Raw genomic sequence first — 56,764 nt, 5'->3', positions numbered from 1 at the left:
CCAGCACCTCACGCGACGGCCGCGGCCCCCGGGCCTGCTCAAGACGCGTGTAGTACTCCGTCGAGATGAACGCCAGCTGCGCCACCTCCTCACGCCGCAGCCCCGGCGTCCGGCGGCGCGGGCCGCGCGGCAGCCCCACCTCGGCGGGGGAGATCCGCTCACGTCGGCTGCGCAGGAACGCCGCCAGCTCTTGCCTGTCCACGCGTCCAGTGTGCGTCGGCCGCCCGGCCCCATCCAGGTACCGCCGGTGCCTGGATGGGGCCCGCGCCCGCACGCAGGCTCGAAGCCATGGAGAACACAGTGAATCCCGGTCTGCTGACCGGCAAGGTGGCGTTCATCAGCGGAGCCGGGCGCGGTATCGGCGCGGCGGCCGCCCGGCTCTTCGCCCGCGAGGGCGCCCGGGTGCTGCTGGCGGCCCGCACGGAGGACCAGCTCAAGGCGGTGACCGAGGAGATCCGCGCGGCCGGCGGCACCGCCGACTACACGGTGTGCGACCTGGCCGACACGGCGAGTGTCCGCGCCGCCGTCGACCGCACGGTGGAGGTCTACGGCCGCCTGGACCTCGCGTTCAACAACGGCGCCGTCGCCCAGCAACCCGGCCCCCTGGACGAACTCCCCGAGGCCGACTTCGACCACGTCACCAGCGTCAACCTCAAGGGCGTCTGGCTGGCCATGTCCGAGGAGGTCAGGGCCATCCGCGCCACCGCCTCCGGCGGCGCCATCGTCAACAACTCGTCCGTCGGCAGCCTGGGCGCCAACCCCGTCCTGCCGGTCTACGGCGCCCTGAAGCGCGCCGTCAACAGCCTCACCGAGTCGGCCGCGGTCACCTACGGCCCCGAGGGCATCCGCGTCAACGCGGTCGCCCCCGGCGGCACGCTCACCGAGATGGTCCGCGCCTGGGACGAGGCCACTCCCGGCGTCATCGACCGCATGCGGGCCACGACCCCCCTCGGCCGCACCGCCGACCCCACCGAGATCGCCGAGGCCGCCGCCTGGCTGCTCAGCGACCGCGCGTCCTACGTGACGGGCACGGTACTGCGGGTGGACGGCGGGGCGCGGCTCTGAGCGGGAGCGCCCCGTAAGGGGCGCTGGGGGTACCCCCGGCCGAAGGCTGGGGGAGGAACTGCGCGACCGGCCACGACGAAGCCGCAGCCGACAGACGGCCTGCCCAGGCCCCGCCTGCGGAGCACCCGGCTCAGTCGCTGACGTTGATGTGCCTGGCCAGCGCGGTCACCGAGAGGTCCGCGTGGTCGACCCACTGGGGGAACGCCAGCGTCTTGTGCTGGGTGGAGGCCGGCGGCGTGATCTCCAGGTAGGAGGCGTGCACCGCGCCCGAGGTGCCGGTGTTGGCGTGGGTCCAGGCGACGACGGCCTCGGCGCTCTGGCCGTCCTTGAGGACCAGGGTCTTCTTGCCCGGGTCCTTGGCGTACCAGGTGTTGCCCCAGTGCGTGTGGGTCGTGATCGCCTTGTGCCTGGAGTTCTCCAGCCCCAGGCCGGGGTAGCCGCGCAGCGCGCAGGTCTTCCCGCTGAGGTTGCGCAGCGTGATGACGACGCCCTGGTGGTTCATGCCGCCGGCGAGCTGCTTGCCGAAGCCGGCCTTGAGCGCGGCGGCGGAGCAGGTGGGCGTGGCCTTGGCGGCGGCCGGGGTCGCCGCGTTGGCGGTGCCCGCCCACACGAGGCCCAGGCCGGCGAGGGCGGCCGCGCCTCCGGCGAGCTTGGCGCGGCCGATCCCGCGGCGGGCACGGTGCCTGCCCGCGGACCCGGCGATGTCGGTGCTGTGGGTGTTCAGGTCTTCGTTCACGGCGACGACGCTCCACTCGTGTCGTGAGGCACGGGGCGTGGTCTGCGCCCCGTGCCGTCCTCTGGTGCCTTACACGAGGTTCGATGCACGACACCGCGGATTTGTTCGCGCCGTGCCGCCGGAATCTTTCCGGGGCTACTTCCAGGTGTCACTCGTCGTGTAGCCGGCGGAGGTCCCCGTCGTGTACGACCGGTTCGTGCCGGACTCCCACGTCACGTTCCCGGAGCTGTCCTTCTTGATGTACTTGTACGTGAAGGCCGTGCTCTTCGGGACGATCACCAGCCTGCTCCACGTCGGGTACGACGCCGAGGACAGCGGGATCGCGTCGCTCGTGTTCCAGGAGCCGAGGGAGGCGAGGGAGCCGACGACGTAGACGTTGGTGCCCCAGTCGGTCGTGGCGTACTCGTTGAAGGTCACGTCGGTGGCGTCGGCGTTCGCCACGTTCCAGGAGTTGTCGAGGGAGACCGCCGAAGTCGTGGTGGTGGCGGTCCTGTTCGCGTTGGACTCCCAGGTGACGTTCCCGGAGCTGTCCTTCTTTATGTACTTGAACTGGAACGACGTGTTGATCGGCACGTTCACCGCACCCGACCAGATCGGGTACCCGGAGGACGACAGCTGGATCGCCTTCGAGGTGTCCCAGGAGCCCAGGGCGTCGATGGAGCCGACGACGTAGACGTTGGTGCCGGTCGTGGTGGACGCGTACTCGTTGAAGGTCGCGGTCACCGTGGAGGTGGAGCCGCCGCCGCTGCCGCCGTCGTCGCAGCCGACCGTGCAGGTGTAGGAGGAGTTGTAGAAGGCGACGGCGTCCTTCGCGGGGATCGTGATGCTCGCGTTGCCGCCGGAGACGGTGACCGTGGAGGCGCCGCCGTCGATGACGTCGGAGTACGTGCCGTCGGCCATGCCCGTCGCGAAGGTGTAGGTGGCCGACGACGAACCGTTGTTGACGGCGAAGAAGCCGGCGCCGCTGCGGCCGAAGCCGATGACGTTCGACGACATGGTCTGCCAGTTGGAGACGGCCGCGCTGCCGGCCGCGTTGTGCCAGGCCACCATGCCGACGACGGCGGTGTCGCGGTCGAGGCAGTTCCAGCCGCTGGAGCAGTTGGTGTCGGTGACGAAGCCGGCCGAGTTCGGCGGTGCCTGGTCGCTCTGGGTCCACTGCCAGCTGGAGTAGACCGTCGGTGTCGACCACTTGTAGGCGAGCTCGAAGAGGTTGGCGAGCTTGTAGCTGTCGCCGTCCTTGTAGCTCATGTGCAGGCCGTTGCGCTCGGTGTCGTGGTTGGTCACGAAGGACACGGAGTTGGCGGCGGGCAGGATGCCGGACGTGGACAGCGACGCGAGGTCCGAGACGTTGCCCTGGAAGGCCGACTTCATCCTGCTCGCGTAGGTGAAGTCCAGGACGTCACCGGAGCCGTAGTAGTCGCTGGGCTGCGGGGTCGAGCCCGGGTAGACCTCGTCGAAGACGTACGGCGCCGCACCGGACGTCGTGGTGTTCAGCTTGGCGACGATGGCCGCCATGTCGGTGGCCGGGATGTGCTTGGCCGAGTCCACCCGGAAGCCGTCGACGCCCAGGGCGATCTGCTTGTTCAGGAAGGCGGCGAGGCCCGAACGGACGTTGTCCGCACCGGTCTTGAGGTCGGGCAGGCCGAGCAGTTCGCAGTTCTGGACCTGCGTGAGGTTCGAGTAGTCCTGGATGGTCAGGTCGGAGGTGGGGCAGTCGGCGGAGGTGTGGTAGTCGCTCGGGTCCCAGTCCGGGGTGTCGTACTTGCTGGTGAGGGTGGTGCCGTCGTAGCCGGTGCCGGTCTGCGCGGCCGTGTGGTTGATGACCGCGTCCGTGTAGACCTTCACGCCGGCCGTGTGGCAGGCGGAGATCATCGACGCGAACTGCGCCGCCGTACCGAAACGGCTGTTCAGGGTGTACGAGTACGGCTGGTAGACGTCCCACCAGTAGTAGCTGGACTGCTTGAGGGACTCGGAGGGCGGGGCGACCTGCACGGCGCCGTAACCGGCCGGGCCGAGGACGTTCGTGCACTCGGATGCGATCGAGTTCCAGTTCCATTCCCAGAGGTTGGCGATCACGTCGCCCTTGGCGGTGGTGTCCGCCTGTGCGGCGGTGGCCGGCAGGGCGACGACGCCCGCGAGCGCCAGGGCGCCCACGGCGATCGCGACGGCCGTGCGTCTGAAGACACCCGGGGGTCGGTGTCCGGTCATGTGCGGCTCCCAAACAAGAGGGACAGGCTTCAACAACCCTGGAGCGTGGGCCAGTTGAGACAACGCGTCAATACGCCTCGTGAAAGTTCTTGCTGTGAGTTTCAAGCCTCTTGCTGTAAACCTTTCGTTAGCGATACGGTCGCGCCGGGTCGGACCCCAAGAGAGCCGCTATCGCTAGGAGTTCACACCGGTGATACATGTCAGACGGGTCGCGGCCGTCGCCGTCGCCGCCCTCGCCGCCGCGCTCGTGCAGCCCGTCGCCGCACACGCCGCCGCCCCGCCCGCCCCGCCGTCCGACGCGAAGCTCGCCGCCGAGCCCGCCCGGCACGACGACACCCGGGAGCAGTTCTACTTCGTCATGCCGGACCGCTTCGCCAACGGCGACACCGGCAACGACAAGGGCGGCCTCACCGGCTCCCGGCTCTCCACCGGCTACGACCCCACCGACAAGGGCTTCTACCAGGGCGGCGACCTCAAGGGCCTGACCAACCGGCTCGACTACATCAAGGGGCTCGGCACCACCGCCATCTGGATGGCGCCGATCTTCAAGAACAGGCCCGTGCAGGGGACCGGGAGCAACGCCTCGGCCGGCTACCACGGTTACTGGATCACCGACTTCACCCAGGTCGACCCGCACTTCGGGACCAACAAGGACCTCCAGACCCTCATCTCCAAGGCGCACGCCAAGGGCATGAAGGTCTTCTTCGACGTCATCACCAACCACACCGCCGACGTCGTCGACTACGAGGAGAAGTCCTACGACTACCTCTCCAAGGGCGCCTTCCCCTACCTGACCAAGGACGGGCAGCCCTTCGACGACGCCGACTACGCGGACGGGAAGAAGAAGTTCCCGGCCGTCTCCACCGCCTCCTTCCCCCGCACCCCGACCGTCACCAGCCGGTCGAAGGTGCCGTCGTGGCTCAACGACCCGACGATGTACCACAACCGGGGCGACTCGACGTTCGCCGGCGAGTCCGCGACCTACGGCGACTTCTCCGGGCTCGACGACCTGTGGACCGAGCGGCCCGAGGTCGTCAGCGGCATGGAGAAGATCTACGAGCGGTGGGTGAAGGACTTCGCCATCGACGGTTTCCGGATCGACACCGTCAAGAACGTGAACATGGAGTTCTGGACGCAGTGGGCGACCGCGCTGGACAGGTACGCGGCGCGGCACGGCCGTAAGAACTTCTTCATGTTCGGCGAGACCTACTCCGCGGACACGTCCGTCACCTCGCCGTACGTCACCCAGGGCCGCCTCGACGCGACCCTCGACTTCCCCTTCCAGGACGCGGCCCGCTCCTACGCCTCCCAGGGCGGCAGCGCGCAGAAGCTGTCGAGCGTCTTCGGCGACGACTACAAGTACACGACCGACAAGGCGAACGCCTACGAGCAGGTCACCTTTCTCGGCAACCACGACATGGGCCGGATCGGGTACTTCCTGGAGCAGGACAACCCCAAGGCCACGGACGCGGAGTTGCTGGCCAAGGACAGGCTCGCCAACGAGGTGATGTTCCTCAGCCGGGGCAACCCGGTCATCTACTACGGCGACGAGCAGGGCTTCACCGGGTCCGGCGGGGACAAGGACGCCCGGCAGACGATGTTCGCGTCGAAGGTCGCGGACTACCTGGACGACGACGAGATCGGTACGGACCGGACCGCCGCCAGTGACGCGTACGACACGAGTGCGCCGCTCTACAAGCAGATCCGTGCTCTCTCCAAGCTGCGCGCGGCCAACCCGGCCCTCGCCGACGGCGTCCAGACCGAGCGCTACGCGGCCGACGGCGCCGGTGTCTACGCGTTCACCCGGACCGACGCGAGGACCGGCCAGGAGTACGTCGTCGCCTTCAACAACGCCGGCACGGCCAAGCAGGCGACCTTCGCCACCGGCTCCGCCGGCATGCGCTACCGGGCGCTCTACGGCACCGACGGCACCCTCGCCTCCGACGGCTCGGCGAAGCTGACCGTCACCGTCCCCGCCGGGTCCGCCGTCGTCTACAGGGCGACCGGCTCCCTCGCCCAGCCCGCCACCACCCCGACGGTCACCCTCCAGGCCCCGGCCGCCGGCGCCACCGGCACCGTCGACCTCACCGCGGACGTCACCGGCGGGCAGCTGAACCGCGTCGTCTTCGCCGCCCAGGTCGGCAACGGGAAGTGGACCACCCTCGGCTCCGCCGACCACGCCCCCTACAAGGTCACCCAGACCCTCGCCGAGGACGTCCCGGCCGGCACCGCCCTGCGCTACAAGGCGGTCGTCGTCGACTCCGCCGGGCACACCTCCAGCGCGCTCGCCGAGAGCGCCTCCGGCACCCCGCCCGCCGCCGAGACGCCCACCGCCTCCTCCCGGGACTACGCGGTCGTCCACTACAAGCGCACCGACGGCGACTACGACAACTGGGGCCTGTACGCCTGGGGCGACCTCGCCGACGGCGAGGCGACCACCTGGCCCGCCGGCCACCCCTTCACCGGCCGCGACGCGTACGGCGCCTTCGCCTACGTCAAGCTGAAGCCCGGCGCCACGAACGTCGGCTTCCTCGTCGTCGACAAGGACGGCAACAAGGACGTCTCCGCCGACCGCTCCATCGACGTCACCAAGACCGGCGAGGTCTGGATCGAGCAGGGGAAGGCGGACGTAGAGACGACACGGCCCGACTACCCCGCCCAGGACACCGCCAAGGCGGTCATCCACTACCACCGCGCCGACGGCGACTACGCGGGCTGGGGCCTGCACGTCTGGACGGGCGCCGCGAACCCCACCGACTGGTCGAGCCCCCTGCAGCCGGTGCGGACCGATGCCTACGGCGCGGTCTTCGAGGTACCGCTCACCGACGGCGCCACCAGCCTCAGCTACATCATCCACAAGGGCGACGAGAAGGACCTCGCCGCCGACCAGTCGCTCGACCTCAAGTCGAACGGCTACGAGGTGTGGCTCCTGAACGGCCAGGAGAAGTACCTGCTCCCGCAGCCCGCCGGCAGCGCGGCCGCGCTCGACCTGACCACCTCCAAGGCGGTCTGGATCGACCGGGACACGGTCGCCTGGAACGGCGCCGACGGCGCGGTCTCCACCCAGCTGGTCTACTCCCACGACGGTTCGATCGCCGTCAAGGACGGGACGCTGACCAGCGACGACGAGCGGTGGCTGCGGCTGACGAAGACCACCCTCACCGACGCGCAGAAGGCGAAGTTCCCGTACCTGAAGGACTACCCGGCCTGGTCGGTCGACCCGCGCGACCGGGACCGGGTGCGCGACGCGCTCGGCGGACAGCTCGTCGCCTCCCAGCGCGCGGCGAACGGGGCCGTGCTGGCCGCTACCGGTGTCCAGATCGCGGGCGTCCTCGACGACGTGTACGCCAAGGCCACGACCGCTGACCTCGGCCCGGTCTTCCACCACGGAAAGCCGACCCTCTCCGTCTGGGCGCCGACCGCGCAGTCCGTAGCCCTCGAACTCGACGGCGCGGTGAAGACCATGCGCCGCGACCCCGCCACCGGCGTCTGGTCCGTCACCGGCCCCGCGTCCTGGAAGAACAAGCCCTACCGGTACGTCGTCAAGGTCTGGGCGCCCAGCGTCCGGAAGGTCGTCACCAACAAGGTCACCGACCCCTACTCGGTCGCCCTCACCGCGAACTCGGAGCGCAGCCTGGTCGTCGACCTGGACGACAAGTCCCTGGCGCCGGGCGGCTGGTCGACGTACACCAAGCCCAAGGCCGTCCCGATGAAGGACGCCCAGATCCAGGAGCTGCACGTCCGGGACTTCTCGGTGGCCGACGCCACGGTCCCGGCCGCGGACCGGGGCACCTACCTCGCCTTCACCGACAAGGACAGCGACGGCTCCCAGCACCTCAAGGCCCTCGCCAAGGCCGGGACTTCGTACGTCCACCTTCTCCCGGCCTTCGACTTCACCACCGTGCCCGAGAAGAAGGCCGACCAGGCGAGCCCCGACTGCGACCTCGCCTCCTACCCGGCCGACTCGGAGCAGCAGCAGGCCTGCGTCTCCGCGGTCGCCGCGAAGGACGCCTACAACTGGGGCTACGACCCGTACCACTTCACGGTCCCGGAAGGGTCGTACGCCACCGACCCGGACGGCACCGCGCGTACCGTCCAGTTCCGGAAGATGGTCAAGTCGCTCAACGACGACGGGCTGCGGGTCGTCATGGACGTCGTCTACAACCACACGGCGGCCAGCGGCGAGGCGGACACCAGCGTCCTCGACCAGATCGTGCCCGGCTACTACCAGCGGCTGCTCGCCGACGGCAGCGTCGCCAACAGCACCTGCTGCGCCAACACCGCGCCCGAGAACGCCATGATGGGCAAGCTGGTGGTGGACTCGATCGTCACCTGGGCGAAGGAGTACAAGGTCGACGGGTTCCGCTTCGACCTGATGGGCCACCACCCGAAGGCCAACATCCTCGCGGTCCGCAAGGCGCTGGATGCGCTGACCCTGAAGAAGGACGGCGTCGACGGCAAGAAGATCATCCTGTACGGCGAGGGCTGGAACTTCGGGGAGGTCGCCGACGACGCCCGGTTCGTGCAGGCCACGCAGCAGAACATGGCCGGCACCGGCATCGCCACCTTCTCCGACCGGGCCCGGGACGCCGTACGCGGTGGCAGCCCCTTCGACGACGACCCCGGCATCCAGGGCTTCGCCTCCGGCCTGTACACCGACCCCAACTCCTCGACGGCCAACGGCACCACGGCCGAGCAGAAGGCCCGGCTCCTGCACTACCAGGACCTGATCAAGGTGGGGCTGACCGGCAACCTGGCCAAGTACCGGTTCACCGACAGCGACGGCAAGGAGGTCACCGGCGCGGAGATCGACTACAACGGCTCGCCCGCCGGATACGCCGACGCACCCGGCGACGCCCTCGCCTATGTCGACGCCCACGACAACGAGTCGCTGTTCGACGCGCTGACGTACAAGCTGCCGGCCGGCACCTCCGCGTCCGACCGGGCCCGGATGCAGGTCCTGGCGATGGCCACGGCCGCCCTCTCCCAGGGGCCCTCGCTCTCCCAGGCCGGCACCGACCTGCTGCGCTCCAAGTCCCTGGACCGCAACTCCTTCGACAGCGGCGACTGGTTCAACGCCATCCACTGGAACTGCGCCGACGGCAACGGCTTCGGCCGCGGCCTGCCGGCGGCCGCCGACAACCAGTCCAAGTGGTCCTACGCCAAGCCGCTGCTGACCTCGGTGAAGGTCGGCTGCCCGCAGATCGACGGGGCCTCGGCCGCCTACCGGGACCTGCTGAGGATCCGTACGACCGACAAGGCGTTCTCGCTCGGCACGGCCGCGCGGGTGCAGTCGGCGCTCTCCTTCCCGCTCTCCGGCAAGGACGAGACGACCGGGGTGATCACCATGGAGCTGGGGGACCTGGTCGTCGTCTTCAACGCGAGCCCTGAGCGGCAGCAGCAGCGGGTGGGCGCCCTGGCCGGAACCGGCTACCGGCTGCACCCGGTGCAGGCGTCGGGCGCGGACTCCGTCGTCAGGTCGGCATCGTACGAGCGGGAAACGGGTACGTTCGAGGTTCCGGGACGCACGGTGGCCGTGTTCTCCCGGACCACGTGACCGCGGCCTGACTCGGTGGGGCAGGCCCGGCATGCCCCCGGCTGCCGCCGGGGGTGACCCAAGGCACTGCCCCACCGGTGTTGTCCAGGGGCTGGGAGCATGGACGTCGACGGCAAGCTGACAGACACGACCGTGCTGGTCGTGGACGACGAACCCGCGAGCCGGTACGCGATGGGCACCGTGCTGCGCCGGGCCGGCCACCAGGTCGTCGCGGTCGCCGACGGCCGGCAGGCGCTCGCCGAACTCGACGTACGGCTGCGCAAGGGCGCCCTGCCCGACGTGGCCCTCGTCGACGTGAACCTCCCGGACATGAGCGGCTTCGAGCTCTGCCGCCGGCTGAAGGAGCGGCCGCACATGGCCGGCCTGCCCGTCGTGCACTTCTCGGCCCGGCGCACCGCCCCCGCCGACCGCTGCCCGGGCCTCGACACGGGGGCCGAGGCGTATCTGACGGTGCCCGCCGAGCCGGAGGAGATCGAGGCGGCGGTCCGGGCCGCGGTGCGCGCCGCCCGGCTGCGCGCCGACGACCAGGCACTGGTGCGGCGGCTGAAACTGCTGTCGCAGACGATCGTCACCATCCAGGCGGCCCGCTCGCTGCCCGAACTGGCCGACGCCGCCGCGGACGGCGCCGCCCGCCTCCTCGGCTGCCCGGCCGCCGTCTTCGTCCTCGACCAGGACGACCAGCTGTACCGCGGCCTGTACCGGGAGCGGACCTCCCTCGCGCTGCCGGACGAGGGCGCCCACCGGGACGTGGCCGGGCTGCTGCGCCGGCTCACCCGCGGGCAGTCCGGGGTCCGGATCACCACCGTGCCGACGCCGCTGTGGCCCACCGGTTTCTTCCGGCCCGGGGTGCAGCACGACGCCCGGCTGACGCTGGTCCTCACCCAGGACGGCAAGGTGCCGGTGTGCCTGGCCACCCCCACCCGCGGGCAGCGCAGGGTCGACCCCGAGAACGAGGCGCTGCTGGCCCAGCTGGCCCAGGCCACCGCGCTCGCCGCCGAGCCGCTGCTCATGTACCAGGTGGAGCGGCATGTCGCGCTCACCCTCCAGCACAGCTTCCTGCCCCGCCCGCACCAACTGCCCGACCTGCCGGGCGTCGACATAGCGGTGCGCTACGAACCCGCCTCCCAGGAGACCGAGATCGGCGGCGACTTCTACGCCGCGCTGCGGGTCGGCGACGGGGTGCTCACCGCGGTCGGGGACGTCGTGGGGCACTCGCTGGAGGCGGCCACCGTCATGGTGGAACTGCGGCACGCGCTGCGCGCCTACTGCCTCACCGAGAGCGACCCGGCCGCCCTCGCCGACCGCCTCGACCGGCTGCTCCAGCACTACCACGCCGAGGTCACGGCCACCGTCTGCCTGGCCCTGATCGACCCGGCGACCGGGCGCACCCGCGTTGCCAACGCCGGCCACATCCCGCCGCTGATACTCGGGGACGACGGCAGCGCCGAGTACGTCAAGGCGTCCGGTCCGCTGCTCGGGGTGGGCCTGCCGCACCCGCCGCCCACCGAACTGGTCCTCGGCCCCACCGACCGGCTCCTCATGGTCACCGACGGCCTGATCGAGACCCGCGGTACCGACCTCGCGGTCTCGATGGAACACCTCCGGGCCGCGGCCGGCGGCGCCCTGCCCGGCCTGGAGGCCCTGTGCGACACCCTCCTGGCCTGCTTCGGCCGGGACCGCGAGGACGACATCGCACTGCTGGCACTGAGCCTGGCGAACTAGCGGCCGTCCCGCCGTCGCCGTCCGCCGCCGACGGCTCGCCTGCATTCCCCCCGGCATTCGCCGGACGCCCCGATTCGCCTTGCGCACACCGGATCTGACACGGCGGATCACGGCAGGCCGGCGGGCGCCCTGACGGAATCGAGCAGAAGCGGGCGCAAGTGGGCGGATTCGAAAACCGGGAAGGAAACGGCACGGGATATTCCGCGTCGATTGCGTTCGCTATGGCCATGGCTGTCACTAATCGTGCTCGATTCGCCGCTAGATCGAATTCACGGGCCGCTGGATAATGAACGCGGCGGTGGTGTTCCCTGCCGTCAAGTGCCCGGTATCGGCTGAGAGGGCTGAGACCGGCGGGTCGCCGCGGGTCTCCTGAATCTCCCGTCATCACCGCGATTTGATTCAGAGTTAATTGGTGCACGCTGTTTCTTTTCCCCGGATGCGGGATGCGATGCCGTCGAACGCGTGGATTATTTTCCGGAGTGCCGTCACTTATACGCCTCTATTCTGCGCCGGACTGCGCCGTCCATTGCCGGTGCAACACCGTGCGCTCGCCGAATCAAGTGACGGCCGGCAGGCGGCTGTTGTACGTTTTTTCTCGCCGAGGAGATATTCCAACCAGCGGTTCTCGCCGTTGAGAGGGACACGTATGACGAGCCACGCAACCGGAATCGATCTCGAAATTCTGCTCCGCCGGGCGTTACAGACCACGGGTACCGGCGCGCGTTGGACGACCGACGCGGACGAGATGTGGTGCCGCCTCACCCACCAGTCCGGCATGCGACGCCGGCAGGGCTGGAAATTGCACGTTTCCGCGACGGCCGCGTCCGCGCCGGAAGTGCTGGAGAAGGCACTGGACGTGCTGTTGCACGAGGAGTCGGGATTCAAGTTCGTCCGGTCGCTCGAACAGGTGGGTGCACTCAATTCCCGCGCCACGCCACGAGGAAGCTCCGGCAAGTTCATCACCGTATACCCGTCCTCCGACGCCGACGCCGCACGGCTGGCGCTGGCGCTGCACCGGGCCACGGCAGGACTGGCCGGTCCCCGGATCCTGTCCGACCAGCCCTATGCGCCGCAGAGTCTGGTGCACTACCGCTACGGCGCCTTCGTCGGCCGGCGGCGGCTCTCGGACCAGGGGCTGCTGGTGTGGTTCATCGAGGACCCCGACGGCAACCCCGTGGAGGACAAGCGCACCGGGCAGTACTCCCCGCCCTCCTGGGCGGTCAGCCCCTTTCCCGCCTCGGTGCCGCTGCCGCCGCGACCGCAGAAGGCGGCGAGCGGCCCGGTGCTGCTCGGCGGCCGGTTCTCGGTACGGGAGGCGATCCGGCACACCAACAAGGGCGGCGTCTACCGGGGAACCGACGTCACCACGGGCGCACCTGTGGTGATCAAGGAGACCCGGCCGCACGTGGAGGGCGACGCCGCCGGCGGCGACATCCGTGACTGGCTGCGCGCCGAGGCCAGGACGCTGGAGAAGCTCAGGGGCACGGGACTGGCACCGGAGCCGCTCGCGATGTTCGAGACGGGCGGGCACCTGTTCCTGGCCCAGGAGGAAGTGCCGGGCATCCCCCTGCGCAACTGGGTCGCCGAGCGCTTCCGCGACGTCGGGAGCGAACGCTACCGGGCGGACGCGCTCGCCCAGGCCGGCCGCCTGGTGGAGCTCGTCGCGGCCGCCCACGCCCGCGGCTGCGTCCTGCGGGACCTCACACCCGGCAACGTCATGGTCCGCCCCGACGGGGAACTGCGCCTCATCGACCTGGAGCTCGCGGTCCTGACGGACGACGTCCCGCTCCCGACCCGGGTGGGGACCCCGGGCTTCAGCGCCCCCGAGCGCCTGGCGGACGCCCCGGTCTCCCCGACGGCCGACTACTACAGCCTCGGCGCCACCCTGTGCTTCGTGCTCGCCGGGAAGGTACCGAACCTGCTGCCCGAGGAACCGGCCGCCAGGCCCGCGGAAGAGCGGTTGGCCGAGTGGCTGGCCGCCTGCGACGAAACGTTGCCGCTGCCGGACGGTCTGGCCGAGATGCTGCTCGGACTGATGAAGGACGATCCCGGCGGGCGCTGGGACCCGGCCAGGGCGCGGGCGGCTCTGCGCCGCGCGGACCCGGCGCTGCCGAGGCGGACCGCCGCCGGGCCGGCCCGGACGGCCGATCCGGATGATCCCGGTGGTCCGGACCCGGCCACGCAGGCAGCGGTCACCGGGATGGTGGACCACCTCGTCGATGCGATGACCCCGCACGACGACCGGCGGCTGTGGCCCGTCTCCACCCTCGCCGGCGAGACCGATCCGTGCACCGTGCAGCAGGGCGCGGCAGGCGTACTCGCGGTCCTGACCCGGTACTTCGAGCTCACCGGCGACCCCCGCCTGCCGGACCTGATCTCCACCGCGGGCAACTGGATCGCCGCCCGGACCGACACCCGGTCCATCCGTCCGGGCCTGCACTTCGGCGGCCGCGGAATCGCCTGGGCGCTGTACGACGCCGGACGCGCCGTCGGCGACCGCGCGCTCACCGACCACGCCCTGGCCCTCGCGCTGGCTCCGCCGGAGCCGACGCCCAGTCACGACATCACCCACGGCAGCGCGGGCAGCGGACTCGCCGCCGCCGCCCTGTGGCACCGTACCGGCGACCCGCGCCTGGCCGAACTGGTCGCCGACGCGGCCGACCGGCTGGCCGCCGCCGCACAGCCCGAGCCGTCCGGCGTGAGCTGGCCCGTCCCCGCCGAAGCCGTCTCCGAGGAGGCCGGCAAACGCTACCTGGGCTTCGCGCACGGCTCGGCCGGCATCGGCAGCTTCCTGCTCACCGCCGAGGCCGTCTCCGGGCGGCCGGAACACCTGGAACTGGCCCTGGCGGCGGGCGAGCACCTGGTGGCCAACGCCGTGCCGGTCGGCCGGGCCGCCCAGTGGCCGGCCCAGGCCACGGACCCGCCCACGGCCCCGTACTGGTGCCACGGCTCGGCGGGCATCGGCTCCTTCCTGGTCCGGCTCTGGCAGCGGACCGGAGACAGGCGATTCGGCGATCTCGCCCGCGGCGCCGTACACGCCGTCATGGAGCGCGCCTCCCGGGCCGCCCTCACCCAGTGCCACGGGCTGGCGGGCAACGGCGACTTCCTCCTCGACATGGCCGACGCCACCGGGGAGCCCGCCTACCGGGCGATGGCCGAGGACCTGGCCCGCCTCATCGTCTCCGAGCGCGCCCACCGCGCAGCCCACGTCGTCTTCCCCAACGAGTACGGGGAGATCTCGACGAGCTGGAGCGACGGGTCCGCGGGAATCCTGGCGTTCCTCCTGAGGACGCGCCACACCGACTCCCGGCACTGGACTGTCCAGCAGCCGGGCTGAGCGGCAGGAAAACCCCCCTGTCGCTAACCGCTCACAGAAGGAGAATGTCATGGAGAACCAGGCCCTTGAGCTGCTGGCCCAGCTGCACGCCCTTCCGGAGACCGACCCGGTCGACTTCGACGGAGCCTCGTACTCCGGGACGTGTGCGTGCGTCGGCCTGCTGACGCTGCTCAACACGGTCTGCGTGGGCATCAGCTGCGCCTAGCCCAGAACCTCCGGCCGGTGGCCGCCCTCGGGCGGCCACCGGCCGGAGCCGGAGCCGGGGCCGCTGCGGACGGCAGGCCCGCGGAACACGACCCCCGTGGACGAGGACCCGACCATGCAGCCACCCGCCGCTGACGACGCCCGCACCCGGACGACCGTGCCGACCGCCGCCGACCCGAACCAGGACCCGGACCCCGCGCAGTGGGCGGCCCGGCCCGCATGCGCCATCAGCACGCGCGGCCTGGTCAAGAGCTACCCGGGCCCGGACGGGACCACCACCCACGCCGTCCGCGGCCTGGACCTGGACGTGTTCGAAGGCGAGACCTTCGCCTTCCTCGGCCCCAACGGCGCGGGGAAGTCCACCACCCTCGCCCTGCTGTGCGCGCTGGTCCGCCCCACCGCCGGACACGCAGTGGTGGCGGGCGCCGACGTGCTCGGCCGGCCGGACCGGGTACGCGCGGCGGTCGGGATGCTCTTCCAGCACAGCGCCCTGGACCCGGACCTGACGGCCGAACAGAACCTCTACATCCACGCCCGCCTCTACGGACTGCGCCGACGCCACGCCCGCCTGCGCGTCACCGAGATGCTCGACACGGTCGGACTGGCCGACCGGCGGCGTGCCCCGGTACGCACCCTGTCCGGAGGCATGCGCCGTCGTCTGGAACTCGCCCGCGGCCTGCTGCACGCGCCCCGGGTGCTGTTCCTCGACGAGCCGACCACCGGACTCGACCCGCACGCCCGCGCCCAGGTCTGGGGACACCTGCGCCTGCTGCGCGACCGGTACGGCTGCACCGTCTTCGTCACCACCCACTACCTGGAGGAGGCGGAGAACTGCGACCGCCTCGGCATCATCGACCACGGCCGGCTCGTGGCCCGGGGCACGCCCCTCGCGCTCAAGGCCGCGATCGGGGACGACCGGGTGGTGCTGCGCACCGGCGACGACGCGGCGGCACGACGGGTCGTGGGCCGGACCGCACCACCGGGCGTCGCCGTCACCCGGGACGGCGAAGGGGTGTCCCTGCGGGTGCCCGACGGCAGCGCCTGGATTCCCCGGCTGTGCGGGGCGCTGGCAGGCCACGGCATCGCCGTGCACGCCGCGTCCGCGACGCCGCCGACGCTCGACGACGTCTTCTTCCACCACACCGGCCGCAGCATCCACGTCCCCGGCTCCCCCCGGACACCCGCCGTCCCCGCTCCCGGCGGCCCCACCGCAGCGACCGAGGAGGCCCCATGACCGCATCCGCCCTCCCGGCCTCGGACGTCCCCGGCACCCCTGACGACCCCGCCGGCACCGGCGACCCCGGCCGTGAGCCGGGGACCCGTCTGCGCCACGAACTGCGCGCCGTGCACGCGTTGGTCCACCGCGACCTGCTGCGCCTGTCCGCCCAACGGGTCCACACCGCCCTGATGCTGATCCAGCCGGTGCTCTACCTCTTCGTCCTGGGAGGCGGCCTGGCCGCCCTCATCCCCGGCTCCGCGCTGGGCGTCGGCTACCAGGCCTACCTCTTCCCGGGCATGCTGATCATGACGGTGCAGGCGCCGGCCATCGTCGTCGGCATCCGCCTGATCACCGACCGGCAGAGCGGCTACCTGCGCGAACTCCTGATGGCCCCGGTCAGCCGGCCCACCCTCCTCCTGGGCAGCTGCGCCGGCGGCACCCTCGTCTCGACGGTCCAGGGCGCCGTCCTGCTCGGCCTGGCCGGTGCCGTCGGCCTGCCCTACGACCCGCTCCTGCTGGCCCTGCTCCTCGCCGCCCTGGTCCTGGCCTCCTTCACCGTCACGGCCCTGTCCCTGCTGCTCGCCGTGAGCCTGGACCGGCCCGAGATCTTCCAGATGCTGCTCGGCCTGGTGATGATGCCGCTGCTGTTCCTCTCCGGCGGCTTCTTCCCGACGCAGAACCTGCCGGGCTGGGCCCACCTGCTGACCGTCCTCAATCCGCTCGCCTACGGAGTGGACCTGCTCCGCCGCTGCATCGCGCTGCGGGTGCCGGACCAGGCCACCACCGCGGGCATCGAGTGGTTCGGCCGGCAGCCTCCCCTGCTCCTGGAGGGCGGCCTGCTGCTGGCGGGCGGAGTCCTCGCCCTGCTCTGGGCCGCCCGCCGCTTCGGCCGCCCCGCCTGAGACCTAGGCTGGCACCCAGTAGCCGTAGAACAGGAGCGCTGATGCCGCAGATCACCGTCGACTACACCGCCACGGCGGGCCCTGCCTTCGACCGGGAGGGCTTCGCCAAGGCCCTGCACGGCGCCGTCGTCGAGATCGCGGCGGCCAAGCCCGAGGCCTGCAAGACCCTCTTCCGGGCCGCGGACGCGACCGCCTTCGGCTACGACGAGGACGGCTGGCATGTCATCGTCCACGTCACCTTCGGCCTGCTCGCCGGCCGCACCGACGAGACCAAGGCGAAGCTGACCGAGACGACCCTGGAGCTGCTGCGGGAGCACTTGGAGCCGGACGGCTTCGTCCTGCACGCCTCTGCCGAGGTCCGGGACCTGGACCCGTCGTACCGGAAGTACGAGGGCTAGGTCTGCTGCTGCCGGTTGTCCGGCCGCCGCGCCGTCGTGGTTGCTCGCGCAGTGCCCCGCGCCCCTGCTTTCAGGGGCGCGGGGCACTGCGCGACCAGCCCCCACCGGCCCGCAGGCACCCGACGGCCGATGCGCCGGGGCTAGCCCGCCAGGGCGATGAGCCGTGCGGCGAGGTCCGCGAACGGGCCGTCGGTCGGCTCGTCCTGGACCATCCGCTTCACGAGCGCCGTCATCTCCTCGTCGTACGCCGCACTCACGGCGGTCAGCGCAGCGAAATCGTGGACGAGCTGGATCTCCAGCTCGGCGCGCGGGATGCGCCGCCCGTCCAGCCAGATCAGGGCCGTCGACTCGGCGAGCGAGATCCAGGAACGGATGACCAGTTCCAGCCGGGCCGGCGCCTCGGCGACGTCGAGGTGGGAGAGGATCTGCTCGTAGGCGGCCTGCCGTACCGAGTCGATGAGCGCGTTGGTCGCCGAGGAGCCGACCGCCGGGCCGCCGCGCATCAGCGCGGCGAAGCCGGGCCCGTGTTCGTCGACGAAGTCGAAGAAGCGGCGCATCACGCGCAGCAGCCTGGCCCCGAGCGGGCCCTCTTGCGGCTCGATGAAGCGGCCCGCGAGATCCTCCGAGGCTCGCTTCAACGCGGCCTCGTACAGGCTGAGTTTGCCGGGGAAGTAGTGGTAGACCAGCGGCCGCGAGATGCCCGCGGCCGAGGCTATCTCGTCGATGGAGACCTCGTCGGGCGAGCGACGGCTGAACAGTTCGAGGGCGACGCCGATCAACTGCTGCCGCCGTTCCTCGACTCCCATCCTGCGGCGTACCCCGATTGTCATGCGAACACCTTACCGATCGGATCCGGCCTCCCACGGACCCGACCCTTCACAGGTGTTCACAGATCCAGCACAAGTCTCCCACTTCGGGCCCGGGAAACACAGATGAGCATCGAGTCGGCACGCTCCGTGTCCGTGAGGAGCTCGTCCCGGTGCTCCACTTCCCCTTCCAGGACCCGCTGTTGGCAGGTCCCGCAGAATCCCTGCGCGCAGGAGTACGGGGTGTCGGGCAGCTCCGTACGCACCGTGGCCAGCACGGTCGAGTCGGCCGGGACCGTCAACGTCCGTCCGCTGCGCCGCAGTTCGAGTTCGAAGGCGTGGTTGCCGCCGGTGTCGGCGCGCGGCGTGAAACGTTCGAGGCGGACCGTCGGGAACCGCTCCTCCACCGCCGCCATCAGACCCTCCGGACCGCAGCAGTAGACCGCCGCGCCCTCCGGGACGGCCAGCGCGTCCAGGTCCGGGCGCCCGTCCTCGTCCTCCGCGACGACCGTGACCCTGTCGTCCCCGGCCAGCTCCGCCAGGAACGGCATGGACCCGCGCGTCCGCCCGCAGTACAGCAGCCGCCACGGCACCCCGTCCGGCACGGCCCGCACCATGGACAGGATCGGCGTGATCCCGATGCCCCCGGCCACGAACACGTACGAGGCGGCCCCGACGAGCGGGAAACGGTTGCGCGGCCCGCGCACCTCCAGCTCCATGCCCTCCACGACCTGCTCGTGGACCTCCCGCGAACCGCCCCGCCCGTCCGCGACCAGCCGCGCGGCGACCGTGTACGACGAGGTGTCGGCCGGGTCCCCGCAGAGCGAGTACTGCCGGACCAGCCCGGACGGCAGCACGACGTCGAGATGGGCACCGGGCTGCCAGGGCGGCAGCTCCCTTCCCTCCAGACGCAGTTGCACGACACCTTCGGCGACCGTCCGGCGCGAGGCGACCAGCAGCCGCAGCGACCGGGAGCGCGGCTGCCCGGAGGTCGGCGGGTCCAGGGCCGGCATCGGCCACAGCGGGGAGGCCTCGATGCGGCGGCGCAGGGCCCGCCTGGCGAGCAGCGCGGCACCCGCGACGGCGACGACGGTCCGCAGCCTCGGCGTCATCACTTCCCCTCCTGCTCGGCGGCGCGCGCGGCGGGGGAGGAGGCCAGGTAGGCGACGGCCTGTTCGGTGGAGCCCTCCTGGGAGGGGTGGTAGGTGCGGCTGAGGTAGCGCGGGATCGACTTCAGCATGTCCCCGGTGGCGGGCAGCGTGCCGCGCCGGCCGGCGAGGTAGAAGTCCCGGAGCCGGGCCCGGCCCTCGTCGAGCGTCGGGTCGTTCGCCATGAAGAAGCGGGCGCCGCGCTGCCACAGGAACACGATCGCCGTGAACGCCGTCGCCCAGGTCCGCACCCGGCGCCGGTAGCCGCCGTCGAGGTGCAGGAACAGGTCGAAGGCGACCGACCGGTGCTCGACCTCCTCGGCACCGTGCCAGCGCAGCAGGTCCAGCATCATCGGGTCGGCGCCCCGCCGGTCCAGCTCCCCGGCGTTGAGCACCCAGTCGCCGAGGAAGGCGGTGTAGTGCTCGATGGCCGCGATCAGCGCGACCCGTTCCAGCAGCCACCAGCGCCTGGCCCTCCCGGGCGGCAGGGTCCGGTCGCCGAGCAGCTTCTCGAAGAACCAGTCGACCTGGGCGGTGTACGGCGTCGGGTCGAGACCCTGCTCCCGGAGGTGGGGCAGCACCTCGTCATGGGCCTGGGAGTGCATCGCCTCCTGCCCGATGAACCCGACGACGTCCGCGCGCAGCCGCTCGTCGCGGATGAGCGGCAGCACCTGCTTGTAGACGTGCACGAACCACCGCTCGCCGGCGGGCAGCAGCAGGTGCAGCACGTTGATGGTGTGCGTCGCGAAGGGATCGCCGGGCACCCAGTGCAGGGGGGTGTCCTCCCAGGCGAAGGACACGTTGCGGGCCTGGAGCGCGATGTGCTCGGACGGCACCGGCTGCGGCTGCTTGTTGGACATGGCGTCAATGTACTGACGGGTAGGTGGCCTGAGAAGACCTCCGGCACACCTTGTTTACGCGAACGTCAGCAAGGGCCTCCGGCGGTACCGGCTCACCGCAGCCCGCTGATCGCGGTCCCGTCCTCCAGTGTCCCCGCCAGGTCGGCCTGCGCTCCCTGCTTCGCCCTGGCCACCAGCCGGGTACCCTGCGCCGACGCCGTGACCCCGCCGGTCGCCCGGATCGACGCCGTGTCACGGCCGCCCGCCGCCAGCAGGTACCACTGGCCGCCCCCCGACTTCCACAGCACCCCGGCCAGCACGTGCGGATCGCGCGGACCGCAGGCCGTCACGTCCGCGCCCTTGGCCGCGACCGCCCCGTACCGGCTGCCGGGCGTCCGGAACTGGGCCAGCGACACCGTCCCGTCGCCCCGCCAGGTCTCGGTGCGCGTGCACACCCACGACCCGGTGCCGCCGGCGTCCGGCAGCTGCTGCTCGGCGAACGCCCACGCGTTGACACTGCGCACCCCGGCCGACCGCTCCGCGGCCAGTGAGCAGGCGAACGGCGCCCAGTCGCGCAGCGCCGCCGCCCCCGAGGCCTCGCCGGTGTCGCCGGGCCGCCCGGCGGTGAGCCGGGCCGGCACCAGTTCGCCCAGGTCGGTCGCGAGGTGCACCCCCCGCGCGTCGGTCAGCTGGAGCACGTTCCAGGACGTGCACGCCCCCTGCTGCACCGCGGGGCTGGCCAGCGGACCGGTCACCCCGTCGGTCAGCCCGAGGTCCAGCGCCCCGGCGTCCGGCTTCATCAGGTCCCGCTCGGCCGCCCCGGTCACCCAGGGGGCGGTCAGATAGCGGACGTTGCCGTCGGCCCGGCCCAGGACCAGGGCGCTCGCCTCCGCGCCGGTCGCGCCGTCGGCACGGGCGAAGTCCAGGGCCGCGCCCTGGGTGCCGTCCTTCGGCTCGGCGTAGCGGGCGATGCGCAGACCGTCGTAGAAGATCACTACCCGGGCGCTGTCGACCACGCCCGCGTACAGCAGCTGGGGCGGCCCCGCCGGGCCGCCGGTCTGGGTGCCGGGGGTCGCCGAGACGCGGACGGTGTCGCCGGGGCGGGCCCAGACGGCGAGGGCGCGGCGCAGCAGCGCGGTGTCGCCGGTGAGGGCGCCGCGGGCCGGCCAGACGGAGAAGTCGGTGCGCGCGGCGGTCTTCCAGACGGCGGCCGGGACCTTCGTCAGCTGGGCCGGGTCCAGGGCGGCCTGGGCGGCCGGGTTCTGCGCGTACACCGGGGCGGCCGCGCCGTCGGCGCCCCAGCCGCCGCCCGGCAGCGCGACCAGTGCCCCGCACACGGCGAGGGCGGCAGCGGCGGCCAGCGCGGCCTTGGTGTGCCGGCGGCGGTGCATCAGATCGGTGGGCCGGGCCTGCAGGGAACACGGGTCGAACTCGGGGGAGTCGAGCAGCGGGTACTCCGCCGGGACGCCGTTCGCCTCGGCGAGCGCGCCCTCGGGGTGCTCGACACCGGCCGCCCGCAGGAGCCCCCGCACGTCCGCGTCGGCAAGCTGTTCGAGGCCGCGCAGCGCGTAGGCGGCACGGGCCGGACCGGAGAGGCCGGCGAGCCGCTGGTCCAGGGCGAGTTCGTCGGCGCCGCCGGAGCGCGGGAAGAGCCTGAGGCCCCACACCTGGGGGAGCAGCGGCGGCAGCTGGGCGCGCCGGGGCCACGCGGAGAGCCGGAGCGGCCGGCCCGCCTCCAGCGCCGTACGCACCACTTCGAGGCGGACCAGCGAGTACCCGGGGTCGGTCTGCCGCCCGTCGGACTGGGCCGGGACCACCGGGACCTGCTTGCGGCCCCGGGGCAGCGCCCGCTGGACCAGGGCGTGCGCGGTCAGGACGCGGCGGCCGCGCGCGAGCCCCGGTGGCAGCACCAGGTAGGCGAGCCGGACCAGCCGGGGGTAGTGCTCGACGAGCGCGGCCTCGGCCTGCTCGACGTCGACGGCCGGATGCGGGGCTCCGGCGGAGGCGGCTGCGTGACGCTGGGCTACATCCTGTGACTGCACGTCCTGGAGAACGAGCGAACCGTTGGTTGGTCACCGCCACTCGGGTGACACTGCGGTGTCCGCACGATGTGAGCCGATGTGAGTGCTTCGCGGCCCGCAGCCGTATCGAAGGGGACGGGCCCCCGAAGGCACCCGGGGCCGGCAACGCGACCGGAGGAACAGATGAGGACGACCCGACCGATGCTCGCCGTGGCCGGCGCCGCGGCCGTACTGGCGCTGGCGGGCTGCGGATCCGGCGACGGCAAGGCGGAGGCCAGGATCCCGGTGACGGCCACCGGCAGCCTGGAGAGCCTGGCCGCCAAGGTGAAGTGCACCCCGGACATGCAGATCGACTCCGACGAGGTCCGCCAGGCGATCTGCAAGGTCCCCGCCGGCAAGTTCGTCTTCGCCACCTTCGCCACCGACCGCGGCCAGCGCGAGTGGATCAACGACGCGAAGGACTACGGCGGTTTCTACCTCGTCGGCCGCAAGTGGGTCGCCGTCGGCACCGACAAGCTGGTCAAGTCGCTGCAGACCACGCTGGGCGGCGAGGAGGAGATCGGCACCGACCACAGCAAGCACACCAGCTGACGCACCGGTCGGGGTCCGCGGCACATACGAAAGCGGGCGGTGGGAGATTCCCACCGCCCGCTTTCGTGTTACCGGGTCACCGCCCGGCTACTGCTACTGGCACTTCTTGCCGGTGTTGATGCAGTTGGCGATCTTCGCCGCCAGGTTGTTCTTGGTGATGCTGATGAAGTCGTCGTGGTCGGTCGCGGCCTTGTGCAGCTGCTCCGGGAAACCGTCCACCGCGTAGGCGTTCTTCACCTGGCCGTTCTGGATGGTCGGCGGGGTGATGTTGTACACCAGGCGCATGGTCAGCTGCGGGATCGCCTTGAAGCCGTTGCCGCAGACACCGCTCGCGGGGTCCGCGAAGGCCACGTGCGTACGGTGGTTGGCGCTGTCGATGTTCGTGCCGTCCCAGCAGCTCTGGAAGGCGAACGTACGCACCACCTGGCTGCCCTGCGGGCAGATCGGGTACTGCTGCGTCAGCTGGACCTTGTTCTCGAAGCCGGTGCAGCTCCAGTGCGCGTTGGCGTTGGCCAGACCGTTGGTCGTGGTCTTGGCGTCACCGGTGATGATGCGCAGGAACTGGGGCATCGCGACGACCTTGCTGGCCGGGCTGCCGACGTACTTGATCTGCGCCTGGACCGGCGTCAGGATCTTGCCGACGTTGCCCTCGGTGCCACCGCCGAGCGCGTTCTGGTCGAAGTCCTGCGTACCGTTCTGGATACGCACGACCGGCCAGTAGTACGACGACAGGTCGCTCTGGTTCTGGCAGGAGCTCGGCGCCGCCAGCATCGAGTCGTTGGTGGAGAAGGCGTTGACCTTCTGGTTGCCGACGTAGTCGTGCAGGTGGTGCGCGCCGTTGTTCACGCCGGGCGCCACGATGACGTTGTCGGTGTTGTGGTTCTTGTTCTGGTTCGTGCCACAACGGGTGGTGAAGGTGCCGGTCGAGGCCTGGCCGGTGTTCTGCGGCTTGGCCAGGACGTTCGGCGCGACCTTGGTGATGTCCACGAAGTCGGCCGCGGTCGGGCCGTTGCCCGCCTGGCCGCCGATGCCGACGTCGACCGGGGTGCTGGCGCTGGCGCTCGGGGCGGCGCTGGCGCTGGCCTGGCCGTTGTTCCCGTTGTTGTTCTGGCCGCCGTTGTTGTTCTGACCACCGTTGTTGTTGCCCTGTCCGGCGGTGGTCTGGTTGGCGGTCTGCGTGGTGCAGGCGGCGAGCTGGGACAGCGCGCTGTTGAACTGGCCGCCGACCCGCGTGATGTCGATACGAATCCGGTCGATCGTGGCCGCCCGCTTCTCCTTCAGGGGGCCGATGATCGCGTTCTGCACGAAGTTGGCGTCGTTCGCCTGTGCCTGGCGCGTGGAGGCGAGCCGGGAGTAGGCCTCGGTGATCTGCTTGTCGAGGTTCGCCAGTTCCGTCGCCACCCCCTGCTTGGCCTTGTCCGGCACGCTCGTCAGCTTCTGGCCGACGTCCGGGCAGGAGATGGTCGCCACCGTCGCGGCGGCGGCCTTCGTGTAGTTCTGCGCCGAGTTGTTCGACTCGTGAGCCGAAGCGTTCATCTGCGCATAGAGCAGCCCGCCCCCGCCGAGTGCGACAGCCGCCGATGCGGCTATGACCTTGACGGTCAGCGGCGAACGGCGTTTGCGTATGTTGCGTCCCATGGAACTCCTCAGACCTTCCTTGCGGGGCGGCATCGAGGCGCCCGACAGGAGTGAAGCGGCGTCCTTTCATACGCAGCACGTCTCAGACGTGTTCAGGCGTCTCACAAATTCATCAGAGATTTGTTACGCACTTGGGGCACAACTGCCGTTTGAGCAGGGCTGTTTCTGGAAAATCAGCGGTCGCGGTCCAGATACGCGAGCACCGCGAGGACGCGCCGATTGTCGTCGTCCGACACCTCAAGTCCCAGTTTGGTGAAGATGTTGGAGGTGTGCTTGGCGATGGCCCGTTCCGTGACGACGAGCTGCCCGGCGATCGCCGCGTTCGACCTGCCCTGCGCCATCAGCTCCAGGACCTCCAGCTCCCGCGGTGTCAAGCCCCCGAGCGGCCGGTCGTCGGCCCGCCGGGACAGCAGCTGCTGGATCACCTGCGGGTCCATGGCCGTACCGCCCGCCGCGACCCGCCGCACGGCGTCCACGAACTGCTCCGCGTCGAACACCCGGTCCTTCAGCAGGTACCCCACCGCGCCGCTGCCGTCGGCCAGCAGCTCGCGCGCGTACAGCTGCTCGACGTGCTGGGAGAGCACCAGCACCGGCAGCCCCGGCCGGTCCCGCCGCGCCCGGAGCGCGCACTGCAGCCCCTCGTCGGTGTGGGTGGGCGGCAGCCGTACGTCGACCACGGCCACGTCCGGCCGCAACTCGGCCAGCGCACGGTCGAGTTCGGGGCCGGACTCGACGGCGGCCGCGATCTCGAAGCCGTAGGCCTCCAGCAGCCGGACCAGTCCGTCGCGGAGCAGGAACAGGTCCTCGGCTAGGACAACACGCACGGGATCTCCATGGTGACCATGGTGGGACCGCCCGCGGGGCTGCTGACGGCCAGGACGCCGTCGAATGTACCCAGCCGCCGCTCCACCCCCGTGAGCCCCGACCCGGCGCCGACCACCGCGCCGCCCCGGCCGTGGTCGGTGACCGAGATCCGCAGCATGCCGCCGCCCTCCGGCACGTGGTGCAGGTCCACCCAGATCCGGTCGGACCCGGAGTGCTTCACCGCGTTGGTCAGCACCTCGCTCACCGCGAAATACGCGGCCGACTCCACCGGCGCGTCCGCCCGCCCCGGCAGCTCCACCGCCACCTCGGTCGGCACCGGCAGCCGCAGCGCCAGCGCCCGTACGGCGTCGCCGAGCCCGCGCTCGGCCAGCACCGGCGGGTGGATGCCCCGGACCAGGTCCCGCAGCTCGCCCAGCGCCTCCACGGACGCCTGCCGCGTCTGCGCGAGCAACTGCCTCGCCTTCTCCGGATCCCTGTCCAGGAGCATCTCGATCGTCCCGAGGTCCATGCCCATGGCGACCAGCCGGGCCTGCGCCCCGTCGTGCAGGTCCCGCTCGATCCGGCGCAGCTCGGCCGCCGAGGCGTCCACCGCGTCCTTCCGGGTCTCGGTCAGCACCCGCACCCGCTCGACGAGTTCGCCCCGGCCGGGGTCGAGGACCGCGCGGGTGAGGCGGAAGTGGGCGGTCAGCAGGGCAGGGGTGTAACGGAAGGCGCCGACGAGGATCACGGCGCCGAGCGCGGCGGCGCCGAACGCGGTGGCCTGGCCGGTGACCGGCACGAAGCCGTACCAGTAGGTCTCACCGTTCGCGAGCACCCGCCACAGCCCGGCGGCCACCGCGAACCCCTCGAACGGGTAGAGCAGCAGCACCGCCGGCAGCAGCGCGGTCACGAACCCGGCCGTCATGTCGACGAACAGCCACAGCACGTCCCGCCCGACCTGCGGGTCGCGCAGCAGCCCGAAGGTCCTGGCCCACGGGTTGGCGTCCGCCGGGAGCGCCCGGTACGCCGACCGGATCCGCACCCCGCACCACTCGTACGCGAGCCGCCGCCGCACGTCCGCCACGTCCCGCACCCCGCCCAGGATCCACGGCGTGGTGACGATCCCGACCCCGATCGGGATCAGCGCCACCGAGACCGCGACCAGCGTGAAGCAGAGCACGGAGACCGGCAGAATCACCAGCGCCAGCACCAGCCCCCGCACGGCGGCGAGCGCGGTCTCCCGCGCCCTGGCCCGGAAGCCCCCGCTGTCAGTGTTCGTCGTCATGCCGTCAGTCTGTCCGACCGGACGAGCGGGGGTCACTGGCCCGAGGCCCCGTGCCAGGGGGTGGTGCTGGATACACCCCGCGCCATCTCGTCTGCCGACTGCGGCGCCGTCGTGGCTGGTCGCGCAGTTCCCCGCGCCCCTTCAGGGCGCTGCCTGAAGCCCCGTAAGGGGCGCTGGGGGTCCCCCCGGCCGAAGGCTGGGGGAGGAACTGCGCGACCAGCCCCCACCGGCCTGCAGACTGATCACGACCTCTGCGACGGGTCTGCAGGGCACCCCACATCGACATCGGGGTCGAGTCGTGCACCGAGCCGCTCGACAGGCACGTATACCGTCAGGTGCGCGCCCGTCAGCGGCCCGTCGGCGGGGTGTACTTGTATCCCACCCGGCGGACCGTCTGGATCGCCCGCCGGTGCTCCGCGCCGAGCTTGCGGCGCAGCCGGGCGACATGGACGTCGACCGTGCGGCCGTCGCCGACGTGGCCGTAGCCCCAGACCGTGGTGACCAGCTGGTCGCGGGTGTGCACCCGGCCCGGATGCGCCACCAGATGGGCGAGCAGCTCGAACTCCAGGTAGGTGAGGTCGAGTTCACGCCCGTCGACCTGGGCGGTGCGCTCCACGGCGTCGACGGTGACGAGCGGCCGGGTGCCGGTTTCGGTCGCGCCCGCTGCGGCGGGTTCCGCGGCCGGCTCCTGCGGGTCCGGCACCGCGACCGGCAGGAAGGGCGGCTGCTGGTCCGCCGGGACCAGCACCAGGTAGCCGATCATCGGCGGCTGGCCCGGCAGGGTCGGCAGGGTGTGCTGCGGGGCGGGCAGCCAGGTGGCGCCCGGCGGCAGCAGGTCCGCCATGTTCACGACCTCGTCCCGGTCGACGGCACGCAGCCGGTGCCGGCCGGGCGAGGAGGCGGAGGAGAGAGAACGAGTGGTCGCCATGAGACGTCAGCTCTTTCGCGCGAGGAGTCAGTCGGTCGAGGGCGACGGCCGCGATTCGTGGTCGGGCGCGCCGCGGGGACGTACTGCGTTCCGCGCTGGCCGAAGGCCGGGGTGTACGGCTTTAGAGGGCCCGCGCGTTCATCGCGCGGCAACACACCCGGTCGAAGTCGTGGTGCTGACGAGAAGGCCAGAACGGCTCAAGGTCCTGGCGACCCGTCGCGCTGCACTTCTGGAAGCTGGCCATGCGCCCATTGAAGCAGACACAGCCGGGAAACAGGACCCTCCTCTCACTGCTTGGACGCTTCTTTGGCATGGCGTCATGCCGAAGGGGCGCCCACCGTCACGGTGGGCGCCCCTTCGGGAGAGTCGGCCGGGGATCAGGCCTGGCCGGCCTTGTCCAGAGCGGTGCAGCAGGTGTCGACGATCAGCCGGGTGACGACGTACGGGTCGACGTTGGCGTTCGGGCGGCGGTCCTCGATGTAGCCCTTGCCGTCCTTCTCGACCTGCCACGGGATACGGACCGAGGCACCGCGGTTGGAGACGCCGTAGGAGTACTCGTTCCACGGGGCGGTCTCGTGCAGACCGGTCAGGCGGTCGTCGATGCCCGCGCCGTAGTTCTTGACGTGGTCGAGCGGCTTGGAGCCCTCACCGAGCGACTCGCAGGCGGTGATGATCGCGTCGTAGCCCTCGCGCATCGCCTTGGTGGAGAAGTTGGTGTGCGCGCCAGCGCCGTTCCAGTCGCCCTTGACCGGCTTCGGGTCGAGGGTCGCGGAGACGCCGAAGTCCTCGGCGGTGCGGTAGAGCAGCCAGCGGGCCACCCACAGGTGGTCGGAGACCTCCAGCGGGGAGACCGGGCCGACCTGGAACTCCCACTGGCCGGGCATGACCTCGGCGTTGATGCCGGAGATCGCGAGACCCGCCTTCAGGCAGTTGTCCAGGTGCGCTTCGACGATCTCGCGGCCGAAGATCTCGTCGGCGCCGACACCGCAGTAGTAGCCGCCCTGGGGGGCCGGGAAGCCGCCCTCGGGGAAGCCCAGCGGGCGGGAGCCGTCGAAGAAGGTGTACTCCTGCTCTATGCCGAAGATCGGCTCCTGGGAGGCGAACTTCTCGGCGACCTCGACCAGCGCGGCACGCGTGTTGGAGGAGTGCGGGGTGAAGTCGATGTCCAGGACCTCGCACAGGACGAGGACGTCGTCGCCGCCGCGGATCGGGTCGGGGCAGGTGAAGACCGGCTTCAGCACACGGTCCGAGGAGTGCCCCTCGGCCTGGTTCGTGGAGGACCCGTCGAAGCCCCAGATCGGCAGCGCGTCGAGACCGGCGGGGGCGCCCGCGATGATCTTCGTCTTCGAACGCAGCTTGGCCGTCGGCTCGGTGCCGTCGATCCAGATGTACTCAGCCTTGAAGGTCACGGGCCACATCCTTCGGGGTGGGTCGGGCGCACTTGCGGGTGCAGTGGCGCTACGGCACTGGGGCGCCTCGGTGTTGCCCGGCAGCCTGTCAACAGGCGATTTCCCGATCATTGCTCGAATGTGAACCCGGTGTTACCTGGTGGTTCTGTGGCGCGGCTCACGTTGTGAGAGCCGCGCGGGCGGGGTACGGAGCCCAATTCGGGCACCGTACCCGCCCTTCGCGGCGGCCGCCGGCCTTCCCTCCGTAAAGGCCGGCGGCCGAGCCGCGAACCGTCGCCGCGACCTGCCGCTTCGACCTGCCGCTTCGACCTGTCGGTCCGGGTCAGCCGACCTTCTCGATCAGCGCGCGGCGGATCAGGAACTTGCCGGGCTCCCGGACCTGTTCGAAGGCCGCGTTGTTGAGCAGCACGCAACTGCCCGAGACCGACGTGACCTTCACCGTGGTGGACTTGTTGTTGTCCAGGTTGGTGACCTTCAGCGTGGTCCCCGCCGGGAACTGGTTGCTGGAGGCGGCCGGTGCGCCGGCCTCACCGGACAGCGTGACCGTCGAGCCCTTGCAGACCTGCTGCCCGGAGGCGGCGGTGCCCCCGGTGTTGCCCGTGTTGCCGGTGGCAGCGCTCTTCGAGGGCGCTGCCGTGGCGGTCTGGCCGGCCTGCCCGGTCTGGCCCGTCTGCGTCCCGCTCGCCGCCTGGGAGCCCTGAGCCGACTCCCCAACGACGCAACCGGACGCCTTCTGCTGGACCTTGATCTGTGCGACGACCGCCTCGCGGTTGGCGATCCGGGCCGACGACTGTGCGTCCGGGTTCGCCTTCTGGTCCGCGATGAACTTCTGGTTGTTGCCGAGGGCCGTGGCCAGCCCCGAGCAGACGGTCGAGTCCGCCGCGGACGACAGGGTCTTCGCGCTCTGCGAAGTCTGCGCGGCGTTCGAGGTGGACGCCAGGACGAAGGCCCCGCCGCCGGCCACGGCCGCGGCGCCGACCAGCAGCGCGATCGTCTTCTTGGCGCCGAGAGTTCTCCTACGCGACATGCGCGCCTCCTGAAAGGGGGTGGGGGAACGTACGCCGATAGGTACGAGATACCGAACGTCGTTACTCAGCAGTTACAGGAGTCACTGAAGTAACCTACGTCACATTGGAGTTGAGGGCTGTTCAGCTCTTGCCCCTGGCCAGTGCTTCCTGTACGGCCTCGTCGGTGCGGGCGATCACCGCGGTGCCGTCGTCGGCGGTGATGATCGGCCGCTGGATCAGCCTGGGGTGCTCGGCGAGGGCCGTGATCCACCGCTCGCGCGTGTCCGCGTCCCGCGCCCACGCCTTCAGCCCCAGTTCCTTGGCGACCGCCTCCTGGGTGCGGGTGACGTCCCACGGTTCGAGCCCGAGCCGTTCGAGGACGGCCCTGATCTCGTCCGCGGTCGGCACGTCCTCCAGGTAGCGGCGGACGGTGTAGTCGGCCCCCTCGGCATCGAGCAGGCCGATCGCGCTGCGGCACTTCGAGCAGGCGGGGTTGATCCAGATCTCCATGCGGCGAACGGTACGCGAGCCGCCGCCCGGAGCCGCTCTGTTCGAATTTCAGGGGGTGGCGTGAGAGCCTCTCACGCCCATCGCGCCCCACCCGAAAAACCCTTCTCCACCTGGCTGTTCGGTGCCTCTGCGGGCTGTCTCGTTGTCAGTGCCGGCCGGTACACTGGAGGCAGTGTTCGAGAGGGGCGCCGGGAAGTCCGGAGGCGCTCCGACCGCGACAGGAGGATGCCTGTGCCCGCTGCCGCACTGAAGCCGAAGCCGAAGTCCCTGCCGACCCAGTCCACCGCGAAGCGTGCGGTGCTGCTCGACTCGCCGTACGCGCCGGCGGAGAAGCGTCCGCTGCCGGCCGGGCGGCCACGCGAGTGGTACGTCACCCACAACCGCCGCCTGAAGGCCATGCGCCTCGCCATCGCCCTGCTCGACTCCGGCGTCTACCTGCCCAACCAGGCGCGCAACGAGACGATACGGAGCACGGCGGAGAGCATCGGGATCCACCCGCCGTCGGACACGACGTGCCACATGGTGCGGGCGCTGATGCGATATTCGCGGTGAGCCGATGGTGCCGGGTGCCGTGTGTTGTGCGCGGCGCCCGGCGCTGGCCCGACCGGGGGCTGCCGCCCCCAGGCCCCCGCGTCGGGGGGGCGGCCCCTGTGGTCCGGCTGCGGGCCGGTGGGGGTTGCTCGCGCAGTTCCTCCCCCAGCCTTCGGCCGGGGGGACCCCCAGCGCCCCTTACGGGGCTCCTCAGCCGGCGCCGGTAAGCGTCCCTACCCCCCGGCCCTCACCCGCAGGGATCCGCTCACCCGCTCAGCTCCCGCTCCAGCGGCGTCCGGAACCGCGGTGTCACCGTCGCCGCTCCCGCCCAGCCGCGCAGCCGCTCCGCCTCCGCCGCCACCGCCTGCTCGGCCTCCCTCCGGATGCCCGGGTCGGGGATCCGCCAGACGATCCCGCCGTCCCGGCGCTGCGCCCAGCCGCCCACCACCAGCCCGTTCCACCACACCGTCGGCCCCACGTTGCCGCTTCTGTCGAAGAGCAGCGGCCGCAGTTCGGCGGGCAGGTACCAGTCCCGCCGCTGCCATGCCATGGCCGTCGGGTCGAGGGCGGGGAGGAGGGCCGCCCAGGGGCCGGCCGGCCCGGGGACCGGCGGCAGATCGCCGGCGGTCACGTACCCCGTCTCGTCCTCGTCCAGGGTCACCGGCTCCGCTCCGATCGCGGTCAGCGCCCGGCGGACCTCGGTCACCCGCCACCCCGTCCACCACTTCAGGTCCGCTTCCGTGGCCGGGCCGCAGGCGTGCAGCCAGCGGTTCAGCAGGACCGCCTGGGCCTCGGCCGGGTCCAGCTCCGGATGCTCCGGTGCCGGTGCCCAGCGGAACTGGCTGGACGTCCAGGAGCCCAGCGGGCGGCCCCGCACCACCTTGCCCTCCACGCCCAGGACCCTCAGCAGGCGCGTCGAGACGGTGTGGACGCCCTCGTAGCTCTTGCCCGCGGCGTACGTGAACTGCTCGCGCAGGCGCGGTTCGGCGGCCGCCAGTTCCGCCGCCGTCGCCTGGCCGAGCCGGGCCAGTTCGGCCAGCGCCGAGGACTCGACCTCCGCGAGCCAGGCCGCGTCCGGGGCGCCGGCCCGCGCCATGTCCTTCACCAGCCCGGCACGCTCGCGGGCGGCCACCGTCAGGCCCGTCGAGGCGTGCACGACCGCCGTGAGATCCGCGGGGAAGACGAACACCGTGTGCCGCATGCCGTGCATCCGCACCAGCGTGCGGTCCTCGTACAGGGCCCGCTCCGTCTCCGGCACGGTCTTCGCCGCGTCGGCCAGCCGCCCCCCCACCGCCAGGAACACCGTCGCCGGATCCGAGCCGTGCAGCGCCACCAGCGCCCCGGCGACCTCCTCCGGCGTCGCCGCCCGCGCCGGGCCCGCCAGCCGATGGCGCAACGCCAGCCTGGCCCGCCGCTCCGCCACCCCGATGTGCCGCCGCCCGCCGCTCATCCCGACCTCCCCGTGGACTCCTGACCGCATCCTGCCCGACGCCACTGACAATCACCTGTTCGCCGGGTTCGGCATGCGGGCGCCCCCGCTCCTCCCTTTCACTGCGATCAGCAGGTCAAGGAGGGAGCAGCCGACCGAGGGGAGCGCCGTATGACCACACCCGCCGACCGTGCCGCCCGCGGAAAGGCCGCCCGCAAGCTGGCTCCCCGCTCGGCGCACGCCTGCTGGCTGCCCTCCGTCGACCGCCCCGACCCCGTCGCCGTACTGGAGCGGCAGGGCCGCGACCGGCTGCCCGAGCTGCTGCCGATCCGGTACGGGCGGATGGCCGGCTCGCCCTCCGCCTTCCTGCGCGGCGCGGCCGCCGTGATGGCCGCCGACCTCGCCGCCCGCCCGCACACCGGGCTCACCGTGCAGCTCTGCGGCGACGCGCACCTGCTGAACTTCGGGCTGTACGCCTCCCCGGAGCGGTCCCTGCTCTTCGACCTGAACGACTTCGACGAGACGTTCCCCGGGCCCTTCGAGTGGGACGTCAAACGGCTCGCCGCCTCCGTCGCCGTCGCCGCCCGCGAGAACGGGCACAGCGACCCGGAGGCCCGCGCCTCCGCCAGGGCGGCCGTGGCCGCGTACCGGACCGCCATGCGGCGGCTGGCGGGGCTCGGGGAACTCGCCGTCTGGTACGAGCGGGTCGACGCCGACAGCCTGACGGCCCTGGTCCGCTCCGCGCGCCACCGGCGCCGGATCGAGGACACCCTCACCCGGGCCCGGCGCCGCACCAGCCTGCACGCGCTCGGCCGGCTCACCGAGACGACCGGCGGACAGCGCCGCATCATCAAGGACCCGCCGCTCCTCGAACCGGCCGGCGCCTCCGACATGGCCTCCCTGCGCAAGATCTTCAGCGACTACCGCTCCACCCTCGCCGGGGAGCGCAGGCTCCTCCTCGACCGCTACCGCTTCGTCGACGCGGCCCGCAAGGTCGTCGGCGTCGGCAGCGTCGGCACCCGCTGCTTCCTCGTGCTGCTGGCCGGCCGGGACGCCGACGACGCGCTGTTCCTGCAGATCAAGGAGGCCCGGACGTCCGTACTCGAGCAGTATCTGCCGAGCGGCCCGTACGTCCACCACGGGCACCGGGTGGTCGCCGGGCAGCGGCTGCTCCAGGCCGCGGGGGACATCTTCCTGGGGTGGCTGACCGGGCCGCAGGGGCGAGCCTTCTACTGGCGGCAACTGCGCGACACGAAGGGTTCCGCCGAGGTCGCCGCCATGGACCCGGACGGCCTGCGCGGCTACGCCACCCTGTGCGGTACGGCCCTGGCCCGCGCCCACGCCCGTTCCGGTGACCGCATCGCCGTCGCCGCCTACCTGGGCGGCACCGACACCTTCGACCACGCGGTCACCGACTTCGCCCTCGCCTACGCCGACCAGACCGCCACCGACCACGCCGCCCTCGGCGCCGCCGTCACCGCGGGCGTCCTGACGGCGGCGCCGGGGATCTGAGCCGGCGATGCCGTCTCAGCCGTCGAGCTTCAGCAGCGTGGCGACGAACTCCCGCCAGTCGTCCGGGTGGTCGCGGAACCACAGGCCCAGCCGGTGCTCCGCGTCCGGGAGTTCGAAGCGGGTGTAGCGGGACCGGGCGCGCAGCGCGTCCTGGACGGCCTCCGTCACCTGCGGCGGGATCACCGCGTCCGTGCCCGGCACCGCCAGTACCGCACGGCCCGGATAGGTGCGCAGCGCCTCCAGGGCGGGGGAGGCGCGCCAGGAGTCCGGGGTCCGGATGAGCTCGGTGAAGCGGCCGTTGCCCTCGCCGAAGGGAACGTCCCAGGACTCCGGGGTGTAGACCGCGGGGGAGCAGAGGCCGATCGCCGCGGCCCGGTCGCCGTAGTGCCGTACGAGATCCGCGACCGTCTGGCCGCTCATGCTGAAGCCCACCATGACCAGCGGGCGGTCCGGCCCCGCCTGGGCGTCGATCACCGCCGCTGCCTGCTCGAAACGGCGGCGCAGGCTCAACTCCGCGAGCGCGCCGGAGCTTTCGCCGTGGCCGGAGAAGTCGAAGGCCAGCGCGGCGCAGTCATGGGCGGTGAACTCCGCGAGCAGCGGCCGCAGCCGGCGCTCGTTGCCGGTACCGGCGCCGTGCAGCAGGACGGCGACCGGACTGCCCGTGCCGTCCGTGCCGTCCGTGGTCGGGGTGCGGACCCCGTGCAGCCGTTCGCCGTCGTACTCGTGGGTGAATTCGGTGAGTTGGACCATGCGGCCCATTCACCCACGGCCGCGGCCACGCGTGCACGCACGAAAACGGGATGCACGCCGCGTGACCGGATCCCTACGCTGGAGAGGCGTTGCGGAGTGGTCCACCACCGCTTTCCGAAGGGCGGGCCGCGCCCCCGGGACCCGGGACTACACTGCCGCGCACCGACGGACGGCCGCCCGTCCCCCGCGTGCCGTCGGATCCGTCGACCGCTCACACACCCACGCCACGGAGGCCCGTCATGGGCACCATCGTCCTATCCGGAACCGTCGTCCTGGTCATCCTGGGATTCGGCAACCACAACTGGTGGCTCGCCGCCGTCGCCCTGCTCTTCCTGTACGTGCAGTACGGGCGGGGTTCGTCGTCGGCCTCCTCGTCGGGCGGTTCGTCCGGCGGGGGCGGGGGCATGGCCGGCGACTACAAGACGTACCGCGACCGCCGTGACCAGCAGGCCAAGTGGGAGCGCCGGTACCGCCGCGAGCGCCCCCTGGAGTCCAGGCGCCAGCAGAACGAGAAGGGCAAGTAGCCGGCAGGTGTCCCCGGCCGGTCAGAGGCCGGGGGCACCCCAGACCGGGAACCAGCGGCTGAGGTCCTGCTCGATCCGCAGGTCGGCGGCGAGCGCCGCCTTCACCTGCAACTCCAGCGCGCTGTCCCGCCGCTGACCGGAACTGGGCAGCGGCGCGAAGGGGTAGAAAGTGCCCCGCTTGTAGAGGTAGACGAGCGCGAGCCTGCGCCCGCGCTCGTCCTCGAAGGCGGCCAGGGAACAGAGCAGCTGCGGGCCGAAGCCGTTGACCTCCATCGAGCTGTTCACCGCGTGCAGGTCGTTGACCAGCTGCGGAAGCTGGTCCGGGGAGCGCTGCGAGACCAGCCAGGAGTACCCGTAGTCGTCCTGGTGCAGCTCCACCGGGACCCCGCCGCGGTCCGAGTCCGCGTCGAGGAGTGCCTGGACCTCCCGGTGGGTCTGCTCGAAGGCCGCGCCCTCCACGGTGGCGAAGCACACCGCGCCCCCGCCGGTGGGCCTGAACCCGGCCGCCGCCTCCAGCGTCACCGCCGCCGACGGCAGGGCGAACAACTGGTCGAGATCGGGCGCGACCGGCTTCGTACGGCCCAGCAGGATGTCCAGGAACCCCATGCTCACCCGGCCTTTCCGGGCGTCGCCGCCTCACCCAGCTCCGCCGAGATCCGCCCCAGCTGCTCCAGCCGCTGCTCCAGGGTCGGGTGGGTGGAGAAGAAGCGCTCGATGCCGGGCTCCTTGCCGGTCGCCGGGGTGAAGTAGAACGCGTTGAAGGCCTGGGCCGTGCGCAGGTCCTTGGTCGGGATCCGGGCGATGTCACCGGAGACCTTGGTGAGCGCCGACGCCAGCGCGGAGGGCCGGCCGGTGAGGTGCGCGGCGGCTCGGTCGGCGGCCAGCTCCCGGTACCGGGACAGCGCCCTGATCAGCAGGAAGCTGATCGCGTACACGGCCGCGGAGACCCCGATGATCGCGGCGAACACCGCTGCGGTGTTCTGGTCCCGCCGGCCGCCCCCGAAGAGCTGCGAGTAGAACGCGAACCGCACGATCAGCCCGGCGATGACCCCCAGGAAGGAGGCGACCGTGATCACGGCGACGTCCTTGTGCGCCACGTGCGACAGCTCGTGCGCGAGCACGCCCTCCAGCTCGGCGGGGTCCAGCCGCCGCAGCAGCCCGGTGGTCACGCAGACCACCGCGTGATCGGGATTCCGCCCGGTCGCAAAGGCGTTCGGCATGTCCATCTCGGACACGGCGACGACCGGCTTCGGCATGTCCGCGATCGCACACAGCCGGTCCACCACCGCATGCAGCTCGGGATACTCCTCCCGCTCCACGACCCGCCCGCGCATGGCGAACATCGCGATCCGGTCGGAGAACCAGAACTGCGCCACGAACATCGCGCCCACCAGCACGACGACCAGCAGCCACGACTTCAGCAACACGATCAACGCGGCTACGAAGCCGACGTACAACAACCCGAGCAGGAACAGCGTGACCGTCATCCGCACGGTCAGCCGGCGGTCGCTCCGGAAGCGGCTCTGCATCTTGCCTCACCCCGCAGTCAGGCACTCGTCCCGCTGTCCAGTGTGCACCTGCCGGGGGCAATGAGAAGGTTCCGAACGTGCCTAGTAGCGGCAAAAGGTACCTGTGAGCGCGCGGCCCTCCCTAATAGGGCGAACGCGTCTGTATGTACCCCAGCAGCAGGATCACCGCCGCCACGCACCCCAGCACCAGCGCCGCCGACCTCCACGACGACCCCCGCGGTGCCGCCGGGCCCGGATCCGGCCGGAACGGCACCGGGTCCGGCGGGTTCTCCCGCCACCGGGCAGCCAGCATGCGCGCCCGCGCGGACGGCTCCTTGTGCTCCGCCTCGGCGGCCCACCCGAGGTCGAACTCGTGCTGTTCGTCGCCTTGTTCCGTCATCCCCGTGCAACCTCTCCCGTCGGACAGAGCCAAGGAGGATGATTCCCTGACAGCAGGAGGTCTGGGAAGCGTGAAGGGTTCCACCACCTGCCGCCCCCGCCTTCAGCCGCCGTCCGGCCCGCCCGGCGGCTCGTCCCTGCCGCGGCTCAGCTCACGCCGTACCCGCCGCCAGGCCCGGATGATCTGTGGCAGTCTGCCGAGCACGTCGTTGATCTGGGCCAACAGCAGCGAAACGCATCCGGAGGCGGCGAGGATCACCAGCGTGACGCCGTCCCACCTCACCATGGGCTGAGCGGGGAGCGGCCGACGATCCAGTCGAGGGCTTCGACACCCAGTCGGTCCGGCGCCTCCAGCAGCGCGGTCTCGACCTGCGCCAGGTCGGCCAGGGCGGTGGGTGCTTCCGACCGGTCCAGAGCGGCGAGATGTTTCAGGGTCGAGGCCACGGTGGTGGGCCAGCCCGGCATGCCGAAGTGGGCGGGAGCGACGACCACGGACGAGGCGGCTCGTTGGAGCACCCCCGTGCGCCAGCCCTGTTCCCGCATGACCTCCGACGTGTACCAGACGCGGTCGTCGACGTTTTTCACGAATTCCTCAGTGGGCTCCCCACAGCCCCGAAGCGTGAAGTCCGAACCGCCGGCCCAGGGCAGGTCCAGGTCCGAGGCGACCGCCTGGAAGGCGAGCAGCGCTTCGGGCCCCTCGTCCCGGGCGGCGAGCAGCGCCGCCCGGGCTCTGCGGTACAGGTCGACGCTCTGCGCGAGGACCTCCGCGGCGCTCGGCCCACGTTCGGCCGCGCAGATCTCCTCCAGCGGTCCGTCCCGCCAGGAAACGGCGAGCAGACCGACCGCCGCGGCGCTGACCACCGTCTCCGTGTCGTCGGCGTCGATGCCGAAGTGCGTGAGGACGTCCACCAGGTCGTTGTCGTCGATGGCCCGGTCCGGCCGCTCCGGCGGTGGTGCCGGCGTGGGGACGCCGTCGGGGCGCTCGATTTCGACCCCGTGCGTCGCCAGGTCCTCGAAGATCGTGTCCGGGCCGCAGTCGATGTGCTCGGTGTCGTGCCGTCCGGAGCAGTCCTCCGCGCATTCCAGCTCCTCGCAGAAGTCCGGCTCGGCGGGCGCGGCCTCGTTGATCAGGTGATAGACGAGCCGGTCGGCCACCGCCTCGCGTACGGAGATCATCTCCAGGCCGAGCCTGAAACGCTCGTCCCGCAGCGCCGAGGTGTCGGAGCCGACGGACGCCGGGGGCTCTGGAACCTCCTCGGGGGTCCAGGTGTACGCCGACTCCAGGGACACGTACAGCCAGGCGATCCGCAGTGGCTCCACATCCCCCTCCGCCACCAGCCCGGCGACGGCCTCGGCCGCCTCGCGCACGCTGGTGACACCGGCCAGATAACGCTCGCACTCCGCCTCCCAGACGGAGGCCTCGGTCCGGGCCCGTTCGGCGTCCCGGACCAGTCGGGCATCGCGGGACCGGCGGGCCCGTCTCACCAGTCGAGTCAGACAGGGGCCGCACGCGAACAGCCCGGATGTCGGCGTCGGGCCGAGTGGTACCGCTCCACGGTCCTCGCCGAACGGCTCGTCGCAAAGACAGCAGTCCAGGGCCCCCACCTGACGGGAGGTGGGCATGCCGGGCAGGGCGGCGCGGATCGTGTCATGGGCGTAGGCGGGGATGTGCATGGGCGGGCAACTCCTCGGTGACGGCGCTCCGTCGGCGCCCTCACCATGCTCACCTCGCCGCCCGGCCGCGAGTCACGGTTTGGCGTCCGGGGCGGCCGACTTGACGCATCCTGACTCTGTCCTGGTCTGTGGCTTCTACCGTGTTGGCGGAACTTGACACCTCGAACCGGGAGGAACCCCCTTGGCCCCGTCCAGCACGCAGTCCCGACCGGCGGGACCACACGGGGAGTTGGTCGCAGCACTGCAGGAACTGCACCGAGCCGTCGGCCGGTTGAGCTTCCGGCAGATGAGCGGGCTCATCCGCGGCCGCGATGACCTGCTGTCCGGAGCCAGCCACGAGACCGTGAGGTCCGCCGTCAACGGGACCCGGGTGCCGCGCTGGGAGACCGTCCACGACATCGTCGTGGTGCTGGCCGGGCAGTGCAGCCCGCCCCGGGACGAGGAGTCCGAGACGGCCAGGTTCCTACCGCTTTGGCGCGCGATCGGCGAGGGCGAGTCCGGCGCGCTGAAGTCGTTCCAGGAACTCGTCAACGGCGGCTGGGGCGGCGAGGACGGCAGCTGGTCGCCGGAACTGGTCATGGGCGCGATGCTCAACCCCTTCAACGCCATCGAGATCCATCCGTCGCTCGCCGTTCCGCACGAGCCGCTCGTGTCGGAGGACGACTGGATCCGGGTGGTGGTGAGAGAGATCGAGGAACAGGGCGCGGAACACACGCTCCGTGTCCTGCTGCACATGCTGAAGGGCGACTACGTGGGCGCGGACGCGGGCGCGCCCTACGGCTATCGCAATCCCGACCGGGAGGCCATGGAGGCGTACGCCGCGTTCCGGTACGGCTGCCGGGAGGCTCTCCGGCGCCTGGACCGCGAGCCCAATCTCCTCGCCGAGTCGATCCGGGCGATGCGTGCCGACGAGACGATGGACCGGGACGACCGGGCCGAGATGCTGGAGAACGAGTCGGACCTGAGCCTCATGCGCGAGGTGATGATCGTGACGCCCGGCACCTGGGACGAGGTCTCGGAAGAGGCGCAGCGCATGGTCCTGGGATACCTCATCAGGACGATCGGTCCGGTGGGCCCGTTCGGTCTGCCGGACGCCGAACGCTTCCGCATCGTCTGGCGGGTCCCCGAGCCCTCCACCGACTGACGGCACAACGCGGCGGGGCCGCCGTCCTCACGGACGGCGGCCCCGGAAGCACTCGAAGGTGCCGACGATCACACGTCGAAGTACAGCTCGAACTCGTGCGGGTGCGGGCGCAGCTGCAGCGGGGCGATCTCGTTGGTGCGCTTGAAGTCGATCCACGTCTCGATCAGGTCGGGCGTGAAGACGTCACCGGCGAGCAGGAACTCGTGGTCGCGCTCCAGGGAGTCCAGGACGGCCGGGAGGGAGGTCGGGACCTGGGCGACGTTCGCGTGCTCCTCGGGAGCCAGCTCGTAGAGGTCCTTGTCGATCGGCTCGGCCGGCTCGATCTTGTTCTTGATGCCGTCCAGGCCCGCGAGGAGCAGGGCCGAGAAGGCCAGGTACGGGTTGCCGGAGGAGTCGGGCGCGCGGAACTCGACGCGCTTGGCCTTCGGGTTCGAACCCGTGATCGGGATACGCATCGCGGCGGAGCGGTTGCGCTGCGAGTACACCAGGTTGATCGGCGCCTCGAAGCCCGGGACCAGGCGGTGGTACGAGTTCACCGTCGGGTTGGTGAAGGCGAGCAGCGACGGGGCGTGCTTGAGGATGCCGCCGATGTAGTAGCGGGCGGTGTCCGACAGGCCCGCGTAGCCGGCCTCGTCGTAGAAGAGGGGAGAGCCGCCGGCCCACAGGGACTGGTGGACGTGCATGCCCGAGCCGTTGTCGCCGAAGATCGGCTTCGGCATGAAGGTCGCGGTCTTGCCGTTGCGCCAGGCCACGTTCTTCACGATGTACTTGAAGAGCTGGAGGTCGTCGGCGGCGGCGAGCAGCGTGTTGAACTTGTAGTTGATCTCCGCCTGCCCGGCGGTGCCCACCTCGTGGTGCTGGCGCTCGACCTGGAGGCCGGACTTGGCCAGCTCCAGGGAGATCTCGGCGCGCAGGTCGGCGAAGTGGTCGACCGGCGGGACCGGGAAGTAGCCGCCCTTGTAGCGGACCTTGTAACCGCGGTTGTCCTCCAGCGCGCCCGTGTTCCAGGCACCCGCCTCGGAGTCGATGTGGTAGAAGCTCTCGTTCGCCGAGGTGGCGAAACGGACGCTGTCGAAGACGTAGAACTCGGCCTCGGGGCCGAAGTACGCGGTGTCGGCGATACCGGTCGACGCCAGGTACGCCTCCGCCTTCTTCGCCACGTTGCGCGGGTCACGGGAGTACTGCTCGCCCGTGATCGGGTCGTGGATGAAGAAGTTGATGTTGAGCGTCTTGTCCCGGCGGAACGAGTCCACCCGGGCGGTCGACAGGTCCGCGCGCAGCGCCATGTCGGACTCGTGGATCGCCTGGAAGCCACGGATCGACGAACCGTCGAAGGCGAGCTCCTCGTCCGGGTCGAACGCCTCGACGGGCAGCGTGAAGTGCTGCATGACGCCCGGCAGGTCGCAGAAACGGACGTCGATGAACTTGACGTCCTCGTCCGCGATGAACTTCTTGGCCTCGTCGGCGTTCTGGAACATCCAGCTCCTCCTACTCCCGGCCGTTCCCGTGCCGGGGTGGTAGTTCGTTCGTGCGGCCAGTGCGGTGGCACACGTTGTCCTCGACCCTAGGGACGGGTGATTTCTCGGGCGTGACCCATTTGTTTCGCTGAAGTTAACCGACCTCGGCTCCACGGTAGCCCGTGGCACCCCGCCGACCCAGGGCCCCGGCCGGGCCCAGTACCGTGGACGGGTGGACAACAGGCAAGCAATCGGATCGTGGCTCTCCGGACCCCGCGCGGCCATGGAGGACGCGGGTGCCGAGTTCGGGTACCGGGGCGAGCAGCTGGGTCTGCCCGAGGAGGGGCCGGGCTCCATCGCCCGCCCCGGGCGGCGGCTCGGCGCGCTGGTCGTGGACTGGGCGCTGTGCGTCTTGATCGCATACGGCCTGATCACCGACGGCTACACCCCGGCGACCGGCAACTGGGCCCTTCTCGTCTTCTTCGTCCTGGGCGTCCTCACGGTGGGCACGATCGGGTTCACGCCGGGTAAGCGGCTGTTCCGGCTGCGGGTCGTCGGCGTCGACACCGGCCGGGTGCAGCCGCTGCGCGCCCTGGCCCGCACGGTGCTGCTGTGCCTCGCGATCCCGGCGCTGGTCTGGGACCGGGACGGCAGGGGGCTGCACGACCGGCTGGCGAAGACCGTAGAGGTCCGTATGTGAGGTAGCGGTTCGGCTGCGGGCCGGTGGGGGCTGGTCGCGCAGTTCCCCGCGCCCCTGACGGGGCGCTGCAGTCGCGTCAGCTACATAGCTGCGGGCAGGCGTGCCGCAGGGCGGCACGGGTGGGCGCGGCGGCAACCTGCAAGCGCCGGTAAGCGTCCCCACCCCCGCCCATCCACAACCCCGGCCCCCCACCCCCGCTCACCTCCTCCGCAGCACCCGCGCCAGTACGTCCCGCAACTCTCCCTCCGGGTCGGGCACGGCGTCCTCCGAGCGCCACGCCACGTACCCGTCCGGCCGTACCAGCACCGCGCCCTCCGCCGTCGTACCGTGCGCCGCCGTCCAGCCGCCGTCGCCCTCCTCCGCGTCGTACACAAGATCGCCCGCCGCGCCGACGCGGTACGTGTCCAGCCGTAGCCGCTCCGTGTCCGCGATCCGCCGGGCGGCCGCGTGCCAGGCGGCGCCGCCCGCCGAGTCCGCGTCGCTCAGCAGCACCATCGACCGCTCGTACAGGTCGAGCGTGGACACCCGCTCCCCCTCCCGGCGCAGCCACAGGTGCGGGGCCCGGCTGCCCGGCTGGCCGGTGAGGTTCATCCCGTTGGGTACGAGCGGCTGGTCCGGGTCGGCGCCGAGGACCGCGCCCTTCGGGTAGCGGTAGCCGAGGACGATGTTGAGGATGCCGCCGCGCCGGTCGGCGCCGACGCCGGGGGCCGGCGCGAAGCCCGGGTGGCTGTGCTCCACGGAGCGGGCGGAGGCGCGGGCGCTGGTGGCTAGGGCGATCGGGCGGCGCTCGGCGTCGTACGACTCCAGCAGGCCGGGGCCGGCCCAGCCGTCCAGGACCGCCGCCAGCTTCCACGCGAGGTTGTGGGCGTCCTGGATGCCGGTGTTGGAGCCGAAGGCCCCCGTCGGGGACATCTCGTGCGCGGAGTCGCCGGCCAGGAAGACCCGCCGGTCGGCGTAGCGTTCCGCGACCCGTTCGGCCGCCCGCCAGGACGCCCGGCCGGTGATCTCGACGTCGAGGTCGGGGACGCCGACCGCCCGCCGGATGTGCCGGGTGAGGCGCTCCTCCGTGAACTCGTCGAGGGTTTCGCCGCGTTCGGGGTGCCAGGGCGCGTGGAAGACCCAGCGCTCCTTGTTGTCCACGGGGAGGAGGGCGCCGTCCGCCTCCGGGTCGGTGAGGTAGCAGCAGATGAACCGGCGGTCCCCGACCGTGTTCTGGAGCAGCTTGGAACGGAAGGTGATGCTGACGTTCGCGAACAGGTCGCCGGGGCCCGTCTGGCCGATGCCGAGCCGGCCGCGGACCGGGGAGCGCGGGCCGTCGGCCGCGACCAGGTAGTCCGCGCGGACGGTGTACATCCGGTCGGAGTCACGGTCGCGGACGTACGCCGTCACTCCTTCGGGGTCCTGTTCGAAGGACTCCATCTCGTGGAAGTAGCGCAGCTCGCCGGTGAGCGATTCGGCCGCCCGGCGGAGTACCGGTTCGAGGTCGTTCTGGCTGCACAGGCACCAGGCCGTCGGGCTGAACCGCGCCAGTCCGCCGCCGGGGTCGATCTCCTTGAACAGCCATTCGCCGGCGTCGCCGACCAGCGTCGGGGTCTGCAGGATGCCGTGGTTGTCGGCGAGGAGGGAGGCCGCGGCCCTGATGTCCGGCTCGATGCCCGCTCTCCGGAACAGCTCCATCGTCCGCACGTTGTTGCCCCGGCCGCGTGGGTGGATCGAGGTCCCGGAGTGTCTCTCGACGAGCATGTGGCGTACGCCCAGTCGGCCCAGGAAGAGGGACATGGACAGGCCCACGAGGGAGCCGCCCACCACGAGGACGGGGACCTGGTGATCGGTTTTCTGGTGCATCGGGCACTCCAGAGGCGGGTGTTGGTGCGTCAGCTGCGTTGCAACGTCCATGCCCCGTCCGGGCCCCCTCGGGAGGGGTTCCGCGGGCTCAATCACCCACCTGGTTCACGCGAGTCGCGCGCTTCGGAGGACCGGCACAGGATCAAGAAGCGCTGACGCCGCGTCATCGGCGAAGGCGCAGGCCGCTGCCCAGCGAAGGAGATGTGCGAAGCATGACGACGATCTCGGAAAAGGTTTCGGCAAAGCCGACCCGAACGACCCGCCCGGTCTCGACACGGGTCTCCCAGTCCGTCTTCGACGGCTCCCGGCTCCGGGTCGTCCTGCTGGTGGACGTCTACGACGGCGCGCAGCAGCAGTTCCTGGAGGCCTACGAGCAGCTGTGCAGCCAGGTCGCCCAGGTGCCCGGGCACGTCAGCGACCAGCTCTGCCAGTCGATCGAGAACCCCTCGCAGTGGCTGATCACCAGCGAGTGGGAGAGCGCCCCGCCGTTCCTCGCCTGGGTGAACAGCGAGGAGCACGTGGAGATGGTGAAGCCGCTGCACAACTGCGTGCGCGACACCCGCTCGCTCCGCTTCCACGTCGTACGGGAGACCGGCGGCCCGTCGGCGGACGCCGTACGCGTCCTGCAGGCCAGCCCGCGGATGGGCGACGGCGTGATCCGCCACGCGCTCACCTTCACGGTCCGGCCGGGCAGCGAGGCCAAGGTCGCGAAGATCCTCGCGGACTACGCCTCGCCCGAGGCGAAGGTCGACGACTCCACCCGGCTCTGCCGCACCTCCCTCTTCATGCACGGCAACCGGGTCGTGCGGGCCATCGAGGTGCGCGGCGACCTGATGGCCGCCCTGCGCCATGTCGCCCGGCAGCCCGAGGTGCGGGCCGTGGAGGAGGCCATCAACCCCTACCTGGAGCAGGAGCGCGACCTCAACGACCAGGAGTCCGCACGGGTGTTCTTCACCCGGGCGGCGCTGCCGGCCGTCCACCACGTCAGCGCCGAGGAACTGGCCGAGGGCGAGCGGCACGCCCTCTACTACCCGGCCCGCCCGGGCTGCGGGATGCGGCTCGCGGAACTGCTCGCGCAGCAGGACGAGGCCGCGGCCGAGGACCCGGCGGGCCCGGTGCTGCACAGCACGGTCTTCCAGCGTGACGACGTCGTCGTCCGCCTGGTCGAGCAGCGGCCCGGCACGCCCGTGGACGTCACCCCGGCCCACGCGCTCACCGCCCTGCTGGACGGCGACGCGGTGCGGATGCAGCTCCTCACCGACCGCCGCTCCCCGGACGCCTGACGCCTGACCCCTCAACGTCGCATCACCCCCACGGAGGAACGCAGACATGCAGCCCATTCCGAAGATCGTGGACCTCAGCGAGGTCGAGCCCAACACCCGGCGCGGCGGTGATCTGCGCGCCATGCTCACCCCGGCCACGGTGGGTTCCACCAGCGGTTTCATGGGTGTGGCCATCGTGCAGCCGGGCGACCGCATCGCCGAGCACTACCACCCGTACTCCGAGGAGTTCGTGTACGTCGTCTGCGGCGAGATGGAGGTCGACCTGGACGGCGAACCGCACTCGCTGCGGCCCGAACAGGGGCTGATGATCCCCATCAGCATGAAGCACCGCTTCCGCAACGTGGGCGACGTCGAGGCCCGGATCGTCTTCCACCTCGGCCCGCTGGCCCCGCGCCCGGCGCTGGGCCACGTCGACACCGAGGAGACGGAAGCCGTCGCCGTGGGGCAGGTCCGGTCGTGACCCGGCGCGTGGCGGTTACGGGCATAGGCATCGTGGCTCCGGGGGGTGTGGGCGTACCGGCGTTCTGGGATCTGCTCGCCTCGGGCCGGACCGCGACGCGCGGCATCACCTTCTTCGACCCCTCGGGCCTCAGGTCGCGGATCGCCGCCGAGTGCGACTTCGATCCGGCGGCGCACGGCCTGGACGCCGAGGAGATCGAGCGGGCGGACCGTTACATACAGTTCGCTCTGGTCGCCGGCGACGAGGCGGTCCGGGACTCCGGGCTCGACCTCGGCCGGGAGGACCCCTGGCGGATCGGGGTCTCCCTGGGCACGGCGGTCGGTGGCACCACCCGTCTCGAGCACGACTACGTCCTGGTGAGCGGCGCGGGCCAGCGGTGGGACGTGGACCACCGGCAGGCGCAGCCCCAGCTGCACCGGGCGTTCTCCCCGAGCACGCTCGCCTCCGCGGTGGCGGAACGTTTCGGCGCCCAGGGTCCGGTGCAGACCGTCTCCACCGGATGCACCTCCGGCCTGGACGCCGTCGGCTACGCCTTCCACACCGTCCAGGAGGGCCGCGCCGACGTCTGCATCGCCGGTGCCTCGGACTCCCCGATCTCCCCGATCACCATGGCCTGCTTCGACGCGATCAAGGCCACCTCCCCGAACAACGACGACCCCGAGCACGCCTCCCGGCCCTTCGACAACCGCCGCGACGGGTTCGTCATGGGCGAGGGCGGCGCGGTACTCGTCCTGGAGGAGCTGGAGCACGCCAAGGCCCGCGGCGCGCACATCTACTGCCAGCTCGACGGCTACGCCACCTTCGGCAACGCCTACCACATGACCGGTCTCACCAGCGAAGGGCTGGAGATGGCCCGCGCCATCGAGACCGCCCTCGACCACGCCCGCCTCGACCCCACCGCCATCGACTACGTCAACGCGCACGGCTCCGGCACCCGGCAGAACGACCGCCACGAGACCGCTGCCGTCAAGAAGGCGCTCGGACAGCACGCGTACAGCACGCCCATGAGCTCCATCAAGTCCATGGTGGGCCACTCGCTCGGCGCCATCGGCGCGATCGAGGTCGTCGCCTGCGTGCTCGCCCTGGCCCACCAGGTCGTCCCGCCCACCGCGAACTACGAGACCCCCGACCCCGAGTGCGACCTCGACTACGTGCCGAAGGTCGCCCGCGAACGGCGCCTCGGCGGCGTCCTGTCCGTCGGCAGCGGGTTCGGCGGCTTCCAGTCCGCGGTGATCCTGACCCGGCAGAGAGGACGGACACGATGAGCGAACCCCGGTCTCGACGGGCGGCCGTCACCGGCATCGGTGTCGTAGCGCCCAACGGAACCAGCACCGAGACCTTCTGGAAGTCCGTCCAGGAGGGACGCAACGTCCTCGACAAGGTGACCCGCGACGGCTGCGAGCACCTGCCCATGAAGGTGGCCGGCGAAGTCCGCGACTTCGACCCGGCGGCCGCCGTCGAGGAACGCCTCATCGTCCAGACCGACCGCTTCACCCACTTCGCGATGGCCGCGGCCGACCTGGCGCTCGAAGACGCCCGGCTCGGCCGCGCCGACACCGACGCATCGCCGTTCGACATCGGCGTGGTCACCGCGGCCGGCTCCGGCGGCGGCGAGTTCGGCCAGCGCGAGCTCCAGCAGCTCTGGGGCAAGGGCAGCCGGTTCGTCGGGCCGTACCAGTCCATCGCCTGGTTCTACGCGGCCAGCACCGGCCAGATCTCCATCCGGCGCGGCTTCAAGGGCCCCTGCTCGGTGGTCGCCGCCGACGAGGCCGGCGGTCTGGACGCCCTCGCCCACGCGGCCCGCGCGGTCCGCCGCGGCACGGACGTCATCGTGGCCGGCTCCACCGAGGCGCCCATAGCTCCGTACTCGGTGGTCTGCCAGCTCGGCTACGAGGAACTCAGCCGGGAGACCGACCCGGCCCGCGCCTACCGCCCGTTCACCGAACAGGCCTGCGGGTTCGTGCCGGCCGAGGGCGGCGCCATGCTCGTCGTGGAGGACACCGGCTCGGCCCGCCGGCGCGGGCTGCCGGTCCGGGCCACCCTCGACGGCCACGCGTCGACCTTCACCGGGGCCTCCCGCTGGGCCGAGTCCCGCGCCGGGCTCGCCCAGGCGATCCGCGGGGCGCTGGCCGAGGCCGGCTGCGCCCCCGAGGAGATCGACGTGGTGTTCGCCGATGCCCTCGGCGTCCCGGAAGCCGACCGGGCGGAGGCGCTGGCCATCACCGACGTCCTCGGCGCGCACGGCAGGCGGGTGCCGGTCACCGCGCCCAAGACCGGGATCGGCCGCGGCTACTGCGCGGCCCCGGTCCTGGACACTGCAGCCGCGGTGCTCGCCATGGAACACGGGCTGATCCCGCCGACCCCGGGTGTCCACGACATCTGCCACGACCTCGACCTCGTGACCGGCAGCGCCCGTGCCGCGCAGCCACGCACGGCACTGGTGCTCAGCCGGGGCCTCATGGGGTCGAACTCGGCGCTCGTGCTGCGCCACGGCGCGGCCGAGTGAGTCGAACACACCAGCTGCCCAGCAGAGCAGCTAAGAAGAAGGAGTTGCTATGAGCATCACCGTGGACGAACTGTCCGAACTCATGAAGAAGGCCGCCGGCGTCACCGTCTCCCCGGCCGACCTGCAGGACCGGGCCGACAGCGGTTTCGACGTCCTCGGCGTCGACTCGCTCGGCCTGCTCGGCATCGTCGGCGAGCTGGAGAACCGGCACGGTGTGCCCATGCCGGTGGACGCCGAGCGGTGCAAGACGCCCCGCCAGTTCCTCGACCTCGTCAACAGCGCCATGCCCGCGGGAGCCTGAGATGACCGGACACACCCAGAACGAGATCACCATCGCCGCACCCGTCGACCTGGTCTGGGACATGACCAACGACGTGGCCAACTGGCCGCAGCTGTTCAGCGAGTACGCCAGCGCCGAGATCCTCTCCGACGAGGGCGGCAAGGTCACCTTCCGGCTGACCATGCACCCCGACGAGAACGGCAAGGTGTGGAGCTGGGTCTCCGAGCGCACGGCGGACCGCCGCAGCCTCCGGGTCAAGGCCCGCCGGGTCGAGACCGGCCCGTTCGCGCACATGGACATCCTCTGGCAGTACGAGGAGGTGCCCGCCGGTACCCGGATGGTCTGGACCCAGGACTTCGCGATGAAGCCGGAAGCCCCCGTCGACGACGACTGGATGACCGACAACATCAACAAGAACTCCAAGATCCAGATGGCCCTGATCCGCGACAGGATCGAGAAGGCGGCCACCGGCCGGCGTCCCGACCCGGCCCTCGCCGACTGAGCCGGCCCGCAGGAACACAGGAACGGAGAGACACGTGCACCAGGCCCTGATCGTCGCCCGTATGGCACCGGGCTCCGCCCCCGACATCGCGAAGGTGTTCGCGGACTCCGACCGGGGAGAACTGCCGCACCTCGTCGGGGTCACCCGGCGCAGCCTCTTCCAGTTCGGCGATGTGTACATGCACCTCATCGAGTCCGAGCGCGAGCCGGGACCGGCCATCGCCAAGGTCACCTCGCACCCCGAGTTCAGGGACGTCAGCGACCGTCTCACGGCGTACGTCAGCGCGTACGACCCGGAGACCTGGCGTTCCCCGAAGGACGCGATGGCCCAGCGCTTCTACCTCTGGGAGCGCGACGGCGGCGCGTGACCCCGCCTACCGCCGCACGCCAACGGTGCCGGACCCGCGCACGACGCGGGCCCGGCACCGGCGCGTGCCGGGGCGGCCGCGTCAGGCGGGCACCATGCAGTCGAAGGCGTGCAGGTACGGGTTGACCGGCCGGATGTCGTTGACGCTCAGGCCCGCGTCGCCCAGCCGCCGCACCATGCTGTCGGTGGTGTGCTTGGCCCCGCCGACGTTCAGCAGGAGCAGCAGGTCCATCGCGGTGCTGAACCGCATCGACGGGGTGTCGTCGACCAGGTTCTCGATGATCACCACCCGGGCCCCGGGCCCGCCCGCCGCGACCACGTTGGCGAGCAGCCGCGCGGTGGACTCGTCGTCCCACTCCAGGATGTTCTTGATGATGTAGACGTCCGCGTCGACCGGCACGGCCTCCCGGATGTCGCCGGGCACGATCCGCGCCCGGTCCGCGAGGTCGCCGCCCTCGCGCAGCCGCGGCAGGGCCTTCTCCACCACCTTGGGCAGGTCCAGCAGGTAGCCCTTCATCGCCGGGTACTTGTCCAGCAGGCTGGCCACCACGTGCCCCTGCCCGCCGCCGAGGTCGGCGACCGAGCGGCTGCCGGACAGGTCGAGCAGGGCCGCGACCTCGCGGGCCGACTGCTCGCTGGAGGTGGTCATGGCCCGGTTGAAGACGTCCGCGGACTCCGGCGCGTCCTCGTTCAGGTAGACGAAGAACTCCTTGCCGTAGAGGTCCTCGACGACGTTGCGGCCGGTGCGCACGGCCTCGTCGAGCTTCGGCCAGGCGTCCCAGGTCCACGGCTCGGTGCACCACATGGCGATGTAGCGCAGGCTGTGCGGGTCGTCCTCGCGCAGCAGCCGGGAGGTGTCGGTGTGGGCGAACGTCCCGTCCGGCCGCTCGGCGAAGACGCCGTAGCAGGACAGGGCGCGCAGCAGCCGGCGCAGCGGCTTCGGGTCGGTCTGCACCGCCGACGCCAGGGACTCCACCGTCATGGGGGCGTCCCCGAGCGCGTCGGCGACGCGCAGCCGGGCGGCCGCGCGGACGGCGGCGGCACAGGCCGCCCCGAACACGAGCTCGCGCAGCCGCATCGACGGCGGCGGAGCGTCCTCCTCCGGCCCCTTGGCCGGCGTCGTGAGGTCGCGTGCTGGTGCGGTCATGTGCCGCCTTCCTTCCGTGTGGGGTGTCGCAGGGCTGTCAGGTCAGCACAGACCCGCGGGCTTGGACTTCTTGCAGGTGTTGTCCTTGAAGGCGTTGTTGTGCTTGACGGCCTCCTGGTTGACCAGGTCGGCGGGGGCGTTGCCCGACAGCTTGTTGCGGGTGATCTGGTTCTTGTCGCTGGTGACACCCACGAAGCTCTTGAAGACCACGACACCGCCCGACAGCGGCGACTTGCCGGAGTTGCCGGTGACGGTGTTCCCGGTCACCAGGGTGTCCTCGGCGCCGGTCAGCACGATGCCGGAGCCCTGCAGGAAGGCCAGCCGGGCTGTCTTCTTGCAGTACTTGTTGTTCTTCACGACCTGGTTGTCGGCGACCGTCAGGTGACCGGCCTTCGGCTTGTTCTCGTCGCCGACGACGAACACGCCCGCGCAGTTCCCGGTGACCGAGTTGTCCGAGACCGTGAGGTTGCGCAGCCGGCGGACGGTGACGCCGATCCGGTTGTTCTCCAGGAGGTTGTGCTCGACGACCGTGCCGAACGTGTCGACGGCGCCCTTCTCCGCGGTCACGGAGTTGGCGAGGAAGATGCCCGCGTCGCCGTTGTTCCGGGCGACGTTGTTCTGGTACATGCTGTGGACCGAGCGCTCCTCGGCGAGGCCCCACTGCCCGTTCTTCACGGCGGCCACGCCGTGCACGTGCAGGTTGGCCGCGCCCACGGCCATGACACCGGTCCGGGAGAACCCGGTCACGGTCAGGTGGGCGATGGTCACGTCCTCGACGGGCTGCTTCTTGGCGCCGACCACGCAGATGCCGTTGCCCATCTCGGCGCACGACTTCACGGCGGTCTTCTTCGCGCCGGTCATGGCCTTCATGGCCTTCTTGGACTTCTTGACCGGCTCCAGCACGGTGTCCGGACCCACGCCACGCAGGGTGAGGCCGGGCGTGGTCACCTTGACGCTCTCGTGGTAGGTGCCGGCCAGCACCACGACCGTGTCACCGGGCTCGGCGGCGTCGACCGCCTTCTGGATGGACTCACCCGGGTGCACGGTCAGAACGCCGTGCGAGGAGGTCGCCGGGGCGGCGCCGAGGAGGGAGCCGCACAGGGCGGCGCTGCACGCGAGGTATGTGATATGGCGTTTTGTCACATCTGGCAGGTTAGGAGCAGATGACCCGATTAACGGCTGGATGCTCCGTTCGGCGGCGTGTCACCAGCGGGCCCGCTTAGAGCGCGGGGAACCGCGCGAGAAACCACGAAGGCGCGGCGGTCGCCAACGCAACCACCGCGCCCGAGTTCGTAGGCGTGCCCACCGGGCTTTACCGCCCCCGAGGTCCGCCCTTCGGCATCCGCATCCCCTTGGGCATCGGCCCCTTCGGCAACGGCATGTTGGACATCAGGTCCCCCATTGCCCGCAGCCGGTCGTTGGTGGTCGTCACCTGGGGCCCCGTCAGCACGCGAGGGAACTTCAGCATCGTGGTCCGCAGCTTCTTCAGCTCGACCTGGCCCTCGCCCGTGCCCACGATCACGTCGTGCACCGGCACGTCGGCCACGATCCGGGCCATCTTCTTCTTCTCGGCGGCCAGCAGGGTCTTCACCCGGTTCGGGTTGCCCTCGGCGACCAGGACGATGCCGGCCTTGCCGACCGCCCGGTGCACCACGTCCTGGCTGCGGTTCATCGCCACCGCCGGCGTCGTCGTCCAGCCCCGCCCGATGTTGTCCAGAACGGCGGCCGCCGCGCCCGGCTGACCCTCCATCTGGCCGAAGGCCGCCCGCTCGGCCCGTCGGCCGAAGACGATCGCCGTCGCGAGGAAGGCGAGCAGCAGTCCCAGGATGCCCAGATAGACCGGGTGGCCGATCAGGAAGCCGATCACGAGGAAGACGGCAAGGGTGCCGAGACCGACACCGGCAAGCACCAGGCCGATCACCTTGTCGGCCTTGCGCGTCATCTTGTACGTCAGGACGATCTGCTTCAGTCGTCCCGCATTCGCAGCGTCCGCTGCGGGTTCCTTCCTCGCCATGCCCCGAAGTCTACGTGGCCCCGGGAGTGCCGACGACGGCAGTGCCCGGGAAGGGCCTTGGAAGGGGGCGTCAGGAGCGGCCGGCGGCCTGCTCCAGGAAGCGCTGGGCCTCGACCCGGTCCTTGGCGCGACGGCGGTCCTCCAGTACGGAGGTCCAGGCGTTCTGGCGTGCGGTGCGCTGGCCGCCGCTCATGAGCAGCGACTCGACGGCGCGCAGCGCGTCGGTGAAGGACGGGATCGCGGTGGCGCGGACTGGCGCGGCCTGCATGGTGGAGGTCCCCCCTCGAAGTGGGTGTACATGCTGTGATACCAGGGTCACTGTTCGGTGTTACCAGGGCGTGACCGACCGGTCAAACGCCAATGAAACCTTGATACGCGGGCCCGGAACGCTGACGCGGCCCTGACGTACGCCCTCATCAGCGAGGACGGTCAGGACCGCGTCCATTCGGTCACTACTGGCCAGTAATAGTTTGTGCGTGAATTCACACGCTCGGCGGCGGGGCCGGTCCGGACCGCCGTCGGACCTCCTGTCAGACCGCCTGCGCGGCGACGAACGCGCCCCGCTTCTCGACGGCCATCTGGTACAGGCGGCCGGCGCGGTACGAGGACCGCACGAGCGGGCCGGACATGACACCGGAGAAGCCGATCTGCTCGGCCTCCTCCTTCAGCTCCACGAACTCCTGCGGCTTGACCCAGCGCTCCACGGGGTGGTGGCGCACGCTCGGGCGCAGGTACTGCGTGATGGTGACCAGTTCGCAGCCGGCCTCGTGCAGCTGGCGCAGCGCTTCGGAGACCTCCTCGCGGGTCTCGCCCATGCCGAGGATGAGGTTGGACTTGGTGACCAGGCCGAAGTCGCGGGCCGCGGTGATGACCTTCAGCGAGCGCTCGTAGCGGAAGCCGGGACGGATCCGCTTGAAGATCCGGGGCACCGTCTCGACGTTGTGCGCGAAGACCTCGGGGCGGGACGAGAAGACCTCGGCGAGCTGCTCGGGGACCGCGTTGAAGTCGGGGGCGAGGAGCTCGACCTTGGTGCGGCCGGCCTCGCGCTCCGCCGTCTGCGCGTGGATCTGGCGGACCGTCTCCGCGTACAGCCAGGCGCCGCCGTCCGCCAGGTCGTCGCGGGCGACGCCGGTGATGGTCGCGTAGTTCAGGTCCATGGTGACCACGGACTCGCCCACGCGGCGCGGCTCGTCGCGGTCCAGCGCCTCGGGCTTGCCGGTGTCGATCTGGCAGAAGTCGCAGCGCCGGGTGCACTGGTCGCCACCGATGAGGAAGGTCGCCTCGCGGTCCTCCCAGCACTCGTAGATGTTCGGGCAGCCGGCTTCCTGGCAGACCGTGTGCAGGCCCTCGCTCTTCACGAGGTTCTGCATCTTCGTGTACTCGGGGCCCATTTTCGCCCGGGTCTTGATCCACTCGGGCTTGCGCTCGATGGGGGTCTCGGCGTTGCGGACCTCCAGGCGCAGCATCTTGCGTCCGTCGGGTGAGACTGCGGACACGACCGGCTCCCTAGCGATTGATTCTTCGGCGACCTTCAGGGTACGCCCGTTGATTTGAATGCCCGGTGTGGGTGCTGGCCTCTCCGGGGGCTGCCGCCCCCAGACCCCCGCTGTCGGCCTACGGCCTCGTCATCAAACGCCGGACGGGCTGTTTGTGGTTGCCCTTCGTCCTCAAGTGCCGGACAGGCTGATTTATGCCGCCGGCGCCTTCTCGATCACCCTCGGCTTCAGATCCGCGTTCTCCAGGACGGCCTTCAGGTGCCGCTCCACCACCGGCAGCACCTCCTCGATCGTCACGTCCCGGCCGAGCTCTCCCGCGAGGGAGGCGACGCCGGCGTCGCGGATGCCGCACGGGATGATCTTGTCGAACCACTTGTTGTCCGGGTTCACGTTGAGGGCGAAACCGTGCATGGTCACGCCCTTGGCCACCCGGATGCCGATCGCGGCGATCTTGCGGTCCTCGCGGCGCTGGCCGGCGTTGGAAGGGGCGTACTCCGGGCCGTTGAGGCGGGGGTCGAACTCCTCGTCCGTCAGCCGCGGGTCGAAGTCCAGGGAGAGGCCTCCGAGGGCCTGCGGCCGCTGCTCGACGGGGTCGCCGAGCACCCACACCCCGCTGCGCCCCTCGACCCGGGTGGTCTCCAGACCGAACTCGGCGCAGACGCGGATCAGGGCCTCCTCCAGGCGCCGGACGTGCGCGACCACGTCCACCGGGCGCGGGAGCTTCTGGATCGGGTAGCCCACCAGCTGGCCCGGGCCGTGCCAGGTGATCTTGCCGCCGCGGTCCACGTCGACGACCGGGGTGCCGTCGAGCGGTCGCTCGTTGTCCGCGGTGCGGCGGCCCGCCGTGTAGACCGGGGGGTGTTCGAGCAGCAGGACCGTGTCGGGCACCTCGTCGGTGAACCGCGCCGCGTGCACCCGGCGCTGCTCGTCCCATGCCTCCTGGTACTCGACGGCGTCCGCGCCGAACCCCATGCGGACGAACCGCAACTCACTCACGGCAAGCGCCTCCCTCGGCGATAAGGCGATAAGTGCGTCAGGCACGTAACGCGCCCAAGCAACTGTACGTCCGCCCGTCGCGCGTCAGCCCCGGGGCCAATCCTCACACGATCGGATGAATGAACGGCGAGATGTGCGATCGACTGCTCACTCTCCGCTACATTCGCGCCGTCCACGAGCGCCAAAAGGGCTGCTCACCGGCAATCCGGGCACAAGCGACCGAGCTGAGCCAGAAGGCAGGAGACCGCACCCCAGATGACGGACCGACCCGCGCAGCGCACCCCCAACCGCCAGCTCGCCGCGCTCATCGCAGAAGCAGGGTTCTCCAACGCGGGTCTGGCCCGGCGCGTCGACCAACTCGGACTCGAACACGGGCTGGATCTCAGATACGACAAGACATCGGTCACCCGGTGGCTGCGCGGCCAGCAGCCCCGGGGCACCACCCCCGCCCTGATCGCCGAGGTCTTCACCCGGCGCCTCGGCCGCCGGCTCACCGCGCAGGACCTGGGGCTCGACGCCTGCGCCCCGGTCTACGCCGGGCTGGAGTTCGCCGCCACCCCCGAGGAGGCCGTCGACATCGTCAGCGGGCTGTGGCGCAAGGACTCCGGCAGCCACGCCGAACTCCGCAAGATCGCCTTCACCCCGGCCGGGCTGGTCGTGCCCAGCCGGGACTGGCTGATCGGCCGCGCCGACGACAAGGTGGCCCGCGGCGAGCCGGCGGCACCGGCGGCCACGGCCCGGGTGCCGGCGCAGACCCGGCCCGCCCCGCCCAAGTCGGTGCCGCTCGCCCCGGTGCGTCCGCGCGGGCAGGCCGAGCGCGGGCCCGGCCAGCGGGTGACCGGCGGCGACATCGCCGCGCTCCGCTCGGTCGGCGAGCTGTTCCGCTCCCTCGACGACCAGTACGGCGGGGGCCACGCCCGGCAGGCCCTCGTCCGCTACCTGGAGCACGAGTGCGAGCCGATGCTGCGCGGTACGTACGGTGAGCAGACCGGCCGCCGGCTGTTCGGCGCGGCGGCCGACCTGACCCGGCTCGCGGGCTGGACCTCGTACGACATCGCCGCGCACGGCCTCGCCCAGCGCTACTTCGTCCAGTCACTGCGGCTCGCCCAGGCGGCGGGGGACCGGTCCTACGGCTCCTACGTCCTCGTCACCATGAGCCGCCAGGCGGTCTACCTCGGCCACGGCCGGGAGGCGGTGCAGCTCGCGCGCGTCGCCCAGCAGGGGGTCGGCACGAGCGCCCCACCGGTCGTCCAGGCCCTGCTGCACGCGGCCGAGGCGCGCGCCCACGGGGTGCTCGGCGAGGTACGCGCCTGCACGGGCGCGCTCGTCCGCGCGGAACGCGCCCTGGAGGCGGCCCGCCCCGGCGACGAAGTCCCCTACTGGGCCCGCTTCTTCGACGAGGCGCAGCTGGCCGACGAGTTCGGCCACTGCCACCGGGACCTCCAGCAGTTCCGGGCGTCCGCGCAGCACGCCGAGCGCTCGCTGCAACTCCGTGCGCCCTCCTACGCCCGCAGCCGCCTCTTCTGCCGCGTCGTCCTCGCCACGGCCCGCCTGGGCCTCGGCGAACTCGACCAGGCGTGCGCGCTCGGCGTGGAGGCGGCGGGCGCGGCGGCGGAGATGCGCTCGGTCCGCGCGATCGAGTACGTCAAGGACTTCGAACGCCGCCTGGAGCCCTACAAGGACGCGGCACCGGTGAAGGGCTACCGGGAGAAGGTCGCCGCAATGAACTGACATCCCACGGGTCCGCTGCGCGGGGCTGCGGCCTCAGATGTCTCCGTCGCCCACCTTCGCCCCGCCGCAACGGTGATCAGCCGCGACGGCGCCGTCCGGCAGTGTCGGGCCGGCCGCTGCCACGCGCCGTTGCCGGTGCCGGTGCTCTCCCGGGTGCGGCGTCGTCGCGGCTGGTC

At 71.4% G+C, this 56,764-nt stretch carries 51 protein-coding genes (1 of these 51 running past the window's edge); 22 read left to right on the top strand and 29 right to left on the bottom strand.

The window, feature by feature from the left end:
- On the bottom strand, nt 1-202 hold the beginning of the coding sequence (locus ACFZB3_RS22490) for a helix-turn-helix domain-containing protein (protein ID WP_391377599.1). Its footprint begins 674 nt before the window's first position; the window shows 202 of its 876 coding nt (coding positions 1-202); its start codon is at nt 200-202; its stop codon lies off the left edge, out of view.
- An 86-nt stretch (nt 203-288) separates the two neighbouring features.
- Here ACFZB3_RS22490 and ACFZB3_RS22485 point away from each other — a divergent pair, with 86 nt between their 5' ends.
- Nucleotides 289-1,065, top strand: coding sequence for a glucose 1-dehydrogenase (locus ACFZB3_RS22485; RefSeq protein WP_391377597.1), 777 nt, complete (start codon nt 289-291; stop codon nt 1,063-1,065).
- 130 nt (nt 1,066-1,195) lie between these two features.
- Here ACFZB3_RS22485 and ACFZB3_RS22480 read toward each other — a convergent pair whose 3' ends face one another.
- Both ACFZB3_RS22480 and ACFZB3_RS22475 read right to left on the bottom strand, forming a co-directional pair.
- Nucleotides 1,196-1,801 carry a DUF4232 domain-containing protein gene (locus ACFZB3_RS22480; protein WP_391377595.1) on the bottom strand — a complete coding sequence of 202 codons (606 nt, stop codon included), beginning with the start codon at nt 1,799-1,801 and terminating at the stop codon, nt 1,196-1,198.
- A 135-nt stretch (nt 1,802-1,936) separates the two neighbouring features.
- Nucleotides 1,937-4,009, bottom strand: a complete 2,073-nt coding sequence (locus ACFZB3_RS22475) for a carbohydrate-binding module family 20 domain-containing protein (protein ID WP_391377593.1) — start codon at nt 4,007-4,009, stop codon at nt 1,937-1,939.
- Between the two features lie 190 nt (nt 4,010-4,199).
- On the opposite strand from ACFZB3_RS22475, the gene pulA reads away from it, so the two are divergent.
- From pulA to ACFZB3_RS22440, 7 genes are all read left to right on the top strand, one after another.
- Nucleotides 4,200-9,566, top strand: a complete 5,367-nt coding sequence (gene pulA, locus ACFZB3_RS22470; RefSeq protein ID WP_391377591.1) for a pullulanase-type alpha-1,6-glucosidase — start codon at nt 4,200-4,202, stop codon at nt 9,564-9,566.
- A 99-nt stretch (nt 9,567-9,665) separates the two neighbouring features.
- The gene (locus ACFZB3_RS22465; RefSeq protein WP_391377589.1) at nt 9,666-11,288 is read left to right on the top strand and encodes a SpoIIE family protein phosphatase; all 1,623 of its coding nucleotides are present in this window, start codon (nt 9,666-9,668) and stop codon (nt 11,286-11,288) included.
- A gap of 646 nt (nt 11,289-11,934) precedes the next feature.
- A complete protein-coding gene (gene lanL / locus ACFZB3_RS22460; protein ID WP_391377587.1) occupies nt 11,935-14,625 on the top strand; it encodes a class IV lanthionine synthetase LanL in 2,691 nt (896 codons plus the stop codon).
- 49 nt (nt 14,626-14,674) lie between these two features.
- Nucleotides 14,675-14,830: a VenA family class IV lanthipeptide gene (locus tag ACFZB3_RS22455; protein ID WP_391377585.1), complete on the top strand. Its 156-nt coding sequence runs from the start codon at nt 14,675-14,677 to the stop codon at nt 14,828-14,830.
- Between the two features lie 114 nt (nt 14,831-14,944).
- Entirely contained in the window at nt 14,945-16,063 is a 1,119-nt protein-coding gene (locus tag ACFZB3_RS22450; protein ID WP_391377583.1) for an ATP-binding cassette domain-containing protein, read from the top strand.
- The gene (locus ACFZB3_RS22445) at nt 16,060-16,950 is read left to right on the top strand and encodes an ABC transporter permease (RefSeq protein ID WP_391377581.1); all 891 of its coding nucleotides are present in this window, start codon (nt 16,060-16,062) and stop codon (nt 16,948-16,950) included. Before ACFZB3_RS22450 ends, ACFZB3_RS22445 begins: the two co-directional genes overlap by 4 nt.
- 41 nt (nt 16,951-16,991) lie before the next feature.
- On the top strand, nt 16,992-17,348 hold the full coding sequence (locus tag ACFZB3_RS22440) for a 5-carboxymethyl-2-hydroxymuconate Delta-isomerase (RefSeq protein ID WP_391377579.1): 357 nt from the start codon (nt 16,992-16,994) through the stop codon (nt 17,346-17,348).
- Nucleotides 17,349-17,488: 140 nt separating this feature from the next.
- Here the strand turns inward: ACFZB3_RS22440 and ACFZB3_RS22435 are convergent, their stop codons facing one another.
- The 4 genes from ACFZB3_RS22435 to ACFZB3_RS22420 form a co-directional block, all read right to left on the bottom strand.
- Nucleotides 17,489-18,178 (bottom strand): TetR family transcriptional regulator, encoded by a 690-nt coding sequence (locus ACFZB3_RS22435; protein WP_391377577.1) that lies wholly within the window; start codon nt 18,176-18,178, stop codon nt 17,489-17,491.
- 56 nt (nt 18,179-18,234) lie between these two features.
- A complete protein-coding gene (locus tag ACFZB3_RS22430) occupies nt 18,235-19,266 on the bottom strand; it encodes a 2Fe-2S iron-sulfur cluster-binding protein (RefSeq protein ID WP_391377575.1) in 1,032 nt (343 codons plus the stop codon).
- A complete protein-coding gene (locus tag ACFZB3_RS22425) occupies nt 19,266-20,162 on the bottom strand; it encodes a metal-dependent hydrolase (RefSeq protein ID WP_391377572.1) in 897 nt (298 codons plus the stop codon). Before ACFZB3_RS22425 ends, ACFZB3_RS22430 begins: the two co-directional genes overlap by 1 nt.
- A gap of 92 nt (nt 20,163-20,254) precedes the next feature.
- Entirely contained in the window at nt 20,255-22,183 is a 1,929-nt protein-coding gene (locus ACFZB3_RS22420; RefSeq protein ID WP_391377570.1) for a hypothetical protein, read from the bottom strand.
- Between the two features lie 162 nt (nt 22,184-22,345).
- Here ACFZB3_RS22420 and ACFZB3_RS22415 point away from each other — a divergent pair, with 162 nt between their 5' ends.
- Nucleotides 22,346-22,753, top strand: a complete 408-nt coding sequence (locus ACFZB3_RS22415) for a hypothetical protein (protein ID WP_391377568.1) — start codon at nt 22,346-22,348, stop codon at nt 22,751-22,753.
- Nucleotides 22,754-22,846: 93 nt separating this feature from the next.
- On the opposite strand, the gene ACFZB3_RS22410 is transcribed toward ACFZB3_RS22415, so the two are convergent.
- The 7 genes from ACFZB3_RS22410 to ACFZB3_RS22380 form a co-directional block, all read right to left on the bottom strand.
- Complete coding sequence (locus ACFZB3_RS22410; RefSeq protein WP_391377566.1) at nt 22,847-24,391, bottom strand: DUF1996 domain-containing protein; 1,545 nt, start codon at nt 24,389-24,391, stop codon at nt 22,847-22,849.
- A gap of 173 nt (nt 24,392-24,564) precedes the next feature.
- Nucleotides 24,565-25,215: a response regulator transcription factor gene (locus ACFZB3_RS22405; protein ID WP_351954589.1), complete on the bottom strand. Its 651-nt coding sequence runs from the start codon at nt 25,213-25,215 to the stop codon at nt 24,565-24,567.
- The gene (locus tag ACFZB3_RS22400; RefSeq protein WP_391377564.1) at nt 25,200-26,480 is read right to left on the bottom strand and encodes a histidine kinase; all 1,281 of its coding nucleotides are present in this window, start codon (nt 26,478-26,480) and stop codon (nt 25,200-25,202) included. Before ACFZB3_RS22400 ends, ACFZB3_RS22405 begins: the two co-directional genes overlap by 16 nt.
- 346 nt (nt 26,481-26,826) lie before the next feature.
- The gene (locus ACFZB3_RS22395; protein ID WP_391377562.1) at nt 26,827-27,408 is read right to left on the bottom strand and encodes a winged helix-turn-helix domain-containing protein; all 582 of its coding nucleotides are present in this window, start codon (nt 27,406-27,408) and stop codon (nt 26,827-26,829) included.
- 377 nt (nt 27,409-27,785) lie between these two features.
- A complete protein-coding gene (glnII, locus tag ACFZB3_RS22390) occupies nt 27,786-28,817 on the bottom strand; it encodes a glutamine synthetase (protein WP_390037900.1) in 1,032 nt (343 codons plus the stop codon).
- 322 nt (nt 28,818-29,139) lie between these two features.
- Nucleotides 29,140-29,844 carry a hypothetical protein gene (locus ACFZB3_RS22385; protein ID WP_391377560.1) on the bottom strand — a complete coding sequence of 235 codons (705 nt, stop codon included), beginning with the start codon at nt 29,842-29,844 and terminating at the stop codon, nt 29,140-29,142.
- A 121-nt stretch (nt 29,845-29,965) separates the two neighbouring features.
- Nucleotides 29,966-30,334 (bottom strand): ArsC/Spx/MgsR family protein, encoded by a 369-nt coding sequence (locus tag ACFZB3_RS22380; protein ID WP_391377558.1) that lies wholly within the window; start codon nt 30,332-30,334, stop codon nt 29,966-29,968.
- Nucleotides 30,335-30,565: 231 nt separating this feature from the next.
- Between ACFZB3_RS22380 and ACFZB3_RS22375 the strand changes: the two genes are divergently transcribed.
- A complete protein-coding gene (locus ACFZB3_RS22375) occupies nt 30,566-30,886 on the top strand; it encodes a hypothetical protein (protein ID WP_089101213.1) in 321 nt (106 codons plus the stop codon).
- Nucleotides 30,887-31,130: 244 nt separating this feature from the next.
- Here the strand turns inward: ACFZB3_RS22375 and ACFZB3_RS22370 are convergent, their stop codons facing one another.
- Nucleotides 31,131-32,315, bottom strand: coding sequence for a DNA glycosylase AlkZ-like family protein (locus ACFZB3_RS22370; protein ID WP_391377556.1), 1,185 nt, complete (start codon nt 32,313-32,315; stop codon nt 31,131-31,133).
- Between the two features lie 150 nt (nt 32,316-32,465).
- On the opposite strand from ACFZB3_RS22370, the gene ACFZB3_RS22365 reads away from it, so the two are divergent.
- Nucleotides 32,466-33,806 (top strand): DUF2252 family protein, encoded by a 1,341-nt coding sequence (locus ACFZB3_RS22365; protein WP_391377554.1) that lies wholly within the window; start codon nt 32,466-32,468, stop codon nt 33,804-33,806.
- Between the two features lie 15 nt (nt 33,807-33,821).
- On the opposite strand, the gene ACFZB3_RS22360 is transcribed toward ACFZB3_RS22365, so the two are convergent.
- Nucleotides 33,822-34,556 (bottom strand): alpha/beta fold hydrolase, encoded by a 735-nt coding sequence (locus ACFZB3_RS22360; RefSeq protein ID WP_391377552.1) that lies wholly within the window; start codon nt 34,554-34,556, stop codon nt 33,822-33,824.
- A gap of 239 nt (nt 34,557-34,795) precedes the next feature.
- Between ACFZB3_RS22360 and ACFZB3_RS22355 the strand changes: the two genes are divergently transcribed.
- Nucleotides 34,796-35,080, top strand: coding sequence for a hypothetical protein (locus ACFZB3_RS22355; protein WP_123977762.1), 285 nt, complete (start codon nt 34,796-34,798; stop codon nt 35,078-35,080).
- Nucleotides 35,081-35,101: 21 nt separating this feature from the next.
- Here ACFZB3_RS22355 and ACFZB3_RS22350 read toward each other — a convergent pair whose 3' ends face one another.
- From ACFZB3_RS22350 to ACFZB3_RS22330, 5 genes are all read right to left on the bottom strand, one after another.
- Nucleotides 35,102-35,686, bottom strand: coding sequence for a hypothetical protein (locus tag ACFZB3_RS22350; protein WP_391377859.1), 585 nt, complete (start codon nt 35,684-35,686; stop codon nt 35,102-35,104).
- Nucleotides 35,687-35,688: 2 nt separating this feature from the next.
- A complete protein-coding gene (gene htpX, locus ACFZB3_RS22345; RefSeq protein WP_391377550.1) occupies nt 35,689-36,609 on the bottom strand; it encodes a zinc metalloprotease HtpX in 921 nt (306 codons plus the stop codon).
- Nucleotides 36,610-36,730: 121 nt separating this feature from the next.
- The gene (locus tag ACFZB3_RS22340) at nt 36,731-36,988 is read right to left on the bottom strand and encodes a hypothetical protein (RefSeq protein WP_391377548.1); all 258 of its coding nucleotides are present in this window, start codon (nt 36,986-36,988) and stop codon (nt 36,731-36,733) included.
- 102 nt (nt 36,989-37,090) lie between these two features.
- Complete coding sequence (locus tag ACFZB3_RS22335; RefSeq protein WP_391377545.1) at nt 37,091-37,273, bottom strand: hypothetical protein; 183 nt, start codon at nt 37,271-37,273, stop codon at nt 37,091-37,093.
- The gene (locus ACFZB3_RS22330) at nt 37,267-38,661 is read right to left on the bottom strand and encodes a hypothetical protein (protein ID WP_391377542.1); all 1,395 of its coding nucleotides are present in this window, start codon (nt 38,659-38,661) and stop codon (nt 37,267-37,269) included. The genes ACFZB3_RS22335 and ACFZB3_RS22330 overlap by 7 nt, the downstream gene beginning before the upstream one ends.
- A 286-nt stretch (nt 38,662-38,947) precedes the next feature.
- On the opposite strand from ACFZB3_RS22330, the gene ACFZB3_RS22325 reads away from it, so the two are divergent.
- A complete protein-coding gene (locus tag ACFZB3_RS22325; RefSeq protein ID WP_391377540.1) occupies nt 38,948-39,805 on the top strand; it encodes a hypothetical protein in 858 nt (285 codons plus the stop codon).
- 68 nt (nt 39,806-39,873) lie between these two features.
- On the opposite strand, the gene glnA is transcribed toward ACFZB3_RS22325, so the two are convergent.
- A complete protein-coding gene (gene glnA / locus ACFZB3_RS22320) occupies nt 39,874-41,283 on the bottom strand; it encodes a type I glutamate--ammonia ligase (RefSeq protein WP_123977765.1) in 1,410 nt (469 codons plus the stop codon).
- A gap of 211 nt (nt 41,284-41,494) precedes the next feature.
- Between glnA and ACFZB3_RS22315 the strand changes: the two genes are divergently transcribed.
- Nucleotides 41,495-41,962 carry an RDD family protein gene (locus ACFZB3_RS22315; protein WP_391377538.1) on the top strand — a complete coding sequence of 156 codons (468 nt, stop codon included), beginning with the start codon at nt 41,495-41,497 and terminating at the stop codon, nt 41,960-41,962.
- Nucleotides 41,963-42,160: 198 nt separating this feature from the next.
- Here ACFZB3_RS22315 and ACFZB3_RS22310 read toward each other — a convergent pair whose 3' ends face one another.
- Nucleotides 42,161-43,807, bottom strand: coding sequence for an FAD-dependent monooxygenase (locus ACFZB3_RS22310; RefSeq protein ID WP_391377536.1), 1,647 nt, complete (start codon nt 43,805-43,807; stop codon nt 42,161-42,163).
- A 212-nt stretch (nt 43,808-44,019) separates the two neighbouring features.
- On the opposite strand from ACFZB3_RS22310, the gene ACFZB3_RS22305 reads away from it, so the two are divergent.
- From ACFZB3_RS22305 to ACFZB3_RS22275, 7 genes are read left to right on the top strand one after another with little or no spacing between them, the layout of a single operon-like run.
- Nucleotides 44,020-45,090 (top strand): SchA/CurD-like domain-containing protein, encoded by a 1,071-nt coding sequence (locus ACFZB3_RS22305; protein ID WP_391377534.1) that lies wholly within the window; start codon nt 44,020-44,022, stop codon nt 45,088-45,090.
- Nucleotides 45,091-45,136: 46 nt separating this feature from the next.
- Nucleotides 45,137-45,550 carry a cupin domain-containing protein gene (locus ACFZB3_RS22300; RefSeq protein WP_391377532.1) on the top strand — a complete coding sequence of 138 codons (414 nt, stop codon included), beginning with the start codon at nt 45,137-45,139 and terminating at the stop codon, nt 45,548-45,550.
- Entirely contained in the window at nt 45,547-46,815 is a 1,269-nt protein-coding gene (locus ACFZB3_RS22295) for a beta-ketoacyl-ACP synthase II (protein ID WP_391377530.1), read from the top strand. Before ACFZB3_RS22300 ends, ACFZB3_RS22295 begins: the two co-directional genes overlap by 4 nt.
- Nucleotides 46,812-48,056: a beta-ketoacyl synthase N-terminal-like domain-containing protein gene (locus ACFZB3_RS22290; RefSeq protein WP_391377528.1), complete on the top strand. Its 1,245-nt coding sequence runs from the start codon at nt 46,812-46,814 to the stop codon at nt 48,054-48,056. Before ACFZB3_RS22295 ends, ACFZB3_RS22290 begins: the two co-directional genes overlap by 4 nt.
- Nucleotides 48,057-48,105: 49 nt before the next feature.
- On the top strand, nt 48,106-48,357 hold the full coding sequence (locus tag ACFZB3_RS22285; RefSeq protein ID WP_089101200.1) for an acyl carrier protein: 252 nt from the start codon (nt 48,106-48,108) through the stop codon (nt 48,355-48,357).
- A 1-nt stretch (nt 48,358) separates the two neighbouring features.
- Nucleotides 48,359-48,838: an SRPBCC family protein gene (locus ACFZB3_RS22280; RefSeq protein WP_391377525.1), complete on the top strand. Its 480-nt coding sequence runs from the start codon at nt 48,359-48,361 to the stop codon at nt 48,836-48,838.
- A gap of 34 nt (nt 48,839-48,872) precedes the next feature.
- The gene (locus tag ACFZB3_RS22275) at nt 48,873-49,205 is read left to right on the top strand and encodes a TcmI family type II polyketide cyclase (protein ID WP_217552701.1); all 333 of its coding nucleotides are present in this window, start codon (nt 48,873-48,875) and stop codon (nt 49,203-49,205) included.
- 81 nt (nt 49,206-49,286) lie between these two features.
- Here ACFZB3_RS22275 and ACFZB3_RS22270 read toward each other — a convergent pair whose 3' ends face one another.
- The 6 genes from ACFZB3_RS22270 to lipB all read right to left on the bottom strand — a co-directional run bounded on the left by ACFZB3_RS22270 (nt 49,287) and on the right by lipB (nt 54,857).
- Nucleotides 49,287-50,282, bottom strand: coding sequence for a methyltransferase (locus ACFZB3_RS22270; RefSeq protein ID WP_391377857.1), 996 nt, complete (start codon nt 50,280-50,282; stop codon nt 49,287-49,289).
- A gap of 111 nt (nt 50,283-50,393) precedes the next feature.
- A complete protein-coding gene (locus ACFZB3_RS22265; RefSeq protein ID WP_391377523.1) occupies nt 50,394-51,494 on the bottom strand; it encodes a NosD domain-containing protein in 1,101 nt (366 codons plus the stop codon).
- Between the two features lie 169 nt (nt 51,495-51,663).
- A complete protein-coding gene (locus ACFZB3_RS22260) occupies nt 51,664-52,365 on the bottom strand; it encodes a DUF4191 family protein (protein ID WP_391377521.1) in 702 nt (233 codons plus the stop codon).
- Nucleotides 52,366-52,435: 70 nt separating this feature from the next.
- Nucleotides 52,436-52,633: a hypothetical protein gene (locus ACFZB3_RS22255; protein ID WP_181806529.1), complete on the bottom strand. Its 198-nt coding sequence runs from the start codon at nt 52,631-52,633 to the stop codon at nt 52,436-52,438.
- A 262-nt stretch (nt 52,634-52,895) separates the two neighbouring features.
- Entirely contained in the window at nt 52,896-53,861 is a 966-nt protein-coding gene (lipA, locus tag ACFZB3_RS22250) for a lipoyl synthase (protein WP_362581842.1), read from the bottom strand.
- A gap of 192 nt (nt 53,862-54,053) precedes the next feature.
- Nucleotides 54,054-54,857 (bottom strand): lipoyl(octanoyl) transferase LipB, encoded by an 804-nt coding sequence (gene lipB, locus ACFZB3_RS22245; protein WP_391377518.1) that lies wholly within the window; start codon nt 54,855-54,857, stop codon nt 54,054-54,056.
- Between the two features lie 255 nt (nt 54,858-55,112).
- On the opposite strand from lipB, the gene ACFZB3_RS22240 reads away from it, so the two are divergent.
- Nucleotides 55,113-56,588 (top strand): regulator, encoded by a 1,476-nt coding sequence (locus tag ACFZB3_RS22240; protein WP_391377516.1) that lies wholly within the window; start codon nt 55,113-55,115, stop codon nt 56,586-56,588.
- The last annotated feature ends 176 nt before the right edge of the window (nt 56,589-56,764 follow it).

Origin of the sequence: Streptomyces sp. NPDC008092 (genome assembly GCF_042957285.1) — a bacterium.
Lineage (GTDB): Bacteria > Actinomycetota > Actinomycetes > Streptomycetales > Streptomycetaceae > Streptomyces.
The sequence above is the reverse complement of the archived record's forward strand: the minus strand, read 5'-3'. Positions and strand labels throughout refer to the sequence as shown.

Coding starts and splice junctions, on each gene's coding strand:
- ACFZB3_RS22240 (WP_391377516.1), top strand. CDS start 55,113: ATGACGGACCGACCCGCGCAGCGCACCCCCAACCGCCAGCTCGCCGCG.
- ACFZB3_RS22410 (WP_391377566.1), bottom strand. CDS start 24,391: ATGGGACGCAACATACGCAAACGCCGTTCGCCGCTGACCGTCAAGGTC.
- ACFZB3_RS22290 (WP_391377528.1), top strand. CDS start 46,812: ATGAGCGAACCCCGGTCTCGACGGGCGGCCGTCACCGGCATCGGTGTC.
- glnA (WP_123977765.1), bottom strand. CDS start 41,283: ATGTTCCAGAACGCCGACGAGGCCAAGAAGTTCATCGCGGACGAGGAC.
- ACFZB3_RS22400 (WP_391377564.1), bottom strand. CDS start 26,480: ATGACGACGAACACTGACAGCGGGGGCTTCCGGGCCAGGGCGCGGGAG.
- ACFZB3_RS22325 (WP_391377540.1), top strand. CDS start 38,948: ATGAGCGGGCTCATCCGCGGCCGCGATGACCTGCTGTCCGGAGCCAGC.
- ACFZB3_RS22380 (WP_391377558.1), bottom strand. CDS start 30,334: ATGGAGATCTGGATCAACCCCGCCTGCTCGAAGTGCCGCAGCGCGATC.
- ACFZB3_RS22270 (WP_391377857.1), bottom strand. CDS start 50,282: ATGCGGCTGCGCGAGCTCGTGTTCGGGGCGGCCTGTGCCGCCGCCGTC.
- ACFZB3_RS22465 (WP_391377589.1), top strand. CDS start 9,666: ATGGACGTCGACGGCAAGCTGACAGACACGACCGTGCTGGTCGTGGAC.
- ACFZB3_RS22300 (WP_391377532.1), top strand. CDS start 45,137: ATGCAGCCCATTCCGAAGATCGTGGACCTCAGCGAGGTCGAGCCCAAC.
- ACFZB3_RS22455 (WP_391377585.1), top strand. CDS start 14,675: ATGGAGAACCAGGCCCTTGAGCTGCTGGCCCAGCTGCACGCCCTTCCG.
- ACFZB3_RS22255 (WP_181806529.1), bottom strand. CDS start 52,633: ATGCAGGCCGCGCCAGTCCGCGCCACCGCGATCCCGTCCTTCACCGAC.
- ACFZB3_RS22260 (WP_391377521.1), bottom strand. CDS start 52,365: ATGGCGAGGAAGGAACCCGCAGCGGACGCTGCGAATGCGGGACGACTG.
- ACFZB3_RS22435 (WP_391377577.1), bottom strand. CDS start 18,178: ATGACAATCGGGGTACGCCGCAGGATGGGAGTCGAGGAACGGCGGCAG.
- ACFZB3_RS22485 (WP_391377597.1), top strand. CDS start 289: ATGGAGAACACAGTGAATCCCGGTCTGCTGACCGGCAAGGTGGCGTTC.
- ACFZB3_RS22415 (WP_391377568.1), top strand. CDS start 22,346: ATGAGGACGACCCGACCGATGCTCGCCGTGGCCGGCGCCGCGGCCGTA.
- ACFZB3_RS22395 (WP_391377562.1), bottom strand. CDS start 27,408: ATGGCGACCACTCGTTCTCTCTCCTCCGCCTCCTCGCCCGGCCGGCAC.
- ACFZB3_RS22365 (WP_391377554.1), top strand. CDS start 32,466: ATGACCACACCCGCCGACCGTGCCGCCCGCGGAAAGGCCGCCCGCAAG.
- ACFZB3_RS22425 (WP_391377572.1), bottom strand. CDS start 20,162: ATGTCCAACAAGCAGCCGCAGCCGGTGCCGTCCGAGCACATCGCGCTC.
- ACFZB3_RS22335 (WP_391377545.1), bottom strand. CDS start 37,273: ATGGTGAGGTGGGACGGCGTCACGCTGGTGATCCTCGCCGCCTCCGGA.
- ACFZB3_RS22280 (WP_391377525.1), top strand. CDS start 48,359: ATGACCGGACACACCCAGAACGAGATCACCATCGCCGCACCCGTCGAC.
- ACFZB3_RS22305 (WP_391377534.1), top strand. CDS start 44,020: ATGACGACGATCTCGGAAAAGGTTTCGGCAAAGCCGACCCGAACGACC.
- htpX (WP_391377550.1), bottom strand. CDS start 36,609: ATGCAGAGCCGCTTCCGGAGCGACCGCCGGCTGACCGTGCGGATGACG.
- ACFZB3_RS22450 (WP_391377583.1), top strand. CDS start 14,945: ATGCAGCCACCCGCCGCTGACGACGCCCGCACCCGGACGACCGTGCCG.
- ACFZB3_RS22340 (WP_391377548.1), bottom strand. CDS start 36,988: ATGACGGAACAAGGCGACGAACAGCACGAGTTCGACCTCGGGTGGGCC.
- ACFZB3_RS22440 (WP_391377579.1), top strand. CDS start 16,992: ATGCCGCAGATCACCGTCGACTACACCGCCACGGCGGGCCCTGCCTTC.
- ACFZB3_RS22370 (WP_391377556.1), bottom strand. CDS start 32,315: ATGAGCGGCGGGCGGCGGCACATCGGGGTGGCGGAGCGGCGGGCCAGG.
- ACFZB3_RS22385 (WP_391377560.1), bottom strand. CDS start 29,844: ATGTCGCGTAGGAGAACTCTCGGCGCCAAGAAGACGATCGCGCTGCTG.
- ACFZB3_RS22475 (WP_391377593.1), bottom strand. CDS start 4,009: ATGACCGGACACCGACCCCCGGGTGTCTTCAGACGCACGGCCGTCGCG.
- ACFZB3_RS22430 (WP_391377575.1), bottom strand. CDS start 19,266: ATGACGCCGAGGCTGCGGACCGTCGTCGCCGTCGCGGGTGCCGCGCTG.
- ACFZB3_RS22350 (WP_391377859.1), bottom strand. CDS start 35,686: ATGGGGTTCCTGGACATCCTGCTGGGCCGTACGAAGCCGGTCGCGCCC.
- ACFZB3_RS22310 (WP_391377536.1), bottom strand. CDS start 43,807: ATGCACCAGAAAACCGATCACCAGGTCCCCGTCCTCGTGGTGGGCGGC.
- ACFZB3_RS22445 (WP_391377581.1), top strand. CDS start 16,060: ATGACCGCATCCGCCCTCCCGGCCTCGGACGTCCCCGGCACCCCTGAC.
- ACFZB3_RS22360 (WP_391377552.1), bottom strand. CDS start 34,556: ATGGTCCAACTCACCGAATTCACCCACGAGTACGACGGCGAACGGCTG.
- ACFZB3_RS22330 (WP_391377542.1), bottom strand. CDS start 38,661: ATGCACATCCCCGCCTACGCCCATGACACGATCCGCGCCGCCCTGCCC.
- ACFZB3_RS22355 (WP_123977762.1), top strand. CDS start 34,796: ATGGGCACCATCGTCCTATCCGGAACCGTCGTCCTGGTCATCCTGGGA.
- lanL (WP_391377587.1), top strand. CDS start 11,935: ATGACGAGCCACGCAACCGGAATCGATCTCGAAATTCTGCTCCGCCGG.
- ACFZB3_RS22285 (WP_089101200.1), top strand. CDS start 48,106: ATGAGCATCACCGTGGACGAACTGTCCGAACTCATGAAGAAGGCCGCC.